At 68.7% G+C, this 57,671-nt stretch carries 45 protein-coding genes (2 of these 45 only partly in view); 32 read left to right on the forward strand and 13 right to left on the reverse strand.

All coding sequences use genetic code 11. The features are described 5' to 3' along the window. The 3 genes from EJO71_RS24115 to EJO71_RS24125 form a co-directional block, all read right to left on the reverse strand. A protein-coding gene (locus EJO71_RS24115) for a LysR substrate-binding domain-containing protein (RefSeq protein WP_125951052.1) crosses the window boundary here: on the reverse strand, positions 1-192 show its start. It extends 768 nt beyond the left edge of the window; the window shows 192 of its 960 coding nt (coding positions 1-192); the start codon lies at positions 190-192; the stop codon falls past the left edge of the window. A 71-nt stretch (positions 193-263) separates the two neighbouring features. Continuing rightward, positions 264-1,691, reverse strand: a complete 1,428-nt coding sequence (locus tag EJO71_RS24120) for an FAD-linked oxidase C-terminal domain-containing protein (protein WP_125951051.1) — start codon at positions 1,689-1,691, stop codon at positions 264-266. A gap of 21 nt (positions 1,692-1,712) precedes the next feature. Beyond that, positions 1,713-3,029 (reverse strand): MFS transporter, encoded by a 1,317-nt coding sequence (locus EJO71_RS24125; protein ID WP_125951050.1) that lies wholly within the window; start codon positions 3,027-3,029, stop codon positions 1,713-1,715. Between EJO71_RS24125 and EJO71_RS34435 the strand changes: the two genes are divergently transcribed. From EJO71_RS34435 to EJO71_RS24135, 3 genes are all read left to right on the forward strand, one after another. Beyond that, positions 3,013-3,222: a hypothetical protein gene (locus tag EJO71_RS34435; RefSeq protein ID WP_137860445.1), complete on the forward strand. Its 210-nt coding sequence runs from the start codon at positions 3,013-3,015 to the stop codon at positions 3,220-3,222. The two genes, EJO71_RS24125 and EJO71_RS34435, sit on opposite strands and share 17 nt — an antisense overlap. A gap of 95 nt (positions 3,223-3,317) precedes the next feature. Next, positions 3,318-4,157, forward strand: a complete 840-nt coding sequence (locus tag EJO71_RS24130; protein ID WP_125951049.1) for a PhnD/SsuA/transferrin family substrate-binding protein — start codon at positions 3,318-3,320, stop codon at positions 4,155-4,157. A gap of 84 nt (positions 4,158-4,241) precedes the next feature. After that, on the forward strand, positions 4,242-4,946 hold the full coding sequence (locus EJO71_RS24135; RefSeq protein WP_125951048.1) for a glutathione S-transferase N-terminal domain-containing protein: 705 nt from the start codon (positions 4,242-4,244) through the stop codon (positions 4,944-4,946). A 4-nt stretch (positions 4,947-4,950) separates the two neighbouring features. On the opposite strand, the gene EJO71_RS24140 is transcribed toward EJO71_RS24135, so the two are convergent. The 4 genes from EJO71_RS24140 to nthA all read right to left on the reverse strand — a co-directional run bounded on the left by EJO71_RS24140 (position 4,951) and on the right by nthA (position 7,989). Next, positions 4,951-6,249, reverse strand: coding sequence for a glutamate carboxypeptidase (locus tag EJO71_RS24140; RefSeq protein ID WP_276311677.1), 1,299 nt, complete (start codon positions 6,247-6,249; stop codon positions 4,951-4,953). Between the two features lie 71 nt (positions 6,250-6,320). Continuing rightward, a complete protein-coding gene (locus EJO71_RS24145) occupies positions 6,321-6,683 on the reverse strand; it encodes a nitrile hydratase accessory protein (protein WP_125951047.1) in 363 nt (120 codons plus the stop codon). Further along, positions 6,680-7,345, reverse strand: coding sequence for a nitrile hydratase subunit beta (gene nthB / locus EJO71_RS24150; protein WP_125951046.1), 666 nt, complete (start codon positions 7,343-7,345; stop codon positions 6,680-6,682). Before nthB ends, EJO71_RS24145 begins: the two co-directional genes overlap by 4 nt. Further along, positions 7,342-7,989 (reverse strand): nitrile hydratase subunit alpha, encoded by a 648-nt coding sequence (gene nthA, locus EJO71_RS24155; protein WP_125951045.1) that lies wholly within the window; start codon positions 7,987-7,989, stop codon positions 7,342-7,344. Before nthA ends, nthB begins: the two co-directional genes overlap by 4 nt. A gap of 70 nt (positions 7,990-8,059) precedes the next feature. Between nthA and EJO71_RS24160 the strand changes: the two genes are divergently transcribed. The 26 genes from EJO71_RS24160 (at position 8,060) to EJO71_RS24285 (ending at position 39,148) form a co-directional block, all read left to right on the forward strand. Continuing rightward, the gene (locus tag EJO71_RS24160; protein ID WP_125951044.1) at positions 8,060-8,902 is read left to right on the forward strand and encodes a thymidylate synthase; all 843 of its coding nucleotides are present in this window, start codon (positions 8,060-8,062) and stop codon (positions 8,900-8,902) included. A gap of 5 nt (positions 8,903-8,907) precedes the next feature. After that, positions 8,908-9,429, forward strand: a complete 522-nt coding sequence (locus EJO71_RS24165; protein ID WP_125951043.1) for a dihydrofolate reductase — start codon at positions 8,908-8,910, stop codon at positions 9,427-9,429. A 4-nt stretch (positions 9,430-9,433) separates the two neighbouring features. Further along, the gene (locus EJO71_RS24170; protein WP_125951042.1) at positions 9,434-10,588 is read left to right on the forward strand and encodes an App1 family protein; all 1,155 of its coding nucleotides are present in this window, start codon (positions 9,434-9,436) and stop codon (positions 10,586-10,588) included. A 171-nt stretch (positions 10,589-10,759) separates the two neighbouring features. Further along, complete coding sequence (locus EJO71_RS24175) at positions 10,760-10,999, forward strand: hypothetical protein (RefSeq protein ID WP_125951041.1); 240 nt, start codon at positions 10,760-10,762, stop codon at positions 10,997-10,999. Positions 11,000-11,470: 471 nt separating this feature from the next. Further along, complete coding sequence (tssB, locus tag EJO71_RS24180; protein ID WP_125951040.1) at positions 11,471-12,052, forward strand: type VI secretion system contractile sheath small subunit; 582 nt, start codon at positions 11,471-11,473, stop codon at positions 12,050-12,052. A gap of 61 nt (positions 12,053-12,113) precedes the next feature. After that, on the forward strand, positions 12,114-13,616 hold the full coding sequence (gene tssC, locus EJO71_RS24185) for a type VI secretion system contractile sheath large subunit (protein ID WP_125951039.1): 1,503 nt from the start codon (positions 12,114-12,116) through the stop codon (positions 13,614-13,616). A 58-nt stretch (positions 13,617-13,674) separates the two neighbouring features. Then, a complete protein-coding gene (locus EJO71_RS24190) occupies positions 13,675-14,157 on the forward strand; it encodes a type VI secretion system tube protein Hcp (protein ID WP_125951038.1) in 483 nt (160 codons plus the stop codon). Between the two features lie 32 nt (positions 14,158-14,189). After that, the gene (gene tssE, locus EJO71_RS24195; RefSeq protein WP_125951037.1) at positions 14,190-14,654 is read left to right on the forward strand and encodes a type VI secretion system baseplate subunit TssE; all 465 of its coding nucleotides are present in this window, start codon (positions 14,190-14,192) and stop codon (positions 14,652-14,654) included. 10 nt (positions 14,655-14,664) lie between these two features. Beyond that, complete coding sequence (gene tssF, locus EJO71_RS24200) at positions 14,665-16,446, forward strand: type VI secretion system baseplate subunit TssF (RefSeq protein WP_125951260.1); 1,782 nt, start codon at positions 14,665-14,667, stop codon at positions 16,444-16,446. Further along, positions 16,410-17,450: a type VI secretion system baseplate subunit TssG gene (gene tssG / locus EJO71_RS24205; protein ID WP_125951036.1), complete on the forward strand. Its 1,041-nt coding sequence runs from the start codon at positions 16,410-16,412 to the stop codon at positions 17,448-17,450. Before tssF ends, tssG begins: the two co-directional genes overlap by 37 nt. Positions 17,451-17,467: 17 nt before the next feature. Next, positions 17,468-20,209 (forward strand): type VI secretion system ATPase TssH, encoded by a 2,742-nt coding sequence (tssH, locus tag EJO71_RS24210; RefSeq protein WP_125951035.1) that lies wholly within the window; start codon positions 17,468-17,470, stop codon positions 20,207-20,209. Then, a complete protein-coding gene (gene tssI, locus EJO71_RS24215) occupies positions 20,206-22,152 on the forward strand; it encodes a type VI secretion system tip protein TssI/VgrG (protein WP_346428061.1) in 1,947 nt (648 codons plus the stop codon). The genes tssH and tssI overlap by 4 nt, the downstream gene beginning before the upstream one ends. 8 nt (positions 22,153-22,160) lie before the next feature. After that, on the forward strand, positions 22,161-22,880 hold the full coding sequence (locus tag EJO71_RS24220) for a toxin-antitoxin system YwqK family antitoxin (RefSeq protein ID WP_125951034.1): 720 nt from the start codon (positions 22,161-22,163) through the stop codon (positions 22,878-22,880). A 3-nt stretch (positions 22,881-22,883) separates the two neighbouring features. Next, positions 22,884-23,273, forward strand: a complete 390-nt coding sequence (locus tag EJO71_RS24225) for a DUF4280 domain-containing protein (protein ID WP_125951033.1) — start codon at positions 22,884-22,886, stop codon at positions 23,271-23,273. Positions 23,274-23,292: 19 nt separating this feature from the next. Next, positions 23,293-23,523 (forward strand): hypothetical protein, encoded by a 231-nt coding sequence (locus EJO71_RS24230; RefSeq protein ID WP_125951032.1) that lies wholly within the window; start codon positions 23,293-23,295, stop codon positions 23,521-23,523. After that, entirely contained in the window at positions 23,520-24,569 is a 1,050-nt protein-coding gene (locus EJO71_RS24235; protein ID WP_240651494.1) for an ABC transporter substrate-binding protein, read from the forward strand. Before EJO71_RS24230 ends, EJO71_RS24235 begins: the two co-directional genes overlap by 4 nt. A 23-nt stretch (positions 24,570-24,592) precedes the next feature. Next, complete coding sequence (locus EJO71_RS24240) at positions 24,593-25,867, forward strand: cation:dicarboxylase symporter family transporter (RefSeq protein WP_125951030.1); 1,275 nt, start codon at positions 24,593-24,595, stop codon at positions 25,865-25,867. Between the two features lie 13 nt (positions 25,868-25,880). Further along, positions 25,881-26,615, forward strand: coding sequence for an amino acid racemase (locus tag EJO71_RS24245; protein ID WP_125951029.1), 735 nt, complete (start codon positions 25,881-25,883; stop codon positions 26,613-26,615). After that, positions 26,603-28,069, forward strand: a complete 1,467-nt coding sequence (locus tag EJO71_RS24250) for a cation:dicarboxylase symporter family transporter (RefSeq protein ID WP_125951028.1) — start codon at positions 26,603-26,605, stop codon at positions 28,067-28,069. The genes EJO71_RS24245 and EJO71_RS24250 overlap by 13 nt, the downstream gene beginning before the upstream one ends. Then, positions 28,066-28,542 carry a hypothetical protein gene (locus EJO71_RS24255; protein ID WP_125951027.1) on the forward strand — a complete coding sequence of 159 codons (477 nt, stop codon included), beginning with the start codon at positions 28,066-28,068 and terminating at the stop codon, positions 28,540-28,542. The genes EJO71_RS24250 and EJO71_RS24255 overlap by 4 nt, the downstream gene beginning before the upstream one ends. A 59-nt stretch (positions 28,543-28,601) precedes the next feature. Next, entirely contained in the window at positions 28,602-29,942 is a 1,341-nt protein-coding gene (gene tssK / locus EJO71_RS24260) for a type VI secretion system baseplate subunit TssK (RefSeq protein WP_125951026.1), read from the forward strand. A 5-nt stretch (positions 29,943-29,947) separates the two neighbouring features. Continuing rightward, positions 29,948-30,709, forward strand: coding sequence for a DotU family type IV/VI secretion system protein (locus EJO71_RS24265; protein WP_125951025.1), 762 nt, complete (start codon positions 29,948-29,950; stop codon positions 30,707-30,709). 40 nt (positions 30,710-30,749) lie between these two features. Continuing rightward, complete coding sequence (locus tag EJO71_RS24270) at positions 30,750-34,817, forward strand: type VI secretion system protein (RefSeq protein WP_125951024.1); 4,068 nt, start codon at positions 30,750-30,752, stop codon at positions 34,815-34,817. A 20-nt stretch (positions 34,818-34,837) separates the two neighbouring features. Further along, on the forward strand, positions 34,838-36,055 hold the full coding sequence (gene tssA, locus EJO71_RS24275) for a type VI secretion system protein TssA (RefSeq protein ID WP_206169084.1): 1,218 nt from the start codon (positions 34,838-34,840) through the stop codon (positions 36,053-36,055). Between the two features lie 35 nt (positions 36,056-36,090). Continuing rightward, positions 36,091-37,614: a hypothetical protein gene (locus tag EJO71_RS24280; RefSeq protein WP_125951022.1), complete on the forward strand. Its 1,524-nt coding sequence runs from the start codon at positions 36,091-36,093 to the stop codon at positions 37,612-37,614. Between the two features lie 37 nt (positions 37,615-37,651). Beyond that, entirely contained in the window at positions 37,652-39,148 is a 1,497-nt protein-coding gene (locus tag EJO71_RS24285; protein ID WP_125951021.1) for a phospholipase D-like domain-containing protein, read from the forward strand. Positions 39,149-39,160: 12 nt separating this feature from the next. Here the strand turns inward: EJO71_RS24285 and EJO71_RS24290 are convergent, their stop codons facing one another. Genes EJO71_RS24290 through EJO71_RS24305 form a run of 4 tightly spaced genes read right to left on the reverse strand, consistent with a single transcriptional unit; the run spans position 39,161 to position 44,386 of the window. Then, the gene (locus EJO71_RS24290; RefSeq protein WP_125951020.1) at positions 39,161-39,598 is read right to left on the reverse strand and encodes a CBS domain-containing protein; all 438 of its coding nucleotides are present in this window, start codon (positions 39,596-39,598) and stop codon (positions 39,161-39,163) included. Between the two features lie 56 nt (positions 39,599-39,654). Beyond that, positions 39,655-40,710 carry a 2-oxoacid:ferredoxin oxidoreductase subunit beta gene (locus EJO71_RS24295; protein ID WP_125951019.1) on the reverse strand — a complete coding sequence of 352 codons (1,056 nt, stop codon included), beginning with the start codon at positions 40,708-40,710 and terminating at the stop codon, positions 39,655-39,657. Continuing rightward, on the reverse strand, positions 40,707-42,578 hold the full coding sequence (locus EJO71_RS24300) for a 2-oxoacid:acceptor oxidoreductase subunit alpha (protein ID WP_125951018.1): 1,872 nt from the start codon (positions 42,576-42,578) through the stop codon (positions 40,707-40,709). Before EJO71_RS24300 ends, EJO71_RS24295 begins: the two co-directional genes overlap by 4 nt. Beyond that, on the reverse strand, positions 42,575-44,386 hold the full coding sequence (locus EJO71_RS24305) for an FAD-dependent oxidoreductase (RefSeq protein WP_125951017.1): 1,812 nt from the start codon (positions 44,384-44,386) through the stop codon (positions 42,575-42,577). The genes EJO71_RS24300 and EJO71_RS24305 overlap by 4 nt, the downstream gene beginning before the upstream one ends. A 288-nt stretch (positions 44,387-44,674) precedes the next feature. Here EJO71_RS24305 and EJO71_RS24310 point away from each other — a divergent pair, with 288 nt between their 5' ends. Next, positions 44,675-44,899 carry a hypothetical protein gene (locus EJO71_RS24310; protein WP_240651493.1) on the forward strand — a complete coding sequence of 75 codons (225 nt, stop codon included), beginning with the start codon at positions 44,675-44,677 and terminating at the stop codon, positions 44,897-44,899. A gap of 21 nt (positions 44,900-44,920) precedes the next feature. Here the strand turns inward: EJO71_RS24310 and EJO71_RS24315 are convergent, their stop codons facing one another. Beyond that, a complete protein-coding gene (locus EJO71_RS24315) occupies positions 44,921-47,260 on the reverse strand; it encodes an ATP-binding protein (RefSeq protein ID WP_125951016.1) in 2,340 nt (779 codons plus the stop codon). Between the two features lie 18 nt (positions 47,261-47,278). Beyond that, positions 47,279-48,112 carry a helix-turn-helix domain-containing protein gene (locus EJO71_RS24320; RefSeq protein WP_125951015.1) on the reverse strand — a complete coding sequence of 278 codons (834 nt, stop codon included), beginning with the start codon at positions 48,110-48,112 and terminating at the stop codon, positions 47,279-47,281. A gap of 232 nt (positions 48,113-48,344) precedes the next feature. Between EJO71_RS24320 and EJO71_RS24325 the strand changes: the two genes are divergently transcribed. Together EJO71_RS24325 and EJO71_RS24330 are read left to right on the forward strand one after the other, a co-directional pair. After that, positions 48,345-56,396 carry an SdrD B-like domain-containing protein gene (locus tag EJO71_RS24325; RefSeq protein ID WP_125951014.1) on the forward strand — a complete coding sequence of 2,684 codons (8,052 nt, stop codon included), beginning with the start codon at positions 48,345-48,347 and terminating at the stop codon, positions 56,394-56,396. After that, positions 56,393-57,671 carry the 5' end (the start) of an OmpA family protein gene (locus EJO71_RS24330; RefSeq protein WP_125951013.1) on the forward strand. 3,038 nt of this gene lie beyond the right edge of the window, so only the first 1,279 of its 4,317 coding nucleotides appear in the window; its start codon is at positions 56,393-56,395; its stop codon lies beyond the right edge, outside the window. Before EJO71_RS24325 ends, EJO71_RS24330 begins: the two co-directional genes overlap by 4 nt.

Below are 57,671 nucleotides of genomic sequence, written 5' to 3' on the forward strand. Positions count from 1 at the left end.
GAAGACCTTGCCCGCCTCGGTCATCGCCACGCCGTTACGGCTGCGCAGCAGCAGCTGGGTGCCGAGTTCGCCCTCGAGTTCGGCCATCTGCTTGCTCAGGGCCGATTGCGCAATGAAGAGTTGCTGCGCGGCGCGCGACAGGCTGCCGCAGTCCACGATGGCAACGAAGTACTTGAACTGGCGCAACTCCATCGAAGGGTCTCCGGCCGCACGCCGCGGGGTGCGGGCGAGGCCGGAGATTCTAGGGCGCACATCTGCCGTACTCAGCTTTCCACCGGGCCGACGACCTTCCCGGGATTGAAGATGTCGTGCGGGTCCAGCGCCTGCTTCACCGCACGCATCAGCGCCACCCCATGAACGCCATGCTCCTCGACCAGGTACTTCATCTTGTGCAGCCCCACGCCGTGCTCGCCGGTCGACGTGCCGCCGTGTCGCAGCGCGCGCTGTACCAGGCGATGGCTGAAAGCTTCAGCCGCCTCGTTCTCCTCCGCGCTGCCAGGGTCGACCAGCACAAGGCAGTGGAAGTTGCCGTCGCCGACGTGCCCCAGCACCGGCACGAGCAGCCCGTGCTCGGCGATGTCGGCCTGCGTCTCCTCGATGCACTGCGCGAGCGCCGACAGCGGCACGCATGCATCGGTGCTCAGGCTGCGGCTGCCCGCCTTCAGCTGCAGGCAGGCGAAGTAGGCGTGATGGCGCGGCGTCCACAGGCGCGAGCGCTCCTCCGGCCGCTTGGCCCACTGGAAAGCGCCGCCGCCATGGTTGCCCGCAATCTCCCGCACGGTGTCGGCCTGCTCGTCGACCTGCGCCTGGCTTCCGCCGAACTCGAGGAACAGCGTGGGGTGTTCGCCCAGAGTGGTGCGGCTGTGCGCATTCACGGCGCGGATGGTCAGCGCGTCCAGCAGTTCGGCGCGAGCCAGCGGCACGCCCATCTGGATCGACTCGATCACGCAATCGACCGCCGCGCGCACCGACGGAAAATGCACCACCGCCGCCGCATAGGTCTCCGGGTGCGGATGCAGCCGCACCGTGGCCTCGGCAATCAGCCCCAGCGTGCCTTCGGAGCCGCAGTACAGCTGCGTGAGGTTGTAGCCCGCGGAACTCTTGCGCGCCCGCGAGGCGGTGCGCACGACGTCGCCTTCGGCCGTGATCACCGTCAGGCTCACGAGGTTGTCGCGCATGGTGCCGTAGCGGACCGTGTTGGTGCCCGACGCGCCCGTGGCGACCATGCCGCCAATGGACGCGTCGGCGCCGGGATCGACCGAGAAGAAGAAGCCCGTGCCCTGCAGTGCCGTGTTCAGCTGCCCACGCGTGACGCCCGCCTCCACCGTGGCCGTGAGATCGCCGGGCCGGATCGCCAGCACCTTGTTCATCTGCGAGAAGTCGACGCACACGCCGCCCTCGACGGCCAGCAGGTGCCCTTCCACCGAAGAGCCCACGCCGAAGCCGATGACCGGCACTCGCTCGCGGGCGCATGCGCGCACCACGAAGGCCGCCTCCTCGGTGCTGCGCACGAAAACCACCGCATCGGGCGGCTGCGGCGGATAGGTCGATTCGTCGGTGCCATGCTGCAGCAGCACGACCTTGCTGGTTGAAAAGCGTTCCGCGAACCTGCCTTGCAGCAAAGCCAGCAGTTCCGGTGACGGGGAGCGCCGCGTGCTCGAACGCACGGGAATGTTCACGACCGAATCCATCTCGGGCCTCCTGAATGCGGCTCAGCGCAGCGACGACGCGCGCCCGGGCTTGACGAACAGCACCAGCACGGCACCGATCACCAGCAGCGCCGCCAGCATGTGCAGCCCCGCATCCGTGCTCTGCGTCGCATCCTTGATGAGGCCGATGAGATACGGCGCGCTGAAGCCCGAGAGATTGCCGAAGGAGTTGATGAGCGCAATGCCCGCCGCCGCCGCCGCGCCGCCGAGAAAGCCCGTCGGCATGCCCCAGAAGACAGGAAAGGTCGACATGATGCCCATCGTGGCCAGCGTGAGGCCGGCCATCGCGAGCGTCACGTTGCCGTGAAAGGCCACGCTCAGCACGAGCCCCACAGCGCCGACGACGGCGCCGAGCGCGCTGTGCCAGCGGTACTCGAGCCGGCGGTCCGCGCTGCGGGCCATGAAGTACATCGCGACCACGCCGAATGTCCATGGAATGGCGCTGAGCAGGCCGATGTCGAGAGCGCCCTTCACGCCCGTCGCCTTGATGATGCTCGGCAGCCAGAACGAGATGCCGTACAGCCCCGAGGTGTAGGCGAAGTACACCAGCGCCAGCAGCCACACGCGGCCGTTGCCCAGCACGCTGGCGATGCGTGGCTCGGCCTTGCCGGCGTCTTCGGCGGCGATCTCGCGGGCGATGAGTTCGCGCTCGGCCGGCGTGAGCCAGCGCACGTCCTTCACGCGGTCGTCGAGGTAGCGCCACACGACGAGGCCCAGCGCCACGGTCGGCAGGCCCTGCAGCAGGAACAGCCACTGCCAGCCGGCCCAGCCGTTGACGCCGCCCATGCCCTGCAGGATCCAGCCCGAGAAGGGGCCGCCGAGGATGCCCGCGAACGGAATCGCCGCGAGGAACAGCGAAGTCGCCTTGCCGCGCCGCGCGGCCGGGTACCAGTAGGTGAGGTACAGGATGATTCCGGGGAAGAAGCCCGCCTCCGCCGCGCCGAGCAGAAAGCGGATCACGTAGAACGACGTCGGCGAACTCACGAACATGGTGCCCGCCGACAGCACGCCCCAGGTGATCATGATCCGCGCGATCCAGCGGCGCGCACCCACGCGGTGCAGAACCACGTTGCTCGGCACCTCGAACAGGAAGTAGCCGATGAAGAAGATGCCCGCGCCCAGCCCGTAGACCGCGTCGCTGAACTGCAGGTCGCCCTGCATCTGCAGCTTGGCGAAGCCCACGTTCACACGGTCGAGGTACGCCACGATATAGCAGAGGAAGAGCAGCGGAATAAGCCGCCATCCCACCTTGCGGTAGACGGCATCGGAGGTGCTGTCGAAGCGACCCTCGTAGGGCTGCGCGATGGTGCTGGTGCTCATGGGTGCGTCGCTTTCCTTCGTACTGGTTCGGCTGCAGTCGATGGTCGCCCTCGCACCCGCCGTGCCGGTGCGGGTTTCCACGCAAGATTCATATGGAATGAAGATCGGCGTATCTCGCGGCGAGATGCGCGCCGAAGGTGCATGCCACGCGGAAGTGCATGCGATGCACCAAGTGTTGTTTCATCGGGGCTAACCCTGCTCCCCGGGCCTGTTTCTTTGGCTGCAATGAATGTAATAATTTAGTTACAAAATCATCCGCCTCGCCTCATTTCCAAAGAAAGCCTCGCCATGCAACGCCAGCCCCTCCACTCTTCGCTTCGCATCACCGCCCGCATCGCAGCGGGCGCGCTTCTCACTGCCTGCGCCTCGGCGAATGCCTTCGTGATCGGCGTCAGCGAAGGCGTGAGCTACGACGTGTCCGACGCGCAGATCACCGCCCGCTTCGAGCCCATCGCCGAAGTGCTGTCCAAGGCACTGAAGCAGCCGGTGACCGTCAAGGTGCTCAACTCGTACAACGGCGCACGCGAGGCACTGAAGCAACAGCAGGTCGACCTCGCCTTCGTGCATCCCTCGCACGTCGCCCTCGCTGCCATCAAGGGCGGGCAGTACAAGGCCTTCGCCTGGACCACCGGCTACACCGACTACAAGGTCTCGTTCCTGTGCAAGGAGCAGCAGCCGATCTCCGATTGGAAGAGCGTGGCCGGCAAGCAGCTCGTGATGCCCGACGCCGACTCCATCACCTCCGTCATCACGCGCGCCATGCTGCGCGAGCAGGGCCTGCAGGGCCCGGGTGCGGTCAAGGTCACCAACACGCGCTTCCAGGAGGCCGTGCCCTTCTACGTGCAGAACGGCTTCGCGGCCTACGGCGCCACGGCCGCCTCGAGCGTGGTCAAGACCTGGAAGGACGGCGGCGGCAAGGTCTGCGCGGAATCCCGCGCGGTGCCGATCAAGCAATGGCTCGCATCCAGCAAGCTCGACGCGGCCACGGTGAATGCCGCGCGCGATGCATTGCTGGGCCTGGCGCAGACCGATGCGGGCAAGCGCGCGCTGGCGGCGTCGAACTACGTGGGCTTCGTCAATCCCTCGGCCGACGTCGAGGCATCGCTGATGAGCTGGCTCGGGATCTGAGGGCAGGCAAGACCGCATGCGCACGCCCGGGCGCCGGCCCGGGCAGAATCCGGCGCTTGCAGTTTGCCTCTCAAGGACCCTTTCATGAACGACCTCTCGAGCTTTCCCATCACGAAGAAGTGGCCCGCGCAGCACCCCGACCGGCTGCAGCTGTACTCGCTGCCCACGCCCAACGGCGTGAAGGTGTCGATCATGCTGGAGGAAACCGGCCTGCCCTACGAGCCGCATCTCGTGAGCTTCGAGACCAACGACCAGATGTCGCCGGAGTTCCTGTCGCTCAACCCGAACAACAAGATCCCGGCCATCCTCGACCCCAACGGGCCCGGCGGCAAGCCGCTGGCCTTGTTCGAGTCGGGCGCCATCCTCGTGTACCTTGCCGAGAAGACCGGCAAGCTCATCCCGCAGGACGCCGCCGGCCGCTACGAAGCCCTGCAGTGGGTGATGTTCCAGATGGGCGGCATCGGCCCGATGTTCGGCCAGCTCGGCTTCTTCAACAAGTTCGCCGGCAAGGACTACGAAGACAAGCGCCCGCGCGACCGCTACGTGAACGAGTCGAAGCGACTGCTGGGCGTGCTCGACAAGCGGCTCGCCGACCGCGCCTGGATTCTTGGCGACAGCTACAGCATCGCCGACATCGCCACTTTCCCCTGGATACGCAACCTGATCGGCTTCTACGAGGCGGGCGACCTGGTCGGCTTCAAGGACTTCCCCAACGTCGCGCGCACGCTCGAAGCCTTCGTGGCGCGCCCCGCCGTCGTGGCGGGGCTGGGCATTCCGAAGCGCGGTTGAGCGGTCAGTTGCTGCTGCTGGACAGGTCCATCAGCATGCGCGAGAGCAGGTAGAGCCGCGGCACCACGCTCTCGACTTCCGCGTATTCCTCCGGCGTGTGGATGCCGCCACCCACGATGCCGAAGCCGTCGAGCACCGGCACGCCGACGCCCGCCACCAGGCTCGCATCGGCCGCGCCGCCGCTGCTTTCGATGGTGAGCTTCTTGCCGATCTCGGCGTAGATGCCCTCGGCCATGCCGACCAGCTTGTCAGACGCAGACGAGCGCGGCATCGGCGGCAGGCCGCGGATCAGGCGGACCCTCACCTCGGTCTCGGGAATGAGCTTGTTCTGCGAGATGCGCACCAGGTCCTTCTCCACGCGGTCGAGCTCCTCGGGCGTGGCGGCGCGCACGTCGCCCTTGGCGCTCGCCGTCGCAGGGATCACGTTGGTCGGGCCGTTGGCCGTGAGCACAGTGAAGTTGACAGTGGTCTTCTTCGCCGCGTCGGCGGTCTTCGATAGCTGCAGCACCTGGTGCGCCACTTCCATCGCCGCGTTGCGGCCCGCCTCGGGCGCCACGCCCGCATGAGCGGCAAGCCCCTTCACCTCGACGAGCGCGGTGGCCGAGCCCTTGCGCTCGACCACGAGGCCGTCGGCCGGACGGCCCGGCTCCAGGTTCAGCGCCACGTCGTGCTGCTTGGCCACGCGCTCGATGAGCGCGCTGGTGCCCACGGAGCCGGTCTCCTCGTTGGTGTCGAGCAGGAAGGTGATCTGCCCATAGTCCTTGAAGCCGATCTGCTGCAGGATCTTCAGCGCGTAGAGGCCGGCCACCACGCCGCCCTTGTCGTCCATCACGCCGGGGCCGTAGGCGCGGCCGTCCTTGATGTAGAAGGGCTTGGCCGCTGCCGTACCTTCCTTGAACACCGTGTCCATGTGCGCGAGGATCAGGATCTTCTTCTTGCCCTGGCCGGTCAGCGTGGCCACGACGTTGGTGCCGGGATGCGGATCGGCCGGAAAGGTCTCGATGCGCGCGCCCAGCTTGCGCAGTTCTTCCACCGCCATCTCGCGCACCTTGGCCAGGCCCGCGGTGTCCGCCGAGCCCGAGTCGATGTTGACCATGGTCTCAAGCATCTTGAGCGCGCCGTCCTTGCTCTGCGTGGCCGCATCGAGCACGGCCTGGTGCGGCTTCTGGGCCATCGCATTGCCGGCGAGGAGCGCGCAAGCGAGCGCGGTGCACTGGGCGATGGCAAGCATGCGGCGGCGGGCGGGGGCCGCGGGTTTCATGGCCGAGGGAGCCGGGAAGGGATGGCGCGAGTGAGTCGTCATGTTGTCCGTTCTGTTGATGGAAATTCCGGGAAGGCGCGGCACGGGGCTGCCGCATGCACTCTACAGACACTTCAGCCGGGAAAGTCTTCCCCGCGCAGCTCGATCGGCTGGCCGTGCGGCGTGCGGCCGGCCGCGTGTTCCCAGGCGTGGCGATAGCGGGCGAGTTCGTCGCCGGAGCTGGCGCCCTTGCGGGCCACCAGTCCTTCGAGCGCCGCGAGCCAGTGGCGGTAGTAGGTGGTGCCGTTGTCGGGGTCGCCCGCGGCCTGCGCCGCTGCGATCTGCACAGCCAGCGCCTCGGCCCATTCCGGCCAGGTGAACAGGCCGCGCTCATGCAGCACCAGCGTCATCGCGAAGGCCTGCGCTTCCCAGGGTGCATTGAAGACGGGGCCGTCCGCGTCGCGCGGCATGCCGGGCGAAAGGGGCATGCCGCTCATGCCACCGCCTCCAGATAGCTTTCCCACGCATCGACCGATACCGACAGGTTCTGACGCGGCACATCGTCGCCCCATAACTCGGCTTCGTCGAACTCCACCGTGTAGAGCCACTGCGGCTGCTCGCCGAGCCCTTGCGCGTTCGTGTCGGCGAACACGTGCGCGCCATGCACGTGGATGATCGTGCCGCGCTTGCCCTGCACGTAGCCCGGCAGCCGCGTGTGATGGTCGACCTTGCCCAGGTGCATGCGCACCGGCTGCCCCAAAGCGAAGCGCGCCGGAGCCGGTGCCGGCCGTTCGGTGGGCGAGCCCTTGGCAAGAACGGCCGGCACGTTGGCCGCCTGCAGCACGCGAGCCACCGGAGCGGCCGTGTGACGCATCTCCCCGCTCGCGATCTCGTCGGGATGAATCTGCCCGCGCTGCAGCATCAGCTGCTCCAGCGCGGCAAGCCATATCTGGTAGTAGCTCAGCTCGCGATAGTCCGGCAGCGTCTCGCGCACGGCGCGGCTCGCATCGATGTTCCACGAGCCGGTGGCTCCCATGGCCAGCACCAGCGCCAACGCGCGCGGCTCCCAGCCGGCATGGAAGAGTTCGCCTTCGGCTTCGGGCACCACCTTGCCGAAGCCCGGCAGGCCGCCGAGATCGGCCTTCGTCATGTAGCTCATGCGGCACTCCCTGCTTCGGCGGGCGCGCCGGCCAGCCGCGTGCCGATCATCGAATCGCGCGAGACCAGTGCGGCGAGCTCTTCTTCGCCCAGGCTTTCGGTACCGGCGGGTCGCTGCGGGATCACGAGGTAGCGCACCTCGGCAGTCGAGTCCCAGACGCGGATGCGCGTGGTGTCGGGCAGCGTCGTGCCGAAGTCGGCGAGCACGCCGCGCGGGTCCTTCACCACGCGCGAGCGGTACGGCGCGCTCTTGTACCAGGTGGGTGGCAAGCCCAGTACCGGCCACGGGTAGCAGCTGCACAGCGTGCAGACCACCATGTGATGCAGCTCGCCGGTGTTCTCCACCGCCACCATGTGCTCGCCCTGCCGGCCCGTGTAGCCCAGCGAGGCGATCGCCGCCGTGGCATCGGCCAGCAGCCACTGCCTGAATGCCGGATCGACCCAGGCCCGCGCCACCACGCGCGCACCGTTGCGTGGGCCGACCCGGGTCTGGTAGGTGTCGATCAGAGCGTCGAGTGCGGCGGGGTCGATGTAGCCCTTCTGCGCGAGCACGCTCTCGAGCGCGCGGACGCGGAGGTCCATCTCGCCGAGTTCGCTGTGTTCATGGTCATGGTCGTGATCGTGGTGGGGGTGGTCGGCGCTCATTCCGGCGATGCTACGCCCGGGCACTTAAAATTCGAAGCCTCCCGCCAGTTCCCCCGGAAGCCCCTCCTCCATGACCTCCACGCCCGCCCGCCCCGTCCGCTCCCAGTACGAAGATTTCATGCGCCACGTCGACACCCATGGCGTCTTCAAGAGCGACCGCACGGGCACGGGCACCAAGAGCGTGTTCGGCCACCAGATGCGCTTCGACCTGAACGAGGGCTTCCCGCTGGTCACCACCAAGAAGGTGCACCTGAAGTCCATCATCCAGGAACTGCTGTGGTTCCTCACCGGCTCGAGCAACAACAACTGGCTCAAGGAGCGCGGCGTCACCATCTGGGACGAATGGGCACGCGAGGACGGCGACCTCGGCCCCGTATACGGCGTGCAATGGCGCAGTTGGCCCACCCCCGACGGCGGACACATCGACCAGATCGCCGATGTCATCAAGACGCTGAAGACCAACCCCGACTCGCGCCGCATCATCGTGAGCGCCTGGAACGTGGCCGAACTGTCGAAGATGGCGCTCATGCCCTGCCATGCCTTCTTCCAGTTCTACGTGGCACCGCCGCAGGCCGAGGGCGAACGCGGCAAGCTCAGCTGCCAGCTCTACCAGCGCAGCGCCGACATCTTCCTGGGCGTGCCCTTCAACATCGCGAGCTACGCGCTGCTCACGCACATGATCGCGCAGCAGTGCGACCTCGACGTGGGCGACTTCATCTGGACCGGCGGCGACTGCCACATCTACAGCAACCACGCCGAGCAGGTGGCGCTGCAACTCAGCCGCACGCCCTACCCGTACCCCACGCTGAACATCAAGCGCAAGCCGGCTTCCATCTTCGACTACCAGTACGAAGACTTCGAGGTGCTGGACTACCGGCACGGCGATCCGATCAAGGCGCCCGTGGCGGTGTGAGCTGAATGAGCAAGCCCCGCATCCACCTCATCTTCGCCCGCGCCGCCAACGGCGTGATCGGCATCGACAACACCATCCCCTGGCACATCCCGGAGGACATGGCGCACTTCAAGCAGCAGACAGCCGGCGCGCCGGTGATCATGGGCCGCAAGACCTGGGACTCGCTGCCGCCGCGCTTCCGGCCGTTGCCCGGCAGGCGCAACATCGTGATCACGCGGCAGGCCGACTGGCAGGCCGAGGGCGCGCATCGTGCGGGCAGCCTGCAGGAAGCGCTGTCGCTCTGCGAGTCGCCGGACGCCCAGACCGCGTGGGTCATCGGCGGCGCGCAGATCTACGCCGAGGCCGAACCGCTCGCGCAGCGCGCGGTGGTGACCGAGGTTGCGCGCGACTACGAAGGCGATGCCTACGCGCCGGAACTCGACCCTTCTTCCTGGCGCGAGACGCAGCGCGAGTCGCATGTCTCGGCCAAGGACGGCATCGGCTTCAGCTTCGTGACCTACGAGCGCGTCGCCCCCGCGGCGAAGTGAAGCGATGAACGACCGCGCCCCGCACCGGCCAGCCTTGCCCGGCTTGCGGCGCAGGTCGGTGGTGGCGGGGGCGGCGCTGCTCGCAGGCCTCGCACCGATACGGGCGCTGCAGGCCGCGGAGCCTCTGAAGCCGGACGAAGAAGCGCTCTTCATGACCGGCACGGCGCGCCCCACCGCCGACGGCCGACTCGAGGTCGACATCCATGCATGGATCTTCGAGCGCGAACATCGCTGGGGCCTCGACACTGCGCTCGCGCGCTATCTGGGCCTGAGCCTGAAGAAGCTCTCGCCCGCCGCGCGCCTGCGCTTCAGCCAGCGCACGGCCCTCTTCCATGCGGAGTCGGAAGAAGACAAGCGGATCGACGTCGCCTTCGACAACAGCTCCGAGCGCGTGACGATGCCCGCATCGGGAAAGGACGGCCGCACCAACCTTCGCATCGTGATAGACGTGCCGCGTGCACCGTTGCTGCCCACTTCGCCCTCGCCGAGGGATTGGGTCCAGTTCCACGGTGTGACAGGCCCCGGCGAACTGCTGCACCGCTTCAGGGGCCAGGCGCTCGTGGTGCCCGCGCAAGGCGTGTCGGTCATCTCGGACATCGACGACACCATCAAGCGCACGCAAGTGCGCGACCGGCGCGAGATGCTGCTCAACACCTTCGCGCGGCGCTTCGAGGCGGCACCGCGCATGGCAGGCTGGTACCGCGAACTCGCGAAGACGCCCGACACGCGCTTTCACTATCTGTCGGCGAGCCCCATACAGCTCTACCCTGCGCTCTCGGATTTCATCCGCACCGCCGACTTTCCCGCAGGCAGCATGCACCTGCGCGAGAGCACCACATGGCGCACGCTGATTCCCGGCGAGGACGATTCGCGTGGACACAAGCTCGGCGTGATCGAGCGGCTGCTCACCGAATTTCCGCAGCGCCGCTTCGTGCTGGTCGGCGACTCGGGCGAGGCCGACCCCGAGATCTACGCGCAAACGTTTCGCTCGCATCCGCAGCGCATCGACAGCATCGTGATACGCGATGTGACCGGCGAAAGCCGCACGTCCGATCGCTATCGCGCGACCTTCGAAGGCATCGACCCGGTCCACTGGCACATCGTGATGCCGGACACCACAGCATGGCCTGTTCAGGCCATCGGCCAGAGCAGAAACTAGTCAGCTCATCGGCAGGTTGCCAGAAACAAACTGGCACCTTCGTCGCCTTCGCGCCGCCAAAGGAACACTTCGGTACACGCGAGGAAAGGCACGCGCGGCGCAGGGTTTAGACAACGCTAATTGTTTGTGCGCACAATGTCCGCAACGCCCTCAACCAAAAGGAGACGGGTCATGTCCATGGAATTTCTTCGGGCTATCGCCGAGCAGAAATTGCCATATGTCATCCACACGCCGGCAGACATCGACAGGCTGCGCGTGCTGCGTGCGGCAGAGTTGGTGACGGCATTCATTCCGCCTTCGGACCGCGCATCCGATGCGCGCGCGATCCGTCAGCTGGCCCAGGTCGAATCGATCACCGCCAAGGGTCGGCTCGCGCTCAACAAGGCCACTTCGGCATTCATCGAACTGTAGGAAAACGCGGCTGCGTTTCCCTGCTCGACACCCTCCCCCGTTGCCACAGCCCAGGCTGCGGCGCTTCCATTCCGGCTGTTACAAATAGCCCGTTTTTTCGCGCGCATGCCCCCGGCGCGCGAACACCCAGCACCCCTCCTCCCGTGCCATCCGCCTGACCGGATGCACCGACTTGCGTGCCCATCCGATATCACGCTGGACATTTGCGTGTCAATTACGTGACGAAACGCTCAGAAGTAATGTTTTCCAGACGTTGAGCACTTGCTTTTTCGGCAGGTTTTACACGCGATATGGGGTACCTACCCAATTCTGGGGATTGTTAGCAGATATCTCGATTTGTATCTTTCGTACCGTCTTTGATGCATTGCCGCGACTGCAACGGCAACGGACCGCGCGCCGCCCGACCAGGCGACGGGCGTCGAAAACCGCAACGAGTGTTCCTGTCACTTCAACCTTTTCTGAGAGCGAAAAATGTCGAATAGCCTGCAAAACTGGGTTGGACGCAATCGTCCGCCGCGCGTCCAGATCACCTACGACGTCGAGATCGGCGACGCAGTCGAAAAGAAGGAGCTGCCGCTGGTGGTGGGCCTGCTGGCCGACCTCTCGGGCCAGCCCGCGCAGCCGCTGGCGAAGCTCAAGGAACGCCGCTTCGTCGAGATCGACCGCGACAACTTCGACGGTGTGCTCGGCAACATCTCGCCGCGCCTCGACCTCTCGGTGCCCGACACCATGAAGGGCGAAGGCAACCTGAAGATCGAGCTGAACTTCAAGCAGTTCGCCGACTTCCATCCCGAAGCCATCGTGAGCCAGGTGCCCCGCCTGGCCAAGCTGCTCGAAGCGCGCCAGCAACTGCGCGACCTGCTCGCCAAGCTCGACGGCAACGACGAACTCGACGGCCTGCTCGAGCGCGTGGTGCAGAACAGCGAAGACCTCAAGACGGTCCAGAGCCAGGCCAGGGCCGAAGCCGGCGCTGCACCTGCGCAAGCCGCGGCGGCCGCACCGGACGCCGCACAGACCCAATCGTCCCCCGAAGCCGAAGCTCCGGCAGCGTGATCAACCACGCCGGCCGCCGCGCACCCGCGCGCAGCCCGGCACTTCATGAATGGTGATAGAGATGGCCAACAAATCCAAAGCCGCCGAAGCCGGCAGTGCAGCAACCACCGTCACGACCAGTGACCTGAGCCTGCTCGACAAGATCGTCCACGAAGGCAACATGACGACCGAGCCTTCGCAGGGCGCCTACGCGAAGAAGCTGATCGGCCAGCTGGCTTCGCAGATCCTCGACGAAGGCATGAAGACCAGCCCCGACAAGGGTGTGGTCACGCTGATCAACGAGCGCGTCGCCGAGATCGACCGCCTGCTGACCGACCAGCTCAACGCGATCCTGCACGCGTCCGAGTTCCAGGCCCTCGAAGCCTCGTGGCGCGGCCTGCACGACATGGTGTTCGGCACCGAGACCGGCAGCAACCTGAAGCTGCGCCTGCTCAACGTGAGCAAGAAGGACCTGCTGAAGGACCTGGAGACCGCCGTCGACCACGACACCAGCGTGCTCTTCAAGAAGATCTACGAAGAGGAATACGGCACCTACGGCGGCCACCCCTACTCGCTGCTGATCGGCGACTACTACTTCGGCCGCCACCCGCAGGACATCGCCCTGCTGGAGCGCATCTCCCGCGTGGCCGCCGCCGCGCACGCCCCCTTCATCGCCGCCGCCGCGCCCGCGCTGTTCGACTTCAAGTCGTTCACCGAACTGGGCGTTCCGCGCGACCTCTCCAAGACCTTCGAGAGCGCCGAGCTCGCCTCGTGGCGCGGCTTCCGCGACTCGGAGGACTCGCGCTACGTGTCGCTGGTGCTGCCCAGCTACGCGGTCCGCCTGCCCTACGGCGCCAAGACCGTCCCCGTGGAGAACTTCAACTACGAGGAAGACGTGGACGGCACCGACCACGGCAAGTACCTGTGGGCCAACGCCGCCTACCAGCTCGGCCTTCGCATCACGCAGGCGCACTCGCTGTACGGCTGGACCACCGCCATCCGCGGCGTGGAAGGCGGCGGCAAGGTCGACGGCATGGTGGCCCACGCCTACAAGACGGACGAAGGCGACGTCGCCCTGAAGCCGCCGACGGAAGTGACCATCACCGACCGCCGCGAGAAGGAACTGAGCGACCTGGGCTTCATCGCCATCGTCAATTCCAAGGGCTCGAACACCGCCGCCTTCTTCGGCGGCCAGACCGTGAACAGGCCCAAGGTGTACGACAAGGACGCGGCCAACGCCAACGCGGCCGTCTCGGCCCGCCTGCCCTACATCCTGGCCGCCTCGCGCTTCGCGCACTACCTGAAGGTGATCGTGCGCGACAAGATCGGCAGCTTCCAGACGCAGGCCGACATGCAGAAGCATCTGAACAACTGGGTGGCCAACTACGTGCTGGTGAGCCCTTCGGCTCCGCAGGCCATGAAGGCCAAGTACCCGCTGAGCCAGGCCCGCGTCGACGTGACCGAAGTGCCGGGCAAGCCGGGCTCGTACCGCGCCATCGCCTTCCTGAAGCCGCACTTCCAGCTCGAGGAACTCTCGGCCTCGATCCGCCTGGTGGCCGACCTGCCGGCCGCTGCAGCTGCCTGATCGCCTCCCCCAATCAACGTCGACGAACAACTGATCGTCAGAAAGAAAGAACTCTCCAATGCCCATCTATCTCAAGATCCCCGGCGTCACCGGCCAGACCCAGATCGAAGGCCACAAGGACGAACTGGAAGTGCAGAGCTTCCAGTTCGGCGCCGGCCTCGCCGTGACCGCAGGCACCTCCAACCAGGAGCGCACCGCGGGCAAGCCCAGCTTCTCCGAGATCACCGTGACGCGTACCAGCGACTCGGCCACGCCCCAGCTGCTGCAGAAGCTCGCCAGCGGCACGGTCCTCGCGGGCGACACCATCATCACCTTCCCGCGCGAAGACAAGGACGGCCTGCTGCCACTGCTGGTCATCACGCTGACCGACGTGATCATTAGCAACCTCTCGGTGTCCAGCGGCGGCGACCTGCCATCGGAAAGCTTCTCGCTGAACTACGCGGTCATCAAGGCCAAGTACACGAAGCAGAAGGAAGAAGGCGGCCAGGAAGGCGTCGCACCGTTCGGCTGGGACATCTCGAAGAACATCGCGGCGGCCTGATGACGGCCCGACGCTGACGTCCGGCGCTCACCGTGTCCGAACTTGTCAAAGGGGGCGTGCTGCCCCTGTTCGACCGGCTGGCGTCGCCGCAGCAGTCCGGGCTCGCCCCTGGCGGCGCGCATCTCGAGACGATGGAGTCCGTGCAGGACTCCATCGGCCGGGAGCTGCGCCGGCTGTTCAACACGCGCTCGCCGCTTTCGGCGGACGAGTACGCGCAGGGCAGCGGCACGGTGCTGGAGTACGGTATTCCCGATTTTTCCTCGCTCAGCGCACAGAACGCAGCCGACCTTCAACAGTTGGCTGCGTTGCTGCGCATGGCCGTCTCGCGCTACGAACCACGCCTCGCTGACGTGAGCGTGCAGGTGAGCGCCACGCCCAACCGGCACGAAGTGGCGCTGGTGCGCATCGGCGCCCAGGCCCGCGCCGGCCTGGCGCTGCGCCGCGTGGACTTCGAGATGCTGCTCGGCACGCCGGACAGCCTGATGAAAGTCGCCTGACGTGTCCGACATACAGCACAGCGACCTGCTGCAGTACTACAAGCGCGAGCTGTCCTACCTGCGCGGACAGGGCGCGGACTTCGCGCAGCGCTACCCCAAGGTCGCGTCGCGCCTCTCGCTGCACGGCGGCGAATCGCTCGACCCGCACACCGAACGGCTGATCGAGTCGGTGGCCTTCCTGTCGGCGCGCGTGCACCGCGACCTCGACCAGGAATTTCCCGACGTCGCCTACGCCCTGCTCGACAACCTCTGCCCCTCGCTCGTGCAGCCGCTGCCCTCGATGTCGGTGGCGCAGTTCGGGCTCGATCCTGCGCAGGGCAAGGTCACGGCCGGCTTCCGCGTGCCCCGCCACACCGTGCTGCATGCGCGTACCTCGCCGCACGCGCCGGGTGCTTCATCGCAGGACTGCCGGTTCCGCACCGCCTGGGACACCGTGCTGTGGCCGGTGCGCATCGCGCACGCCGCCATCGATGCCGACGCCGTGCTGCGCCTGGCACTCGAATGCGAAGCCGAGGCCGACTTCTCCGAGCTGGAGATCGACACGCTGCGCATTCACCTGCAGGGCGACTGGATGACCACGATGCCGCTGTACGACGCGCTGGTGTCGGGCGTGAAGTCGGTGTTCCTCACTCCCGAAGGCGGCATGCCGCAGACGCTGCCGGCGGACGCATGGCGCGAGGTCGGCTTCGCCGAGGGCGAGGAGGTGCTGCCGCAGCCCGCCAACGCGCAACCCGCCTACGGCCTGCTGCAGGAGTACTTCGCGTTCCCGCGCAAGTTCCATTTCTTCGACCTGCATCACCTTCGCTCGCGCCTGGGCAGCGGAAAACGCTGCGAGCTGGCGTTCCAGCTCGACCGCTCCACGCGCGCGCTGCGCTACATCGACGCCGAGAATTTCCAGCTCGGCTGCACGCCCATCGTCAACCTGTTCCCGCGCGTGAGCGAGCCGCTGGCAATGGACCAGCGCCACTACGAATACATGCTGGTGCCGGACCGCCAGCGCGACGCCACCACCGAGGTGCACTCCATCGTCTCGGTGATCGCCTCCGACCCGGACGCCGACAAGCCCGTCGACGTGCCGGGCTTCGCGGCGCTGGGCCACGTCGACGGCGCCAGGGGCACGCAAGGCGCGGTGTTCTGGTCCGCGCGGCGCGAGCCCTGCCTGCGCCAGAACATTCCCGGCACCGACGTCTTCCTGTCCTTCGTCGACCAGGGCAAGGCGCACACCCGGCCCGCGCAGCCCGTGGTGTATGCGCACCTGCTGTGCACCAACCGGCGCCTTGCCGAGCAGGTGCCCGTGGGCGCGCGCCTGCTGGCCGAGGGCCCGCCGCAGCCCACGCACGTGCGCTGCCTGTACGAACCCACCGCACAGCGCGATCCGCCGCTGGGCAGCGAGACGCTGTGGCGCCTGGTGTCTCTGCTCACGCTCAATCACCAGTCGCTGGTGGACGGCTCCACCGGTCGCGAGCAGCTGCGCGAGATGCTGCTGCTGTTCGCTTCCGACAGCCGGCGCGACCATGCCCAGATACGCGGCATCGCCGGCCTCTCGGCGCGCGGCGTCACCGCCCACGTGGGCACCGAGGCCTGGCGCGGCTACTGCAGGGGCACGCAGGTCACGCTCGAATTCGAGGACGACGCCTTCGTCGGCGGTTCGCCGCTCCTGATGTCGGCGGTGCTCGCGCGCTTCTTCGCGATGTACACCTCGGTCAATTCCTTCGTGCGCCTCGCGGTGCGCAGCGGCGAGGAAATCCGCAAGCAATGGGCGCCGATGACGGGCCGTCAGGTGGTGCTGTGATCGTCGACGAACTCAGCGCCCGCCCGCAGGACTTCAACCTGTTCCAGGCCATCAGCCTGCTCGAGCGCGCCACGCCCGACGCGGTGCCCGTGGGCCGCTCGCAGGGCCCGCGCGAACGCGAGGCCGTGCGGCTGCATGCCTTCGTCTCGCTGGCCTTCGAGGCCAGCGACGTGCGCGCGGTCGGCACCCGCGCGCCCACCGGCGAGCCCTGGACGCTCACCACGCCCACACTCTCGCTGGCCGGCAGCGGCGGCCCGCTGCCGATGCCCTTCACCGAGATGCTGCTGGAGCGCCGCCAGCAGCGCGATCACGCCACGGCGGACTTCCTCGACATCTTCAACCACCGCTTCCTGGCGTTCCTGTACCGCAGCCGCCGCAAGCATCACGTCGCGCTCAACCCGCTGTCGCCCTCGCGCTCCACGCTGGCCGCCACGCTCGACGCCGCCAGCGCGCTGGGCCTGCGCGCCGGCGTGCGCGCGCCCGACGGCTCCGCGCTGTGGCTGCGCCATGCCGGCTTGCTGGGCGGCGCGCCGCGCGGCATGACTGCCCTGCTGGCCCTGCTGCGCGACCGCCTCGGCGTGAAGGTGCACGGCACACAGTTCCGCGGCCGCTGGCTCACGCTGGAGCCCGATGCCTCGGCGCGGCTCGACATGCGCCAACCGCTGGGCGGCGGCGCGGTGCTCGGCAAGCGCGTGTGGGACCAGGGCGCCGGCATCCGCCTCGTCTTCAGCGAGCTGAGCCAGCAGCGGCTGCGCGACCTGCTGCCCAAGGGCGCCGACCACGCGCTCGCCAAGTGGCTGGTGCGCCGCTTCATCCCACAGGACCTGAAGGTCGAGATGGAACTCAGGCTGGCGCCCGCCGAGCGACGCAGCAGCGTGCTCGGCGCCGCCAACCCCATGCGCCTGGGCTGGACCTCCTGGGTCGCCGGGCCGGGCTTCCGCGGTGCGCTGCCGCCCGTTCAACACACCCTGACCAGCGACGGCGGCGACGCGCCCCACGGCTGATCCGAACACGCTCTCCTATGGACATCGACATCCGCACCCTGCTCGGCCGGCTCAACCCGGAATGCAAGCGCGCCATGGAACAGGCCGCCGAGCTGTGCGTGCAGCAGACGCACTACAACGTCGACATCGAACACCTGCTGATGAAGCTGGTGGACAACGAGGCGCCCGACCTGCGGCTGGTGTTCGGCCGCTTCGGCATCCGGCCCGACGCGGTGCAGGCGCAGCTGCAGAAGTCGCTCGACACCTTCAAGCGCGGCAACGGCCGCACGCCGAGCCTGGCGCCCGATTTCGCGCCGCTCTTCCAGGAAGCCTGGCTCATGAGCTCGATGCTGCTGGGCCAGCAGCACGTGCGCTCGGGCACGCTGATGCTGGCGCTGCTCGAAGTCGATCGCCTGCGCGGCCGGCTGGTCGATGCCGCGCCCGCGCTGCTGCAGATTCCGCGCGGCGCGTTGCGCGACGAGCTGGCGGGTCTGCTGCAGTCCTCGCCGGAAGATGCGGCGGGTGCGGCGCTGGCCGCCGCGCCGATCGCACCGACGCCCTCCGCTCCCGCTGCGAACCAGCCTGCCGCGCCGCAACCGACGGCCGAAGCCGGCGCGATGCAGATGCCCACCGCGCGCCGCGGCAGCTCCGCCACGCCCTCGCTCGACCAGTACACGGTCGACATGACGCAGCTCGCACGCGACGGTGCCATCGACCCCATTCGCGGCCGCGACGGCGAGATCCGCCAGATCATCGACGTGCTGCTGCGCCGCCGCCAGAACAACCCCATCCTCACCGGCGAGGCGGGCGTGGGCAAGACGGCCGTGGTCGAGGGCTTCGCGCAGCGCGTGGTGCAGGGCGACGTGCCGCCCGCGCTGCGCCAGGTGTCGGTGCGCTCGCTCGACCTCGCACTGCTGCAGGCGGGCGCGGGCGTGAAGGGCGAGTTCGAGAACCGGCTCAAGTCGGTCATCGCCGAAGTCAAGGCTTCGCCCACGCCGGTGATCCTGTTCATCGACGAAGCGCACCAGCTCATCGGCGCGGGCGGCTCCGAGGGCCAGGGCGATGCGGCCAACCTGCTCAAGCCGGCGCTCGCGCGCGGCGAGCTGCGCACCATCGCCGCCACCACCTGGGCCGAATACAAGAAATACGTGGAGCGCGACCCGGCGCTCGCGCGGCGCTTCCAGGTCGTGAAGGTGGAAGAGCCGAGCGAGGAAGTCGCCATCGACATGCTGCGCGGCATGGTCGAAACGCTGGAGAAGCACCACGGCGTGGAGATCGTCGACGACGCGGTGCGCGAGGCCGTCAAGCTCTCGCACCGCTACATCACCGGCCGCCAGCTGCCCGACAAGGCCATCAGCGTGCTCGACACCGCCTGCGCGCGCGTGGCCATCGGGCAGAACGGGCTGCCGGCCGAACTCGAATCGGCCGCGCGCGACATCGCCACGGCCGAGAGCGAGCTGCGCGTGCTGCGCCACGAGGCGGCCACCGGCGGCGACCACCAGGAAGCCATCGCCGCACTGGCTGCGAAGCTCGACGCGCTGCGCCAGAAGCACAAGCGCCTGTCCGACAAGGTCGACGAGGAGAAGCACGCGGTGATGGAGATCGTCGCGCTGCGCCGCAAGATCGCCGACAGCCTGCGCGACGATGCCCCGCCGCCCGACGAGGAGAACGACCCCACGCTGCTCACCGCCGCGCTGCGCCGCCTCGAGAAGGGCCTGGAGGCGCTGCAGAACGACGAGCCCATGGTGCCGGTGTGCGTCGACGGCGTCATGGTGGCCGAGGTCATCTCCGGCTGGACCGGCATCCCGGTCGGCAAGATGATGACCGACGAGCTGCACACGGTGCTCAACCTGAAGGAAAAGCTCGCAGAGCGCGTGGTCGGGCAGGACGACGCGCTCGACGCCATTGCGCGGCGCGTGCGCACCTTCCGCGCCGACCTCGACGACCCCGGCAAGCCCGTGGGCGTGTTCATGCTGGTGGGCCCGAGCGGCGTGGGCAAGACCGAGACGGCCTTCGCGCTGGCCGACCTGCTCTACGGCGGCGAGCGCAACGTCATCACCGTGAACATGTCGGAGTTCCAGGAGGCGCACACCGTCTCCAGCCTCAAGGGCGCACCGCCCGGCTACGTGGGCTACGGGCGCGGCGGGGTGCTGACCGAGGCGGTGCGCCGCCGCCCCTACAGCGTGGTGCTGCTCGACGAGATGGAGAAGGCGCACCCCGACGTGCTGGAGCTCTTCTTCCAGGTGTTCGACAAGGGCACCATGGAAGACGGCGAAGGCGTGCAGATCGACTTCAAGAACACGCTGATCCTGCTGACCTCCAACGCCGCGCAGGACGTGATCACGCAGGCCTCGCAGGGCGGGCGCAGGCCCGACCCCGAGGAACTGGTGGAGCGGCTGCGCCCCGAGCTGCTCAAGCAGTTCAGCCCCGCCTTCCTGGGCCGGCTGGCGCTGGTGCCCTATCACCACCTCGGCGACGGACAGATCCGCGCCATCGTGAACCTCAAGCTCGGCAAGCTCGCGCGGCGCTTCTCGCTGAACCATCACGCCGCCTTCACATGGGACGTGCAGGTGGAAGACGCCATTACCGCGCGTTGCACCGAGGTGGACAGCGGCGCGCGCAACATCGACCACATCCTGGCCCACGCGGTGCTGCCCGAACTCTCGCGCCAGGTGCTGGAACGCATCTCGATGGCCGCCGCGTTCACCGGGGTGCACATGGGCGTGGGCGCCGACGGTGCCTTCGCCTTCGGCTTCGAGCCGGAGACGCTGAGCGGATGAACATGCGCGAAGGCTTCACCCAGCACGCCGCCTTCCTGACGGTGCGAACCACGCTCGGCCCCGACGACCTGCTGCTCGACACCTTCCAGGCCACCGAGGGCCTGTCGCAGCTCTTCGCCTGCTCGCTCACCATGCGTTCTTCCGAGGACGCGCTGAAGGCGGCCGACCTGATCGGCACCTCGGCCACGGTCACGCTGCAAAGGCCCGAGAAAGAGGCGCGCTTCTTCAACGGCATCGTCTCGCGCTTCACCTACATGGGCAGCAGCAACGACTTCGCGACCTACACGCTGGAGCTGGTTCCGCGCATGTGGCTGCTCACGCTGGGGCGCGACCGCGTGATCTACCAGGACAAGACCGCGCCCGAGATCGTGCAGTCGGTGCTCACCGAATTCGGCGTGAGCTTCTCCGCGCAACTCAACGGCAGCTACGACAAGCGCGTGTACTGCGTGCGCTACGACGAGACGGCCTTCGACTTCGTCTCGCGGCTGATGGAAGAGGAAGGCATCTTCTATTTCTTCACCTTCACCGACAGCGAGCACACGCTGGTGCTGGCCGACAGCAACTCGGCCTGGCAACCCTGCCCGCACGCCGGCAAGCTCCTCATGCGCAGCGGCGACGAAGGCCACACGCATCCGCACGCCATTACCCGCTTCGAGTCGGACACCCGGCTGGTGACCAAGTCGCACACGGTGGACGACTACGACTTCCTCATGCCCGCGACCAGCCTGCTCAAGCAGACCGAAGGCGCCGTCGGGCGCGGCGCCGACTACGAGTACCCGTCGCGCGTGGCGCTGGCCTCCGGCAGCGCGCGCGCCCGCATCCGGCTGGAAGGGCACCACGCCGCCAGCCGCTGCGGGCGCGGCGACAGCCATTGCCACTACCTCACGCCCGGCACCACGTTCACGCTCGAAGAACATCCGCGCGGGGATCTGAACGCGCAGTACGTGGTGCACAGCGTGCGGCATCACGCCGAACTGGAGCACTACGGCAACAGCTTCGAGACCCTGCCGCCCGATCTGCCCTTTCGCCCGCCGCTGGTCGCGCCGCGCCCGGTCGTGGCGGGCAACCACACGGCAACGGTGGTCGGCCCGGCGGGGGAAGAGATCTGGACCGACGAGCACGGGCGCATCAAGGTGCAGTTCCCGTGGGACCGGCTGGGCAAGAAGGACGACAAGAGCTCCTGCTGGATCCGCGTCTCGCAGATGTGGGCCGGCGAGGGCTGGGGCGCGCTCTTTCTGCCGCGCGTCGGGCAGGAGGTGGTCATCAGCTATGTCGACGGCGACCCCGACCGGCCGCTGGTCTCGGGCAGCGTCTACAACGGCACGCACGCCACGCCGGTCGCGCTGCCGGGCAGTTCCTCGCAAAGCACCATCCGCTCGAACTCGACGAAGGGCGGCGGAGGTTTCAACGAGATGCGCTTCGAGGACAAGAAGGGCTCCGAGGAGCTCTACATGCACGCGCAGAAGGACATGCGCGTGGAGATCGAGAACGACCTGGGTACCACGGTGATCGCCGGCAACGAGACCCACACCGTCACCAAGGGAAACCGCACTGTCAAGGTCGACACGGGCAACGAGATCCACTCGGTGAAAGGCACGCGCGCGCTCGACGTCACCGGCAACGAGACGCACGACAACAAGGCCAACTTCACGCAGACGGTCACGGGCAACTACGAGCTCAAGGTCACGGGCAACCTGGTGATCGACGTGACGGGCACGCTGCTCATCAAATCGGCCCAGACGCTGGACCTGAAGGCCGGCACCGACCTGGGCGCCAACGCCGCCATCAACTTCAAGGCGGAAGCCGGCGTGGCGCTGTCGGCCAAGGGCGGCGCTTCGCTGTCGACCGAGGCCCCCTCGATCAGCAGCAAGGCCTCGGGCATGAACGCGGTCGAGGGTGGTGGAATGGTCACGCTCAAGGGCGGGCTGGTGAAGATCAATTGAGCGGCGCCATGGCACTTCCCTCCTCCATCCCCGCCAACGACCTTCCCGCCGCCGTGGTGCGCGAGACGCTGGACGACGCCGGCCAGACGGTGGTGCGCGCCTCGTTCGTGGGCGATGTACCGCACGGGCCGATGCAGGTCTTCTCTGCGGGCGGCAAGCCCGCGCTGGACGCCTCCTACCAGGCCGGCCTGCCGCACGGCGCCATGCGCATGTACGACGAGCGCGGCCAGCTTCTGCAGGAAACGCAGCGCCTGGGCGGCGTGGCCGAAGGCACCACGCGCGGCTACTACCCCAGCGGCAAGCTGATGCAGACGCAGCAGCACGTTCGCGGCCTGCAGCACGGCGAGGCCGTGTCGTATGCCGAATCGGGCGACGTTACGGCCCGGCTGCCCTACGTGGGCGGCCGCCTCGAAGGCGAGGCCACCTACTTCCACGAAGGGCGCATGGTGCGGCGCGAGCGCTATCGCGCCGGCCTGCTCGACGGCGAGGTCATCGACTACGCGCAGGGCGGAGGCATGGCGCAGTCGTCCACCTACGTGGCCAACGTGCTGCATGGCCCGCTGCGGCGCTTCTGGCCCGGCGGACAGCTCATGGAAGAGATCTCCTACCGCCAGGGCAAGCCGCTCGGCAAGCCGCGTCGCTTCGACGAGGCCGGCCGCGAGGTCGTCGAAACCGTCGCATCGCCGGGCTTCATGAAGAGCCTGGAAAAACTCGTGAGGGGAGGCTGAGCCATGGGCATGCACGTCTGCATGGGGGCCACGCTGCAATGCAGCTTCGGTGCCGCGCCTTCCAGCCTCACGGTGCTGCCCGTGAGCGGCGTGGTCACCAGCAACGTGCCGGCCGCCAACATCATGGACAACAAGCCGATCGTCAACATCCTGCCCTTCGGCACCTGCAACAGCATGTCGAACCCGATGGTGGCAGCGGCCACCGCTGCCGCGCTCGGCGCCTTCACGCCCATGCCCTGCATTCCGGTGACGGCCGCGCCATGGGCGCCCGGCTCGCCCACGGTGCTGGTCGGCAACATGCCCGCGCTGCAGGACAGCTCGAAGCTCGCCTGCAACTGGGGCGGCGTGATCCAGGTGGTCGCGCCCGGGCAATTCACTTCCATGGTTCCCTGACACGAACGGCACCCACCCCATGTCGCAATACGTTTTCACGATGAGTTCCCGCATGGTCGCCATCACGGCGGCCTGCCTGGTGCTGCTGTGCGTCCTCCTGTTCCTGATGGGCGTGGAGATCGGCAAGCTGCTGGCGCCCGCGCCCGTGCCCGCACCGGTTGCCGCGCCCGCTGCGATGGCGCCGCCGCAGCCCCAGTCCCCATCGCCCTCCGCCGCGCCCGCCCCGGCTCCCGCGGCTCCCACCCAATGAGCAAAGTGAACCCACGCATGTCGAACAACGCACGACACCTCACGGGCATGCACAACGCGCTGCGGCGCCTTGCCCTTCCCACCCTGCTGGCGCTTGCCGGCCTTTGCGCGAGCGGTGTGGTCGCTGCCGCGGGCGAACGGCCCGTGGCGCAAGGCACGCTCACGGTGCCTGCGGCTCCTGCCCCCGTTCCCGTGGTCGCGGCGCCCGCACCTGTGTTCGCCGCCGCCGCAGAGTCGGCAGCCCCCGCCGCGCCACCCGCGCCGGCGCCCGTGCTCACCAACGGTCTCGTGCGCGTGGCCGACGGCCGCCTGCTCGCGCCCGACATCGCCCGCATCGTGACGCGCGGCGAACTGGTAGTGGCCATGCTCAAGGTCGACACGCCACCCTTCTTCTTCTTCGACGACAGCGGCCAGTGGACCGGGCTCGAGGTGGGCCTGGCGCAGTCTCTCGCCAAGGAGCTGGGCGTGAAGCTGCGCTTCAACCGCGAGGCCGGCACCTTCAACGCCGTGGTGGACCTGCTGGCCAACGGCCAGGCCGACCTGGCGATCAGCAAGCTGTCGCGCACGCTGGCGCGCTCGCAGACCATCGCCTTCAGCGACGCGTACCTCACGCTGAACCACTCGCTGATCCTCAACCGCGTGAAGTTCGCGCAGCTCTCGCGCGGACGGCCCCTGCCCGAAGTCATCCGCAACTTCGACGGCAGCATCGGCGTGATCGCCAAGTCGTCCTTTGCCGACTACGCGCGCACCAACTTCCCGCACGCCAAGGTGCAGGAGTTCCCGACCTGGAACGACGTGCTGGTGGCCCTGCACAAGGGCGACGTCGTGAGCGCGTACCGCGACGAGTTCGAGGTCAAGCGCGTGCTCAAGGCCGACCCCACCGTCTCGCTCGTGCTGCGCACGGTGACGCTGAAGGATCTGGAAGACACGCTGGGCATCGGCGTGGCCGTGACCGACACGACGCTGCTGGCCTACGTCAACCAGTTCCTCGCGCAGCGCGCCGAGAAGCTCGACATCCAGAAGGTGCTGCAGGCACTCGACCGCTGACCGGCACAGGACGCCCGACCATCATGAATACCTCCAAGCTCTACGCCTTCGTCCTCAACCCGTGGGTCGTGATCATCAGCCTCGGGGCCGGTGTCGCCTTCGGCATGCTCGCGCCCCCGCTCGCGACCCCCTTGAGCTTCGTGGGCGACATCTACGTCGACCTGCTGAAGATGATCACCCTGCCTTTCATGGTCTCGGCCGTGATCTTCAGCCTGCAGCGGCTCTTTCGCGACGGCGGCACGGCCAGCCTGCTGGGCCGCGTGGCGCTGGTGTTCCTCGCCTTCTCGGCCTTCGTGGCCATCGCGGGCGCGGCCACGCTGCTGATTCTTCGCCCCGGCGAGAACCTGCCGAGCAGCACCATGCAGACCTTCGGCCAGATCGTCGGCGGCGACCTGAGCGCCAGCGACACGGCCATGAACCTGCGCGGCACCGACGAAGCGAAGAAGACGGCCAGCTTCGCCGACATGCTGGTGAGCCTGGTGCCCGCCAACATCTTCTCGGCGCTGGCCAACGGCGACACGCTGAAGACGCTGGTGTTCGCGCTGCTGTTCGGCCTGGCCGTGGGGCATGTGCCCACGCGCATTTCCGACGGCCTCACGCAGGCGCTCGAAACCGTCTATCACGCCTGCCAGACGCTGATGCGCTGGCTGAGCTTTCCGCTGCCGGTGGTGCTGTTCTGCATGAGCGCGGCACAGCTGGGCAAGACCGGCATAGAGCCGCTGAAAGCGATGGGCGCCTTCGTGGTCGCCTTCCTCATCGTGTCGGCGCTGCTGCTTGCGGTGGCGGCGGTCATCATCTGGAAGCGCTCCAACGGCACGCTGGGGCAGACGCTCAACGCCCTGCGCGGCCCCTTCGCGCTGGCGCTGGCCACGCGCAGCAGCGCCACCTGCATGCCGATCATGATCGAGAGCCTGGTCACGCGGCTGGGCTTCGCGCGCTCGCGGGTCGAGCTGCTGGTGCCCCTCACGGTGTCGCTGCTGCGCATCGGGCCGGTCGTTTACTACGTGTGCGCCACGCTCTTCATCGCGCAGATCTACGGGCGCTCGCTCACGCCGGTGGAAATCGGCATCGTGCTCACCTCCTCGGTGCTCGCCGGCTTCGCCTCTGCCGGCATGACGGGGCTGGTGACGGTTTCGCTGATCGGCATGACCTGCACCTACCTGGGCCTGCCCTTCGAGGCGGCCTTCATCCTGTTCCTGGCGGTGGACCCGGTGTGCGACATGCTGCGCACGCTGGTGCTGGTCATCGGCAACACGGCGGCCGTCGCCGTCGTCTGCCCACGGCCGTTGAAGATCTAGGGAGCGCGCCCTCATGTCACGCATAGGCGTTCTCGGCGGCATGGGTCCATCGGCGACGGTGGACTTCATGGACAAGATCATCCAGCTCACGCCCGCCACGCGCGACCAGGAGCACCTGCCGGTGATCGTCGCGAACCTGCCGCACGTGCCGGACCGCTCCAGCGCCATCCTGGGCACCGGGCCCGACCCGCTCGCGGCGCTGCTGGCGGGCATCGACGTGCTCAACGACGCCGGGGTAGGCGTGATCGCGATTCCCTGCAACTCGTCGCACCACTGGTATGCGCAGATCGCAGCGCACAGCCGCGCGCCGGTGATCCACATCGCGCAGTCGTGCGTGGCCGCCATCGGGGCTGCGCACGATGACCGGCCGGTGCGCGTCGCGGTGCTCGCCACGCGCGGCGCGCTGGCTTCGGGCTTCTACCAGCAGGCGCTGCGCGAACGCGGCATCGACTTCCTGGTGCCCGACGCCGCCACCGGCCAGGACCATGTCGATGCCTGCATCCGCGCCGTGAAGGGCGGCGACATCCAGGCCGGGGCGACCGCGTTCGGGCTCGCGCTGGAAGCGCTGGCCGCCACCGGCGCCACCGCCGTGATCATGGGCTGCACCGAGCTGCCCATCGCCGCGCAGGCCGCGCACGCCGCCGAGCGCACGCCGCTCACGCTGGTCGACAGCTCGCTGGAGCTCGCCCGCGCCACGGTCGCATTCGCGCTCGACAAGGGATGGAACAAGCCGGCATGGATTTCCTGACGCGCATGTCCCACAGCCTGCTCGCCATGCTGCTGTGCATGGCGGCAGGCGCAGTCGCGGGCGTGTACGCGCCCACGCTGGGCGACGTTGCGTACACGGCGGCGCAGGTCTACCTGGCGATCGTGAGCATGGCGGCCATTCCGCTGCTGGTGGTGGCCACCTTCTTCGGCCTGCGCCAGACGATGGGGCTGCCCTTTCCGGGACGGCGCATCGCGATGATCGCGGGCCTCGCGCTGCTGCTGGTGGTGAGCTGCGCGGCCACCGGGCTGGCGCTGGGCTGGGTGAATGCGCCGGGCGCACACCTGGACGCCGAATCGCGCGAGCACCTTGGCGAGCTGGTGCAGAAAGCCGGCGACGGCGGCGACATCGAGATGCGCCTGCACGACAGCAGCACGCAGGCCACCGCCATCGAGCGCCCCCGCGTCACGGTGGTGCCCGACAACTTCTTCCGCGTGCTGGTGGAGGGGCGTTCGCTGGGCATCCTCTCGTGCGCGCTGCTGTTCGGCCTGGCCTTCGCGGCGCTGGCCCGCACGCAGCACGCGGCGCTCAACCACATGTTCGAGGGCATCTACCGCACGCTCGAACTCATCATCGCGCGCGCCAACATCCTGCTGCCGGTGGTGGCATTCGGCATGTCGGCGCACGTGCTGTCGCAGACCGATGCAGTGACCATCCGAGCGATGAGCGGCTTCCTGCTGCACTTCGTGGTGCTGGTGGCACTGCTCGGCGCACTGGCCATCGCGGTGATCCACCGGCGCGGTAACCAGCCGCTGGCCGAGGTGCTGCAGCACCTGAAGACGCCGATGCTGGTGAGCTTGATGTCGTCGAGCACCACGGCCAGCATCCCGCACACCATCGAGGCGATGAGCGCGCGCCTGGGCTTCAGCCGCGGCATCGTCGAGCTGGTGGTGCCCACGGCCTCGGTGTTCCTGCGCGCGGGCTCGGCGCTGTACTACGTGCTGGCGGCGCTCTTCGTCGCGAACCTCTACGACCGCACGCTCGGCGCGGCCGACATCGCAATGATCGGCACGGGCGCAACCATTGCCGCCTTCGCCTCGGCCGGCAACAACAGCCTGACCAACGTGGGCTACGCGGGCATCGTGCTGTCGATGCTGCAGCTGCCCATCGAGGCGGCGCTGGCGCTGTTCCTCGCCATCGACCTGATCTGCGAGGGCCCGCGCAACCTGCTGACGCTGCTGGCCACCTGCGCGCTGATTTCCGTGGTGTCGGCCGGCCTGCCCTCGGAGCGCGTGGCCGCTCCCGTTGCCGAGGTGGCGCCCGTGCAACCGCTGCGCTTCGTGCTCACGCGCGGCAACGTCATGTTGCTCACGGGCTGCAGCGTGCTGGCCTCGGTGCTGATCCTGCTGATGGGCATCGCCGTAGGTGCGCGGCAGGCACAGGCCGCAGCCATGCAGCAGGCCTCCACGGCGGCGAACCCAGGAATTTCGCGATGAACCGGACGAAGACATTTCTCAAGTGGATGGCGGCGCTGCTGCTCGCCTCGCAGCTCGCCGCATGCGGCAGCCTCTTTCCCAAGGGCACGCGGGTGAACTGGAACGAGCTCACGCTGTCGGCCGCGCCCGGCGCCAACCAGAACAGCCCGGTGGCGGTCGACGTGGTGATGGTGCTCGACGACGCCATGCTCGCGCGCGTCACCGAGCTCACGGCCGCCAAGTGGTTCGGCGCGCGCGCCGACCTGCAGAAGACCTTTCCGCAGAGCCTGTCGTACCTCTCGTGGGAGCTGGTGCCGGGCCAGACGATCCGCGTGCCCGCCAGCGCCATCGGCTCGCCGCGCGTGGCGGCGGTGCTCGTCTTCGCGAACTACACCACGCCCGGCGCGAACCGCATACGGGTGGAAGACCTCAAGGGCTCGATCGTGGCCCGCTTCGACGCACAGAGCTTCGACGTGTCCACCACGCCACGCTGAACAACACGGATTCCTTCAAGTGAACAAAGAACTTCAATACAGCCGCGCGGGAGAACGCCATGTCTGACCTGCACCGCGCCGCCCCCGTCACCGACCGTGTCGAATGGCACGAAGGCATGCTGCTGTCGCCGCAGCACTTCCAGCAGTTCTCGGCGCGCATGGACTCGCTCGTCGCCTGGCAGACGCTGGCCGCCGCGCCCTTCAGCTGGGGCGTGCGCCGCCTGGTGTTCGACCAGGGCCTGCTGCCCGCCGGGCTGCTGCGCGTACTGGAGCTCGAAGCCATCCTGCCGGACGGTACTGCGGTCCAGTTCTCCGCCGCCGAGGCCGCGCACGGCGCGCTCGAACTGTCGCTCGCACCGTATGCCGAGCGCCTGGCCAACGAGCCGCTGGACATCTACCTCACGCTGCCGGTGACCGCCCCCAACCGGCATCGCGCCGCGACCGTGCGCTTCCGCTCGGTGGCCGGCGCGCCTGTGGAAGACGCGGTGTCCGACGCCGAACCCGCGAACATCCCGCGCATGCTGCCCCGCCTCGCGCTCAGCGCCGGCTCGGTGCCGCCGGGCACGCACGTGCACCTGCGCCTGGGCCAGGTCTACAAGGACAACGAGGTGGTGAAGCTCGGCGACGCGCAGCCGCCGCTGCTGGAGGTGGCGCGCGACAACCCGCTGTGGACGGCCGCGTCCGCCCTGCTCGGCCAGCTGCGCGGCAAGGCCGCCTTCGTGGCCAAGCAGACGGCCGTGCCCTCGTCGCGCATCGACGACCGCCTGGCGCACCTGGAGCTGAAGGACCGGCTGCGCAGCCTGCTGTCGGGCCTGCCGCATGCGGAGGCCGTGCTGCGTACGCCGCACCTGCATCCGCTGCCGATGTACTGGTCGCTGTACGCGCTGCTGGCCTCGCTGAGCCTGCTGCGCCCGGGCGGCGTGCCTCCAGTGCCGATGGACTACGACCATGCCGACCCCTCGCGCGTATTCCAGCCGCTGCTGCTGGCGCTGCGCGACGCGGTGTCGGAAGTGAGCCAGGAGTACCGCGAGCACAAGTTCGATTTCCGCCAGGGCGCATTCGAGACCACGCTGCAGCCGCAGTGGGTGGCCGGCGCGCGCATCGTGATCGGCCTGCGCGGCCAGTCCGACAAGGACCTGCTGGCCTGGATGGACAGCGCCATCGTCGGCGCACAGTCCGCCTACCCCTCGCTGCGCGAGCGCCGCGTGCTGGGCGCGGTGCGCCGCTCCATCGAATCGGCCGATGAACTGGGCCTGCGCCCCGGCTCGGGCTACCTGCTCTACGCGATCCAGACCAGTGCCGCGCTCACCGTTCCGGGCGAGCTGCTGGTGATCGCCAACGCCAACGAAGGCGCCACCGCCCAGCCGCCGCAGGAAATCGTCCTGTTCATCAAGGACTGAATCCCATGGCACGCAACCTACCCGACCTGGCTGTCGACGACCACATCACGAAGCAGTTCCGCGCCTTCTACGACGAGATCGTGAAGGCACGCGACCGCACCGCCGAATCGCGCGAGACCGACATCGACATGGTGGCGCAGACGCTGGCCCGCCACCTCGAGAACCTGCTGGAGCTGCAGTCGCTCGAATCACGCCGCGAGAGCACGCGCTTCGAGCTCGAGAACGTGGCCGACGCGCGCTACCTCAAGGCCGCGCTGGCCGACGAGATCCTGCTGCACACGCCTTGGATCGGGCGCGAGCGGTGGACGGCGCACCTGCTGGAGTCTTCGCTCTTCCGAACCAACATCGCGGGCGACCTCGTCTTCAGCCGCATCGAGGAACTGCTGTCGGGCCGCGAACCGTCGAAGCGCGACATCGCGCGGCTGTATCTCTTCGCACTGGCGCTGGGCTTCCAGGGCAAGTACCGCGGCGGCGGCGAGGAAGCGCGCCTGCTCGGCTACCGCGAGGAGCTGTTCCAGTTCGTCTACCAGCGCCCGGCCGACTTCTCGGGCCGCGACCGCGTGGTGTCCGAGCGGGCCTATGCGAGCACGCTCTCGCACATCGCGCCGCGCAAGCTGCCCACGCTGAGCCGCTGGACGGTGCTGTTCATGCTGGGCGTGGCCACGCTGCTGGCGGTGTCGGAGCTGTTGTGGCTTTGGCAGTCGTGGCCGGTGCGGCAGGTGCTGCAGCCGGGGGCGGTCGACGCATCGGGGGCCTACCAGCGATGAACGAATTGCGCCATTCACGGAGCATCAGGAGGTCGTCGCCATGCTGACGGACCAGCTCTTCCTCATTTCCATCGCGGTACTGACGCTGGTGGTGCTGCTCGTGCTCGGCATGGTGCTGTACTTCGCGGCACGCCGTTCGCACGCCAAGCCGTCGAGCGACCCGAAGGTCGCGCGCATCCGCTTCGACTCGCTGCGCAGTTCGTTCCGCCAGGCGGTAGAGCTGATCGAAGGCAACATCGCCTCGCGCGCCGACCGCTACGGCATTCCGTGGATCATGCTGCTCAACGAGGGCGACGACCACCGGCAGCTGCCGATCGAGCAGTCGGGCGTGGCGAGCGCGCTGAGCACCGAATCGGCCTCGGCCGCGACCACGCAGGGCATCTCGTGGCACTTCTTCGACCGCGGCGTGGTCATCGACATCCAGGGCGCGTACCTCGGCTCGCCGGACGACGACGATGCATCCGAGAAGCCATGGGACGAATTCCTGGGCATGTGCCGCTCGTACCGTCCGCAGCGGCCCTTCGACTCGGTGGTCATCACCATTCCGGCTGCGCTGCTGCTCGACGACAGCACCGACGGCCGGCTCGAACTCTCCAAGCGCGCGAAGCTTGCGCACCGCCGCCTGTGGCTGGCGCAGAACCGCTTCGCCATGCGCTTCGCGGTGTACGTGCTGGTCACCGGCGCTGAGCACCTCGAAGGCTTCAGCGCCTTCGCGAGCGCCCTGCCCGAGCCGCTGCGCGCGAGCATGCTGGGCTGGTCGTCGCCCTACGACCTTTCGACCACTTACCAGCCCGCATGGGTCGACGAGGCGGTGGGTACCGTGGTGCGCTCGGTGTCCGACGTGTCGGCCGAGCTCTTCGCCACCGGCACCGAGCCGCAGGGCGCGGGCCCGCAACTGCTGCTGCCCTCGCGCATCGAGGCGCTGCGCGGCCAGTTGCAGCTTTACGTCGACGAGCTGATGCGCCCGAGCGCGTACCACGAGCCCTTCTTCTTCCGCGGCATCTACCTGACGGGCGACAGCGGCGAATCGGCGCAGACCGTCGCGGCCATCGACTCGGAGCACGACGGCTACGGCCAGAAGGACCTGGAGCCCATCGGCGGCGACCTGATCGCGCAGCTGATGCGCCAGCCCGCCTTCCTGCGCGACCTGTTCGAGAAGAAGATCTTCCTCGAATACGGCCTCACGCGGCCCTCGCGCACGCAGACGCTCACGCGCCCGGTGCTGCACCGCGCACTGCGCTGGGCGGCGGTGCTCTTCCTCGGCGGCTGGGGCATCGGGCTGATGGTGGCGACCTGGCAGCTGAACCGGCACAACACGACCCTTGTTTCGGCTCTCTCGCAGCTGCAGCACGATGCTCAGTACCGCATGCGCGCGCTGCAGCGTGGCGAGACCATTCCCACAGCCTGGTACCGCAACAAGGCGCTGTCGCTGCTGGCCATGAACGAGCGGCTGCGCACCGACGGCACGTACTCCTTCTTCATGCCCGGCTCGTGGCATCTTTTCGACGACCTGAACGAGCGCGTGATCGAGCGCATCGAGCGCGAGTTCGGCGACATCGCGGTGAGCACGCTGCGGCGCGAGCTGATGGCCCGCGTGAGCCAGCTCAGCGGCGTGGAGCAGGACGAAGCCACCGGTGAATTCATCGTCGGCGCGAGCTGCGGCCTGCCGCCGAGCTTCAAGACCATCGGCGACGCGCCGCGCAAGAACGGCCTGCTGGTGGAAGACCAGCCCGAGTTCGGCGCGCTGCAGCGCTACCTGGGCTCCGTCGAGCAGCTCGATGCCGCGCTGCAGGCGGTGGAGCGCCTGCGCCAGCCTTCCACCGGCAACGCGGAAGACCTGCGCGTGGCCGTGCGCTACGCGCTGGGCGCCGAGCTGCCGGCCGACCTGAGCCGCAACCTGCGCTACTTCCGGCAGGCGGCCGAGGGCAATGCGCTGGCAATTCCGGTCGCGCCCGTGCAGTCGGCGCTGCGCTGCGCGCTCGACAAGGGCACGGCGCAGCTCGATGCGCGGCTGTTCGTCAACAACGAGTTGCTGGTGTCCGAGCAATCGCTGGCGCGGCTGCTGCCTTCGCTCGCGAGCACCGGCACCTTCGCGCGCACAACGGCCAGCTACCGCGAGGTGATCGCCGCCATCAAGGACCAGGAAGACCTGGTCGCTTCAGGCAAGGGCGGCTGGATGCGCCAGCCGGTGCTGGTGCTGGGCGCCTCCTACGACCGCACGATCGCGCGCATCGAGCAGAACCGGCTGCTGGGGCTGGAGCCTGCCGACGCGGTGCGCTCGCGCGCGCAGGACGCGTTCCAGAAATTCCGCGCCGAGTTCAACCTGCGCTTCGGCGGCGCGCAGCCCGGCCTGGTGTGGCAGGACAAGGAAGGCCGCTTCGCGCTCGCACCCGAGCGCATCGCGCTGCGCGACGCGCTCACCGCGCTGCTGGCGCAGCCCTTCATGGCCGCCGCACGCGACCGCGAACTGCCCGGCGCCGGCATGCGCGGCATGGCCGCGTGGGACCTGCCACGGCTCGACCAGGCGCTGGCCGTCGGCGACATCCGCAAGCGCTACATGAGCGACGGCATGCAGGCCTTTCCGGCGACGCTGCGTCCCGGCATCGAAGCCGCGCTGAACGCGCACTTCGCGCAACTGGTGGTCGACCAGGTGGCAGAGGCCGCCAACGGCATGAGCGACGGGGGCCGCGCCACCGACACGCAAGCGGCCGCCTACGAAGCCTCGCGCCAGCGTCTCGCCAAGATCCAGGCGCTGCTCTACGAGCTGGGCGCGGGCCCGCGCGCCGAAGACCTGCGCGCGATGATCTCGCGCGATGCGCTGCAGCGCCTCGAGGCCGTCGACGAGGCCTTCAACCAGTCGGAGCTGTACGCCATGCGCGGGCGCGACTTCCAGGGCTGGCGCGGCGAGCGCGGGCCGATGCTGGTGGCCTTCGGCGTCTCGGACGCGGGCTCGCTCGCGGCCTACCTGGGCCAGCAGTTCAACCGCACGGAAGCGCTGGGCAAGCTGGCCGACGGGTACATCGCGGCACTCGACGGCGCGGGTACGGGCTCGGTGCTCGCGCAGCGCTGGCAGGCGATCAACCGAGACCTGGAGCGCTATCGGCTGAAGAACCCGAACAGCAGCCTGCTGCTGCTCGAGCAGTTCCTCGGCACGACCGGCGCCGAGATCGATCGCGAGACCTGCGGCGCGAAGCTGGCCGGCAAGGCGCCGGCGACGCGCATCGGCGACTACTTCGCGGACCGCCACCAGCAGATCTACAGCGCACTGCTCGCGCGCTGCCAGGAACTGCAGTTCGGCGACCAGCAGGAGTTGTGGACGCAGTTCTCCACGCGCTTCAACCGTTCGCTGGCAGGCCGGCATCCGTTCGGCCTGGCCACGGGCCGTGCCTTCGAGCTGGCCGACCCGGCGGACGTGAATGACCTGGCGCGGGCCTTCGATCCGCTGGCGCGCGCGCTGAAGGAGAACCGCGGCATCGATGCGGGCGGCATGCGCGGCCCCGGCATGCAGGGCGCGGGCGCTCGCCGCTTCGCCGAACAGTTCGGCCGCGCGCGCGACTTCCTGCTGCCGCTCTTCCCCACCGAGGACGGCGCCGCGCCGGGCTATGACCTGAGCGTCGACTTCCGTGCGAACACCACGGCCGAGATCGAGGGCAGCAAGATCATCGACTGGTCCTTCGAGGTCGGCGACCAGGTGCTCAGGCTGCGCGACGCACCGCGCACGCTGCGCTGGGAATACGGCATGCCGGTGGCGCTGGTGCTGCGCATCGCGAAGGACTCGCCGCTGATGGCGCGCGCCGACCCGCAGCAGCACGCGCTGATCACCGACGGCCAGACCGTCAGCTTCCGCTTCGCCGATCCGTGGGCGCTGTTCACTCTGGCCCAGCGCCAGCGCGAAGGCGACCCGGCACAGCGGCCCGACGGCCGTTCGCAGCTGCTGAAGTTCGAGTTTCCGCTGGTGGCCCAGTCGGCCGGCGACGCGGCCCAGGCGCCCGACGGAGGACGCGCGCGCGTGTTCCTGCGCGTCGCCGCCAGCCCCGCCGGCAAGAAGAACGCCTTGATCTGGCCCACCGCGTTCCCCACGCGCGCTCCCGAATGGAACATGCCCTGATGGCCGCCCTGCTATCCCCCTTGAACGCCAACGCCGACGAGGCAACCGGCGGCTTCGCGCCGGACCTCACCGCCTTTCTCTCGCCGCTCGAAGGCCCCGAAGGCCCGGCCGGCCCACCGCTGCGCTACGACCCCGTGTGCGCCCGCATCCGCGAGGCTCGCACAGAGGAAGACGCCAGCCTGCCCATGGGCGAATGGACCCGCCCGCTCAAGAAGGCCGACTGGCGCACCGCCGAGATGCTGTGCACCGAGGTCCTGCAGCGGCGAAGCAAGGACCTGCAGATGGCAGCCTGGCTCACCGAGGCCTGGGTGCACCGCCATTCGATCGACGGCCTGGGCGCGGGCGCGCGACTGCTCGAAGGGCTCGCGCGCGAGTTCTGGGAAGACGTGCATCCGCGCATCGGCGATGACGGCGACGCAGACATGCGCACAGCCACTTTCGTGTGGGTCAACGACGCCATTGCGCAGGTGCTGCTGATGCGCGTGCCGCTGCTCGATTGGCCGGATTTCTCGCCGCCCTTCATCACGCTGAGCGACTGGCAACGGGCGCTCACCAGCGAGTACGGCACGGGCGCGGCCGTCGCGGCGGGCAATGCCAAGCCGAAGGCGAAGGAAGTGGCCGAGGAGCCTAGTGCGCAGACGGTGTCGCGCCAGGACATCCTGGACCGCGCCGCGCGCGACCTGCACGCCCTGGCTGCGCTCGACGACCGGGTCGCGCTGGCCGCCGATGCATGGCGCAGCCTGGAAACCCTGCTCGACGAGCGCCTGGGCATCGACTCGCCCAGCCTGTCGAAGGTGACGGAGATGCTCGCCCGCATGCGGCAGGCGTTGCGCAGCTTGTTGCAGGGGCGCGATCCGCGCGACGAAGAGAAGCCGGCCGTGCCGGCTTCTCCCGGCTGGATGGCGAACGACGAACCGGTGGCAGCCGCAACCCCGATGGACGACAACGACATGAGCGACGCTCCTTCTTCCTCCTTCACCTCCTCTTCTTCCTCCGAAGCGCTCCCGCAGGCCGTGGCGAGCGGCCGCATCGGCAGCCGTGCCGAGGCCTATCAGCTCCTCGAGCTGGCCGCCGCTTACCTGATGCGCGAGGAGCCGCACAGTCCGACGCCCTACCTGGTGAACCGCGCGGCTTCCTGGGGACGCATGCCGCTGCCTCAGCTGATGCAGGAGGTGCTGCGGGAGGACGGCGACCTGAATCGCTACTTCTCGATGATCGGTGTCAGGCCGGACGTCTAGAGCGCTTTCTTTTCCCTCCATACGTCTTCAAAGCCATGGCCACTTCCACGCCCCTGTTCAACGCGCTCGCGAGCGCCAAATTCACCCACAAGTACGAAGTCGTCTGGGCAGAGTTGCCCAGCGGCGAGTTCAACACCAGGACCAAGGCCTGGCTGAAGCAGCTCGGCAAGATCATCGGCGGGCCTTCCAGCAAGGAGCGCAAGGCGCTCGCGCAGGAGTTCCTGCAGTTCCTCTACGTCTACAAGCAGATGCTGGAGAAGCTCACGCGCGGGACGCAGTCGGCCGAGCCCGCGCTGGTGCTGCAGAAGATGAACGACTTCAATGCCGAGTACAAGCGGCAGTTCAGCAGCCAGCTGGACATGCCCATCCTGCGCCTGCCCAACGAACTCGCATCGGTCGCGGACAGGATGGCCGTGAACGCGGTGCGACGCGATCTCATCGTGCGCAAGAAGCAGTTGCTCAAGTTCTGGATGGACGGGCTGCGCGACGGCGGCGAGCACCTCGACGATGTGTCGCTCTCGCTGCAGTACATGGGCAACAACGAGCCCGCCAAGGTGCGTCTCTTCCTCGACGTGCTGTGCAAGGACCTCACCAAGATCAAGTTCGGCGATCCGCGCCCGTGGATCCAGACCAGCGGACAGGTCGAGACCGGCCTCATGCGCGGCGGCGAGAACGGCAAGTTCAGCAAGGTGACCTGGACCGACGAGGAGTTCAAGAAGGCCGTGAAGGCGGAGGCCTCCGTCGGCTACGGCGTGCGGGCCACGGGCGAATGCGTGATCGAGATCACCGGGCTGCGCGCCGAGTTCAAGGCAGAGGCTTTTGCCGGCGCCTCGGCCAGCGCAGAGGCCTCGGCCAGCTACGAGCGCGGCAAGGGCATCGAGGCCAAGGCCAGCGTGGAGGCGATGGTCGGCGTGAAGATCAAGCTGGACGCCAAGATCGACGTGTCCGACATCTTCCTGATCGAAGCCAGCGCCGAGGCCTTCGCGGGTGCCATGGCCAAGGCCGAGGTCGAGTTCAGCGCCACGGTGGACGGCGTGAAGCTCAAGGTCGAGGCCGAGGCTTTTGCCGGCGCACGCATCAAGGGCGAAGCCTCGCTCTCGATGCGCATGTGCGGCTACGACATCATCAAGGGCACGGCCAAGGGCTCGCTGTCGGCGGGCGTGGGCGCGTCCTTCTCCCTGGAATTCGAATCGTCGGCATTCGGCGGCTCCAAGCTCGGCATCGAGGCCGACCTGACGGTGGGCGTGGGCGCCGGCGGCGGCGGCGAGTTCACCGTGTACCAGGACAACATCGGGCGCGCGTTCAACTCGCTCTTCTACACCGGCTACCTCACGCTGCTCGGCCAATCGAAGGAGCGCGATACCTGGCGCACCTACTTCCGCGACCTGGAAGACAACCAGATCCTGTTCGAGCGAGCCGACAAGATCATCGACGAGGCGCTCACCGGCTGCTACATCGAGTACCAGACGAACTTCACGCAACTGCAGGCGTGGAAGCAGATGGAGGCGCTGTCCTGCTTCAAGATCAAACAGAAGCTGCCGGAAGTGATCGCGCTCTGAGCGTCGGGACGGCACACCTCATCGACCACGGATCCTCATGCCGCGCTTCATCTGCCTGAACCCTGCCTGCGAGCGCAACGTGGACGCCGCCTGGAAGCCTCCGACCTGCCCGCACTGCAAAGGCACCGACGTGCGGCCGGAAATCGAGGCCAGAGTGATCATTGCCCGCAGGCCGAGGATGGTGAGAACGGTGGTGCCGGTCTCTCTGGCCGCCACTTCAGGGGCATCGCCTTCGTCGAGCACTGCGGTCGTGCCGGTGCCGCCGCGGCATCCGCTGCAGGTGATCGATGTGCTGGTTCCGCTCTTCGAGCTGTTCGACGAGCGGACCGTCGGATTCCTCGCCCGGGTCTGCCGGCGCTGGCACGAGGCGGCCGGCATCGTGCTGCGGCGCTACGTGGCCGACGCGCGCGGGTTCGGCTCGGGCTCGGGTCTCACGATGAAGACCCAGATACTGCAGCTGCTGGCGAACACCCGCAGCCTTTCGCTGGCCGTGGACAAGTTCATGCCGGTCCGCCCGGGCGATGGGGACGGCATCCTCGCGTACATCGTCAAGCACGACATCCGGCTCACGCTGAAACTGGGCACGCCCAATCCGAGGCTGCTGGAGCAACTGCAGGCCGCGGCAGAAAACCCCAAGTTCTTCTACAGCCGGCACGAACTCACCGCGTTGAGGAGGAACAACGCACTCCCCACCGCCCTTCTCGACTACGAAGCCGAGACCGTGACGCAGTTCGGCGAACTGGGGCACCGGCTGCATGGCGGACACGTGCAGACGGGGCTGATGCACAACAAGTTCTGGATCCTGGACAACGACGGCATCGTGACCGGCTCGCCCAACGTGAGCTTCTCCGCCATGGAGGGCGGCAACTTCGAGAGCTGCATCTACATCCGCAGCGCCAAGCTGGCGCCGCTCTACCAGCGCTATTTCCAGCTGCTGAGCATTCCCTATGCCGAGGACTCGGTGGAATGGCAGGCCTTCGAAAAGCAGGTCTCGCACTACAACCGCGACTCCACCCGCGTAAAGGCGGCTTTCGCGCCCACCGTCAACATCAGCGACTTCATCGTGGAGAACCTGCGGGGCGCGGTGAAGATCACCGTGCGGCAGTTCCTCGTGAGCACGGCGGGCCGTCGCGACAACTACAGTCTGGTGCCTTTTCTCTGCTGGATGGCAGAACAAGGGGCCGAAGTGGAGGTCTTCCTGGACGAAGCGGCCTACGACAAATACGGATTCGTGCGAGATGCCGCCTCGTGGCTGATGCAAAGCGGCGGCACGGTCTATGTGCAGACACCCGTGACTGTGGTGGGCGGACAGGAGCGGCTGCAACACGACAAGCTGATCCTTGCCACCTTCCACAATGGCGTGAAGCGCACGCTGCTGGGCAGCGCAGGCGCCACGGTCAGCGTGATCGCCAACATCAATGCCGAGAACTTTCTCTGCCTCGACCTTCCGACGGTCTATGACGAGCTGATGGCGCATCATCAGAACACGCGGACAGGCGGGACCACGAAGGTGTTGGTACCGAGGAAGCGCTGAGACGGCCGCCGCTCACCCCAGCGCGTCGTTCACCTGCTCCCTGAACTCGCTCAAACTCACCGCCGCGCCGATCTCCCTCGGCAGCGCATCGCGCACCGAGAACACGCCGAGCACCTTCGCGCCCGACACCAGCGGCAGATGCCGGAAGCCGCGCTCGAGCATGAGCACCACCGCATCGGACACCAGCGTCTCCGGCGGCACGCAGATCGGGTTGGGCGTCATCACCTCGCGCACCGGCGTGGCGTCGGGGTCGAGCCCCTTGGCCAGCACGCGGGTCATGAGGTCGCGCTCGGTCAATATGCCCAGCAGCGTGTCGGGCAGCTCCATGACGAGCACGCTGCCGCAGTTGGCACGCGTCATCACGCAAGCGGCGTCGCGCACGCTGGCTTGCGGGGCCAGGCTGACCACGTGCTTGCGCGAGATGGACTGGAATACGGTGCGCTCGGCCATGATGCGCCCTCCGGAAAGTGCGTCTTGCTTGCTCGAATGGTGCCGCCGACGCTTGCTCAGCGCAAGGAGGCGTTGAGCCGCTCCAGCGCCTGGGCGCCGGGGCACAGCTGTTCCGGCCCCAGTGCGTTGAGCGGCCGGTCGCAGGTGTTGAGTGCCGTGTGCAGGTCGGTGGCCAGCGGGTCGACGTAGAGCAGCCCGGTCACCACCTCGCCCATTTCATGATGCCGCTGCATGTAGGCCATGGCGGCGAAGCGGTCGCCGGGGTCGTAGTCGGGGTGCAGGCTGCGCAGGCGCAGCAGCGTGCCGTCGTGCTGGCGCACTTCCATCACCTCGCCCGGCTCCATGTCGATGGCGATTTCCTCCCGCCCGCTGATGAAGTCGATGCGGCTCACCGCCTCGTTGTGCTCGCGGATGTAGTCGTAGCTCTTGGTGCTGCCCGGGTGGTTGTTGAAGGCCACACAGGGGCTGATGACGTCGATAAAGGCCGAGCCGCCGTGGCTGATCGCCCCCTTTATCAGTGGAACAAGTTGCGCCTTGTTACCCGAGAAGCCTCGCCCCACGTAGCTGGCGCCGAGCTGCAGCGCCATGGCCACCAGGTCGACCGGGCTGTCGGTGTTGACCACGCCCTTCTTGCTCTTCGAGCCCTGGTCGGCCGTTGCCGAGAACTGGCCCTTGGTGAGGCCGTAGACGCCGTTGTTCTCCACGATGTAGGCCATGCGCACACCGCGCCGCATGGCGTGGGCGAACTGGCCCAGGCCGATGGAGGCCGAGTCTCCGTCACCGGAAACGCCCAGGTACAGCAGGTCGCGATTGGCCAGGTTGGCGCCGGTCAGCACGCTGGGCATGCGGCCGTGCACAGTGTTGAAGCCATGCGATGCGCCGAGGAAGTAGTCCGGCGTCTTCGAGCTGCAGCCGATGCCCGAGAGCTTGGCCACGCGGTGCGGCTCGATGTCCAGCTCCCAGCAGGCCTCGATGATGGAGGCGGAGATCGAGTCGTGCCCGCAGCCTGCGCACAGCGTGGAGATCTTGCCCTCGTAGTCGCGCCGCGTGTAGCCGACCTTGTTGGTGGCCAGCGTCGGGTGCCGCAGCCTGGGCTTGGCTAGGTAGGTCATGCGGACTCCTTCGACTTGCGAATCTTCGGAATCTGCGCCTCGATCGCCTGGACGATGAAGCGCGCGGTGATGGGCGTGCCGTCGAAGTGCAGCACCCGCACCAGCTTCGCCGGATCGGCGTCCAGCTCGTTGACGAGCAGGCTGCGCATCTGGGCATCGCGGTTCTGCTCCACCACGAACACCTGCGAATGCTGCGCGAGGAACTGCACCACGCTGTCGGGAAACGGAAAGGCCCGCAGCCGCAGCGCGTCGAGATGGATGCCCCGCTCTTCCAGCGACTGCAGCGCCTCGTGCATCGACGGGCTCGTCGATCCGAAATAGATCACGCCCAGCTCGGTCTTCTTCGCTGCTGGCCGCAGCACCGGCTGCGGCACCAGCGTGGCTGCCGTCGCGAACTTCTTCAGCAGCCGCTCCATGTTGTAGATGTAGTCCGGTCCGCGCTCGGAGTACCGGGCATAGGCGTCGCGCGTCGTGCCGCGCGTGAAGTAGCTGCCCTTGGTAGGGTGCGTGCCCGGCAGCGTGCGCCAGGGAATGCCGTCGCCATCCACGTCCTTGTAGCGGCCGAAGTCGCGGCCGGCCTCCAGCTCTTCGGCGCTCATGACCTTGCCACGGTCGTAGGCCTTGCTGTCGTCCCACTCGAAGGGTTCGCACAGGCGCTGATTCATGCCGATGTCCAGGTCGGTCATCACGAACACGGGCGTCTGCAGGCGGTCGGCCAGGTCCAGCGCCGCGGCCGAGTGCTCGAAGCATTCGTGCGGGTCTTCGGGAAACAGCAGCACATGCTTGGTGTCGCCGTGCGAGGCATAGGCGCAACAAAGTATGTCGGCCTGCTGCGTGCGCGTGGGCATGCCAGTGGAAGGGCCGCCGCGCTGCACGTTGATGAGCGTGACGGGAATCTCCGCGAAGTAGGCCAGGCCGATGAACTCCGTCATCAGCGAGATGCCCGGGCCAGACGTCGCGGTGAAAGCCCGCGCGCCGTTCCAGCCCGCGCCGACCACGACGCCGATCGATGCAAGCTCGTCCTCGGCCTGTACGATGGCGAAGCGGTGCTGGCCGGTGGCCGGGTCCACGCGAAACTTGGTGCAGTACTTCTGGAAGGCCTCCGCCACCGAGGACGACGGCGTGATCGGGTACCACGCGGCAACGGTGGCGCCGCCATACACGCAGCCCAGCGCCGCAGCGCTGTTGCCGTCCACGAAAATCCTGTTGCCCACGCGGTCGGCACGCCGCACGCGCAGCCCCACGGGCTCGCGCAGGTTCTCCCTCGCGAAGTCGCAGCCCAGGTGCAGCGCCTGCACGTTGGAAGCCAGCAGTTTTTCCTTGCCCTTGTACTGCTCGGAGAACAGCTTCTCGACCACCTCCGGCTCGATGCCCAGCAGGATCGCCAGCGCCCCCACGTAGACGATGTTCTTGAACAGCTGCCGCTGGCGCGGGTCCTGGTAGACGGCGTTGCAGATTTCGGTGAGCGGCATGCCGATCACGCGGATGTCGTCTCTGAACTTCGACGGCGGCAGCGGCCGCGTGCTGTCGTAGAAGAGATAGCCGCCCGGCTCCAGCTCCGCGATGTCGGCGTCCCAGGTCTGCGGGTTCATTGCCACCATCATGTCGGTGCCGCCGCGCCGCCCGAGGTGGCCGTCCTCGGTCACGCGCACCTCGTACCAGGTCGGCAAGCCCTGGATGTTGCTGGGAAAGATGTTGCGCGGGCTCACCGGCACGCCCATGCGCAGGATGGCCTTGGCGAACAACTCGTTGGCCGAGGCCGAGCCCGAGCCGTTGACGTTGGCGAACTTGATGACGAAGTCGTTGACCGCCTCGATGCGGGGAACGCCTCCCGCGCTAGCGCCCCTGGGCGGCATCACGGCGCTCATTGAACGACCTCCTGGCCCTGCTCCTGTCCGGCGAGCGTCATCTTCAGCAAGAACTTCTGCATGTCCCAGGCCCCCGTGGGGCAGCGCTCGGCGCACAGGCCGCAGTGCAGGCAGACGTCCTCGTCCTTGACCATCACGCGGCCCGTCTTGAGGCCGCCCGACACGTACAGGTCCTGCGCGAGGTTCAGCGCCGGCGCCTTCAGGCGCGAGCGCAGCCCCTCCTCCTCGCCGTTGTCGACGAAGTTGATGCAGTCCATCGGGCAGATGTCCACGCAGGCATCGCATTCGATGCAGGCGGGTTCGTTGAAGACGGTCTGCACGTCGCAGTTCAGGCAGCGCTCGGCCTCCTTGAAGGCAGTGGCGGCGTCGAAGCCCAGTTCAACCTCCACGCGGATGCTGGCCAGCGCCGTCTCGGCCTTGGCCCACGGCACCTTGTAGCGCAGGTCGTTGGAGGTGTCGTTGTCGTAGCTCCACTCGTGGATGCCCATCTTCTGCGACACCAGGTTGGTCATGGGGGCCGGGCGCACGTCGATCGGCTCCGCGCGCAGCAGCCTGTCGATGGACACCGCCGCCTCGTGGCCGTGGGCCACGGCCGTGATGATGTTCTTGGGTCCGAAGGCCGCATCGCCGCCGAAGAACACGTTGGGCACCGTCGACTGGAAGGTGTTCGCGTCGAGCGCCGGCAGGCCCCACTTGTCGAAGTCGATGCCGCAGTCGCGCTCGATCCACGGGAACGCGTTTTCCTGGCCCACCGCCACCAGCACTTCGTCGCATTCGAAATACGCGTCGGGCTCGCCGGTGGGCGCCAGCGTGCGGCGGCCCTTGTCGTCGTACTCTGCACGGACGATCTCGAAGCGCATGCCCACGAGCTTGCCGTCCTCGTGCACGAAGGCCTTCGGCACGTGGAAGTTGATGATCGGAATGCCCTCGTGCTGGGCGTCTTCCTTCTCCCAGGGCGAGGCCTTCATCTCGTCGAAGCCGCTGCGCACGATGACCTTCACGTCGGTGCCGCCCAGGCGGCGTGCCGAGCGGCAGCAGTCCATGGCCGTGTTGCCGCCGCCCAGCACGATCACGCGCCTGCCGATGCTGCTGACGTGGCCGAAGGAAACGGAGTTCAGCCAGTCGATGCCGATGTGGATGCCGGCAGCCGCTTCCTGGCGGCCAGGAATGTCCAGGTCGCGCCCGCGCGGCGCACCGCAGCCGACGAAGATCGCGTCCCAGCCCTGCCCGATCAGCGCGCTCATCGAGTCGATGCGCTCGCCGCCGCGAAACTCCACGCCCAGGTCAAGCACGTAGCCCGTCTCCTCGTCGATCACCGACTCCGGCAGCCGGAAGCGCGGGATCTGCGTGCGGATGAAGCCACCGGCCTTGGCCTCGCCGTCGAACACCGTCACCTCGTAGCCCAGCGGTGCCAGGTCGCGCGCGACGGTGAGCGAGGCCGGCCCCGCGCCCACGCAGGCGATGCGCTTGCCGTTCCTCGGCTCCAGCTTCGGCATGCGCGCGCGCACGTCTTCCTTCATGTCGGCAGCCACGCGCTTGAGCCTGCAGATGGCCACCGGCTCCGGCGCCTCGGTATTGCTTTCTTCCACGCGCCCGCGCCGGCAGGCCGGCTCGCAAGGCCGGTCGCAGGTGCGCCCGAGGATGCCGGGGAAGACGTTGGAGGCCCAGTTGATCATGTAGGCGTCGCCATAGCGACGCTGCGCGATCATTCGTATGTACTCGGGGACGGGGGTGTGCGCCGGGCAGGCGTACTGGCAATCGACGACCTTGTGGAAATAGGCCGGGTTGGCAATGTTCGTTCGCTGCAACACGTGTCTCCTGGCTGTCGCCCGGAACCCCGGAAGGGGCCGACGAGTGGCTTGTTGTGCCGCCAGTATGCGCCGCGGTGGCGAAGAGACGGGCTTGGTGGAATCCCGCAGCAGGCCGGGCCGGGCCCGGATTTTCTGCAGCCAAACGACTGACATTCCGCAGGAACTGCCGGCACAACGCCAACACGACGAGGGGATGACCGAAGCCATCTGCGCCGGGAGGGCGATTCACCCACGCCGCACCCGAGGCGCTCACAATCCGCAGTGGTTACCCCACGGGACGACACCATGAGCGTATTGCACATGTTTCTACCGGTATGCGAGCCGGCGCGCAGCGAAGCGCTGGCCCAGTTGCGCAGAACGCACCACCTGCCCCGCCACCTCGTCAAGGGCATCGCGCTGAAGCACCACGTCGAGAGCGAGCCGGCAGTTCCAGCCGACGCATCGCAGGTGCAGCAGCAGGCACAGGCGCTACCGCAGCAGGAATCGCAGGCACCGGCTTCGCCTGAATAGTCGCGGCGGCCGCGACAACGATCACTGGCTCGCGTTGGGCGTTGCGCGCGCGAGCAGCCGGATGTGCTCGAAGTCGAGCAGGTCCAGTGCGTGCCGCACCGCTTCGACCAGCGCCGAATGGCGCGCATCGGCCGCGAGCCGGTCGGCCCATTCGTGCAGGTCGCTCCAGCGGCCGTCGCGCGCGAGCGTTTCGAGTTCGTCGCGTACCGCCGCGGGCAGCGGCGCGATCGCCGGAACCGGCATGCGAGCCGGCCTGCGCACTGGCAGGGGCATGGGCGACATCAGGCGTGGCGGCTGCGGCTTCACGACGAATGGCACCAGTTCCTTCGGAGCCTCCTTCACGATCACCGAGAAGCGCACGCGCGTGCCCAGGTTGCGGCGGCTCTCCAGCTGCAGGCGTCCGCCCATGTGCTGCACGATGCGCCGCGCGATCGCCAGGCCGAGCCCGTGGCCGTTCGAGCTGGGCGCGCCCTGCCCGAAGGCCTGCGCGATGCGCGCCTGGTCTTCCTGGTCGATGCCGATGCCGCTGTCCCACACGTCGAACTCGAGCCGCCACGAAGCCTCGCGCGGCCGCGCCTGCGCGCGCAGGCCGATCTTGCCGTCGCGCGTGAACTTGGCGGCGTTCGACAGCAGGTTGAGCAGCAACTGCTGGAAGCGCTTGCTGTCCAGATACACGGCCGTCGGCAGCGCGCCCAGAACGTCGAGCTCGAACCGGTTGTGCTGGCGCTGCGCGAGCGTGTCGGCGTACTGCGCGATGTCGTCGATCAGCGCGCGCAGGTGCACCGGGCGCGGCTCGAAGGCAAAGGGAAGCAGTTCGCTCTTCGCGTAGTCGAGCAGGTCGTCGATCAGCGCGAGCTGGTAGGCCACGCTGCGCTCGATGGCCTGCAGCCGCTCGGGTGGCGGCGCGCCGTCGCCGTGCAGCAGGCGCGCGTTGCCGATGATGGTCGACAGCGGCGCGCGCAGGTCGTGGCTGATGTAGGCCAGCAGTTGGGTCTGCTCGCGCGCCTGGTGCTCGGCCTGTTCCAGCGCGGCGTTCAGCGCATGCGTCTTGCGCTCCACCTCTTCCTGTAGCCGCTGCTGCTCTTCCGCCTGCCAGTGCACCAGCGTGCGCTGCGCGACATGCCGCTGGCGCGACAGGTGATGCGCCCACGCGGCCAGCGCCACCAGGCCGACCAGCATGCCCGGGAAGCCCAGCGCATAGGCGTCGAAGCCGGGAATCACGTGCGCCGGCATCGCGAGTTCGGTGAGCCGCAGGCACACGCCGACGGCAACGATGCTCATCACCGGAAAAGCCAGCTTGCCGCCCGGCCCCGCGCGCCGCATGTAGATGAAGGTGCTGACGGTCAGCGCGAGCACCACCACCGGCGCGCTCAGCGTGCCGGCCTGCGCGAAAGGCGCGTACGGCCCCAGCAGCGTGCCCAGCACCACGACACCTTGCACCAGCGCAAGCGCCGCGAGCAAAGGCAGCCCGGGTACGCGCACCGGGCCGCGCCGCGACACCGCGTACAGATAGAAGATCAGCGACAGCACGCAACAGCCCGCGGTGACGCCGGCCGCGCGGTAGCTCCATTCGATGCTGTCGGGCCACAGCGCGAGCCGCGCGTGGCCGCGGTATGTGCCCTCGTAGAGCGCCACGAGCGCGAAGCCCATGCTCTGCAGCGCCAGCGCGAGATGGCGCGAGATGACCCACAGCGACAGCGAATACACCGCAAGCACCAGCAGCCCGCCGATCAGCAGGCCGTCGAGCAGCGCATGGGAGCTCTCGTACTTGCGCCAGGCATCCGCCGAATACAGCGCCGGCGCGAGCTTGACGCTGCTGTGCGACTGCACCCGCACCAGCACGCGCGCCTGCTCGCCGGGCTGCAGGTCGAGAGCGAGCATCGGCACGCGCTCGCGGTCCCGCACGGAGTTCGATCGCACCGATACGCCGGCCTGCTGGTGCGTCCATGTGGCCCAGCCCGCCAGTTCGCGGCGCGCGTGGAAATCCACGCGCTGCAGCCAGGTGGCGTCGAGCACCAGCCGCAGCGGCAGGATCTCGCTGCTGTCGTTCAGCAGGGTCAGCCGCAGCCAGAAGGCCGAGCTCGAGAAGCCCTGCCGCATGCGCGCCGGGGTGCCGGGCTGGAAGCCGCCGGGCACGCCGCTTTCCAGCGCATCGATCTCGTCGAGCGACATCCGCGCGCCGGTGTCCTCGAACAGCTCGACGCGCGTGTCCAGCGCCAGAGGCCAACGGGTCTCGTCGTCGACGTGCAGCAGCACATCCGCCCGTGCGGCGGAAAGCCCCGCCAGCCAGAAGACGGCGCACAGCACCAACAACGACAACAGCGGTGGCGTGCGAAAGCCGCGCAGGGCCCGGGTGGTCACCGCCTTCTCGGCACCGCGTCAGGCCGACGGCACCGACGGCGGCGCGGTCCGGTCGGCTGACGCCTGGCGAAACGCGGTCGGCGTGCTGCCGAAGCGCTCGCGGAACGCGGTCGAGAAGTTGGCGGCACCGGAGAAACCCACGGCCAGCGCCACTTCTTCCACGCTGAGCGCCGAGCCCGCGAGCAGACGCTGTGCCTCTGCCAGACGGACCTCGCGCGCGAACTCGAAAACCGTGCGGCCGGTCTGCTCGCGGAACACGCGCGACAGCCGCTTCTCGTGCGTGCCCACGCTCGCCGCCAGCGCGGGCAACGCCGGCACGTTCGCGAGATCGGCCCGCACCAGGCGTTCGACCGCCCGCGCCAGCACGAGATCGGCGTTGTCGGCGGGTTCTCCCCTGGCGTTCTCCAGCGCGCTCTCGGCCTGTTCGATGCAGGCCCGCGCCTGCTGCCGGCAGCCCGCCAGCGCAAGATGCACCGCCACGCGCGCCAGCACTTCCGCCGGCTCGAAGGGCTTGAGGATGTAGTCGACCGCGCCTTCGCGCAGGCCCCTGAGCCGCTCTTCCACCGAAGTCGACGAGGTCACGAAGATCACCGGGATGCGCACCGTGGCCCTGTCTGCCTTCAGCAGCCGGCAGGTCGCGAAGCCGTCGGTGGCGCCCATGCGCACATCGAGCAGCACCAGGTCGGGCTGCAGCGCGGTCGCCCGGCGGTAGCCCTCCAGGGCATCGAACGCCAGGCTGATGCGGTGCCCCGCCTCGCGCAACACGCCCAGCAGCAACTGCAGCTCTTCGATGTTGTCGTCGATGACGAGGATGTGCGCGCGCCGTGGCGGAGTGGTCGACCAGTAAGACATGGGCGTCGAGCGTAGGAGTGCGTGACCCAAACGCAGCGTGATTTAGTTCACATTTAGTTCACATTATGTTGCATTCGTAAACAAATGTCATCAATAGCAAAGCTTTCGTCCTGAATCGCAAAAGTGCCCCCGAGGGGGCCGCCAAAGAATCCCGCCCTTTCCGGAGCACCCGCCGCCTTCGCGGTGACACAAGAAACGGTGCCCGGCCATCAGAGCCATCACGAGGGACGGGATGTTCAGGACCCCATCGAATCTGTCGCACGCGCCGGCGCGCCGCGACGTGTCTTCCAACGCCGCGCGCCTGCGCCACTGCCTGAGGCGCATCGCCGCGCCTCTTGCGGCACTGCTGTTCGCAACCGCCGCGCATGCGGTGCCGCAGGTGTCGAGCCTTGTCCATTCACCCGACATCCTTCCCGCCGGCGGCACGGTGACGAGCACCGTCACCATCGCCGAGACCGACAGCCTGCCGATCGGCGCGCCGGGTGCGTCCTTCACGTACACGATCCCCGCCAACTCGGTCTACATGGGCACCGGCGCGGTCCCCGTGGGCACCTGTTCGGCCGACGTTCCCGTGGGCTCGGCCGGCTCCGGCACGCTGACCTGCTCCGGCATCACGCTCGCCGCCAACCAGTTGCGCAACTTCGAAGTGCTGCTGCGCACGGTCACGCAGGGCACGCTCAGCGTGACCGCCACGCCCAGCGGCGGCGGCTCCAGCGAGACGAAGACCATCACGGTGAACCAGGGCGCCGACATGGCGGTGACCATCAGCGCACCGGCCACCGCGCCGAGCGGCTCGACGGTGCCGATCGTGTTCACGGTCACCAACAACGGCCCCGACACGAGCACCGGCTCGACGCTGACCTATCCCATTCCCACCGGCCTGACGGTCTCGGGAAGCGGCCTGCCCTCGGGCTGCTCGATCAGCGGCAGCCTGCTGACCTGCAACGTGCCCGCCACGCCGGCCACCGCGGGCAGCAACACGCGCACCTTCAGCATCAACGGCGTGGTCACCGCCGGCGCGGGCTCGACCGTCACGCACCAGCCTGCAGTGGCGGCCGTGGGCGGTGTCGGCGACGGTGTCTCCACCAACAACAGCGCCACCGCCAACACCACCGTGACGGCTGGCTACGTGCTCGCGCTCACGAAGAGCCACGACGGCGGCCAGCTGCTGGTCGGCCAGCACTTCAACTTCCGGCTGAGCCCGCGCTTCAGCGGCAGCCCGCCCACCGGCGTGACGCTGAGCGACACGATCCCCGCCAACTTCGCGATCCAGTTGCCGGTCAACGCGGCCGCCGGCTGGACCTGCTCGGTGAGCGGCCAGACGGTGAACTGCACGCGCAGCGACATCGGCGGCAGCAACGGCGCCAACGTGGCGCTCGGCGACATCGTGGTGCCCGTCATCGCAATGACCGCCGGCACCGGTGTGGTCAACGAAGCCACCGTGAGCGCGACCGGCCCCATCGCCAATTCAGCCACCGGCAGCGTGCCGGCCGACGTGGTGGTTTCCGCCACCGACTTCCGCGCAGACAAGCGCCGCGGCTGGCCGCAGAACAACGTGCCGCTGGGCCAGGCCTTCGACTACCAGGTCGGCAGCACCAACCTCGGCAGCACGCGCCTGCTGGCGGGCAGCACGATCCAGCTGGTGGACGACCTGCCGGCCGGTGTGCAGATCAACAGCGTCACGCAGCGCGACGGCTACACCTGCACGGTGACCAAGGGCGGCGCCACCGTCGTCCCGACGCCCGCGACGCCGGTGCCCGGCCCCGCCACCGTGACCTGCACGCGCACGCTCGCCTCCGACATCAGCGTCGACCTGTCCGCCGGCAACAGCGCGCGCAACGGCGGCTACATCATCGTGAACGCCACCATCCCGGCGCTGCCCTCGGGCGGCGGCCAGATCGTCAACACCATGTGCGTGAACGTGGCGCTGCCCGCCGCCGCGCCCACGCTCGGCGCCGACCCCGACGCCAACACCGGCAACGACTGCGTGAGCCTCGGCACCGGCGTCGACGACGCAGCCACAGCCGCGGACGTGAAGGTGCTCAAGCGCGTCGTGGGCATCGGCGACAACGCCGGCAACCGCCAGGTCGCGGGCCAGAACATCACCTGGGAGCTCGAGGTGGTCAACGCCGGCCCCTCCGAAGCGCAGAACGTGGTCGTCACCGACGCCTTCGCGCAGGTGATCGGCGCGGGCAACGTCTCGCAGACGGCCAACGGCGGCACCTTCGCCGGCGCCTGCACGCTGCCGGCCAACGGCAGCGGCTTCGGACAAGCGTCGCTTTCCAGCTGCACTCTGTCGACGCTGCCGGTCTGCCGCGCAAGCACCGACCCCGCCAGCGCCTTGCCGCTGTGCCCGGTCATCCGGGTTGTCGTCAAGCACTACGGTGACGGCGCCTCGGCCACCGACCACGGCTTCCAGATCAACAACACGGCCAATGCGCTGGCGGCCACGCCGGCCGATCCGAACCTGGGCAACAACGACGGCAGCACCACCGCCTACCTGCTCGCGCGCACCGACGTGACGGTCACCAAGTCTGCGAGCCCCGCCTCGGTGCCGGTGGGCCAGCTGCTCACCTACACGCTCACGGCGCGCAACCAGAGCCTCGCGCAAGGCAGCCTCAGCCGGGCCTACGACGTGCATGTGGTCGACACGCTGCCGGCCAACCTGATGTTCATGTCAGCCGTCGCCTCGGGCGGCGGCAGCTGCACGACGCAGCCGAACACCACGCAGCCCACGGGCACCGGAGCCGCCAACAACCAGCTCGAGTGCGCCTGGACCTCGCTCGACCGCAACGTGCAGCAGACCGTCACGGTGCGCGCGCGTCCGCTGTACGTGCTCAACGGCTCCACGGTGACCAACACCGTGCAGGTCTCCACGGCCACGCCCGAGACCGACACCACGAACAACAGCGCCGCCGTGCCCGCGACGGTCACCGCGCCGGCGTACGACCTGGTCGTCACCAAGCGCGACGACGTCGACCCGGTGAACGTGGGCGACGACGTGGGCTACACCATCACGGTGTCGAACAACAGCGCCTCGACGGCGGAAGACGTGCGCATGGTCGACACGCTGCCGCTGCCCGGCCCCAGCGGCGAGGCACCGCCCACGCTGGTGTCCGTGACCGCCCCTGGCGGCACCAGCTTCGCGCTGGCCGGCGGCGCCGCCATCGGTTCGGCGGGCGGTCAGATCGTGTTCACCATCCCGACGCTGGGTGGTGCCGGCCCCACCTCCACAGGCGAGGCCAACACGCTGCAGTTCCGCGTGGTGCTGCGCGGCGTGTCGCGCGGCACCTTCCAGAACAACGCCAGGGTCGACTTCCTCGACGCCGCGCGCAACGCCTTCGACACCGTGCAGGGCAACAACGCGGTGGCCGAGAACACCACCTTCCGCTTCAAGGCCGACGTGCAGGTGGTCTCCAAGACTGCCGTCATGGCCGGCACCGCCACGCCGGTGACCACCGCGTCGTCGGCCGTGCCCTTCGACTGGCTCGTGCAGCTGCGCAACAACGGCCCCGACAGCGCCGAGACCACCAGCTTCACCGACACGCTGCCCGCATCGCTGGTGCTGGCCGGCCCGCCGGTGTTCACCGTGACCGGCGGCAGCTTCACGCCCGCCGCGCCCACCTGCACCGGCGTGGCCGGCGGCAGCGCCGTGAGCTGCGCCATCACGTCCATGCCGGCCAACGGCACGGCCACCGTGCGCATTCCGGTGCGCTTCAGCGGCGCGGCGCCGGCCAACGGCACCGTGCTCACCAACCGCGCGCACATCGTCACCACCGGCTCGGGCGACACCAACGGCGGCACCGATCCGAACGGCGGCAACAACTTCAACGACGGCAGCGTCACGGTGCAGAACAGCGCGCTCTCGGGCCGCGTGTACGAAGACCTGAACGGCAACGGCCTGATCGACAGCGGCGAGCCCGGCATCGCCGGCGTGACCATGCGCCTGAGCGGCACCGACAGCTCGGGCAACGCCATCACCCTCACGACCACCACCGACGCCAGCGGCAACTGGAGCTTCACCGTGCCCGCGGGCACCTACAACGTGGTGGAAGACCAGCCTGCCGCGTACCTGCCCGGCATCACGCGCGCGGGCACCGTCAGCGGCGCGGGCAGCACGGCCGGCACCGTGCCGCCGGGCACCGGCAACGGCCCGAACGGCTCCAACGCCAACCGCATCGACAACATCGTGCTCGGCACGGGCGGCACGTCCACGGCCAACAACTTCGGCGAAGTGCGCGCGGCCAGCCTGGCCGGCCGCGTCTACCAGGACGCCGACTACAGCGGCACCGCCAGCGCGGGCGACCCCGGCATCGCCGGCGTGACCGTCACCCTCACCGGCACCGACATGTATGGCAACCCGGTGTCGCTGACCACCACCACGGCGGCGAGCACCGGCAACTACGCCTTCAACAACCTCACGCCCGGCACCTATACGCTGACCGAGACGCAGCCGGCCGGCTTCGCCGACGGCAGCGACGCGGCCGGCACCGCCGGCGGCACCGCGGGCAACGACGTGGTGAGCGCCATCGCGCTGCGCTCCAACGTGACCGGCACCGGCTACGACTTCGGCGAGCTGCTCACCCGCATCACGACGCGCGTGTTCGTCGACGCCAACAACGACGGCATCCCGCAGGCCGGCGACACCGGCATCCCGAACGTCGAGCTGCGCCTGACGGGCACCGATGCCGCGGGCAACGCGGTGAACATCCTCGCGGTGGCCACCGGCACGCCCGGCGCCTACGAGTTCCGCAACGTGCCTCCCTCGGGCGCGGGCGGCTACACCATCACCGAGACCCAGCCAGCCAACTACGCGCCCGGCAAGGCCAACAACAACGGCAACCCCGGCACGCCGCAAGGCGGCGGCAACGTCATCACCGGCGTGACCGTCTCGGGCACCAGCGTGCCGACGACGCAGGGCGAGTACTGGTTCGGCGAACTGCTGCCCGGCGGCATCTCGGGCCGCGTGTACTACGACCGCGACGGCAACGGCGCACAGGGCGCGCCGGCCACCGAGCCGGGCCTGACGGGCGTGACCATCACGCTCACCGGCACCGACGTGAACGGCCAGCCGGTCTCGCGCACCACCACCACCGACGCCAGCGGCGACTACAGCTTCCCGAACCTCGCGCCCGGCAGCTACACCGTGACCGAGGCGCGGCCCGCGGGCTACCTGCCCGGCATCACGCGCGCCGGCAACGTCAGCGGCGCGGGCAGCACGCCCGGCTCGGTGCCCACCGGCGGCACCGGCGTGGCCAACGGCCCCAACGGCTCGAACGCCAACGTCATCCAGAACATCGTGCTCGGCGCGGCGGGCGCGGGCTCCACCGGCAACAACTTCTCGGCCGTGAAGCCCGCGAGCCTCTCGGGCTACGTGTACGCCGACGTGGCGCCTTCCAACGGCACCCGCGACAGCGGCGAGCCCGGTATCGCCGGCACCACCATCCGCGTGACCGGCACCGACTTCCAGGGCAACGCGGTCGACCGCACGGTGCAGACCGCCGCCGACGGCCGCTACCTGGTGGACGCGCTGACGCCCGGCACCTACCAGATCGACGAGACCCAACCCGCCGGCGTGGCCGACGGCCCCGAGTCGCTCGGCACCGTGGGCGGCGCGCCTCGCGGCACCGCCAACCCCGGCGGCACCAACGACCGCTTCGGCGGCCTCGCACTCGTGTCCGAAGACGCGGGCATCGACTACAACTTCGGCGAGCGCGGCGGGCAGATCGCCGGCTGGGTGTACGTCGACACCAACAACGACGGCATCCGCCAGCCCACCGAGGCCGGCATTCCGGGCGTGACGCTCACGCTCACCGGCCGCTCGGCCAGCGGCCTCGCGGTGAACGCAACAGTGGTCACCGACGCCAGCGGCCGCTACGTCTTCACCGGCCTGCTGCCGGCCGACGCTGCGGGCTACACGATCCGCGAGACGCAGCCCGTGACGTATGCCGACGGCCTCGACGCCGTGGGCACGGTCGAAGGCGCTGCCACCGGCACCCTGGGCAACGACGTCATCAGTGCCATCGCCTACCGCGGCGGCAACGGCGACAACTACAACTTCGGCGAACGCGGCGCATCGCTGGCGGGCACCGTCTACAACGACGCCAACCGCAACGGCAAGCGCGAGCCGCAGGACCTGCCGATCGCTGGCGTGACCATCACGCTCACCGGCACCGACGCCGCCGGCCAGCCGGTGACGCGCACCGCCGTCACCGACGCCAACGGCCGCTACGAGCTGCCCGGCCTGCCCCTGCCCGGCAGCGGCGGCTACACCGTGACCGAGACGCAGCCTACCGGCTACGACGAAGGCATCGCCATTCCCGGCACGCTGGGTGGCACCGCGCAGGGCCCGAACCAGATCCGCGTGAACTTCACCGGACTGGAAGCCCACGGCACCGGCTACGACTTCACCGAGCACAGCAGCCAGCCCGCATCGCTCACCGGCACCGTGTGGTTCGACCAAAACCACAACCGCAGCCGCGAATCGGGCGAAGGCCAGGGCGAAGGCTGGACCGTGGAGCTGCTGCGCTGCGCCGACGGCGGCAACGCCTGCGCGGAGAACGCAGCCACCGTGCTCTACACCGTGACCACCAACGCCGACGGCAGCTACCGCTTCGGCGACCTGGTGCCCGGCGAATACCGCGTGCGCTTCCGCTCGCCCGACGGCCGCGTGGTAGGCGGCGTGTGGCCGACCGACACCGCGCAGAACGGCGCGAACGGCCCCTACCCGACGCCCGCGGCGAGCGATCCGCGCTTCAGCATCAAGGTGCGCGTGAGTGCCGGCGCCAACATCCAGAAGCAGGACCTGCCCTACGACCCGGGCGGCGTGGTGTACGACAGCGTGAGCGGCACGCCCGTGCCCGGCGCCGTGGTGCGCATGGTCGGCCCGGCCGGCTTCGACCCCGAGCAGCACCTGCTCGACAAGCGCGACAGCTACACCACCGGCCCCAACGGCTACTACGACTTCTTTGTGCTGCCGGGCGCACCGGCAGGCGAGTACCGCCTCGTCATCACGCCGCCGGGCGCCTACCTGCCCTCGTCGATGTATCCGGCCGCGGCCGGCGCGCTGGGCACGCAGTCGTGCTCGGCGCCCGCCAACGGACCGGCACCCGCGCAGACCAACCCCTGCGTGGTGAGCCCCGGCGCGGCGCTGGTGCCGGGCGCTGGCTACTACCTGCTGTTCATGAAGCCGGCAGGCGGCGGCCAGCACGTGGTGGCCAACAACATCCCGCTGGACCCGTCGGACGCCACGCTCATCGAGCTGCGCAAGACCACTTCGAAGCTCAGCGTCAAGAAGGGCGAGCTGCTGCCCTACCGCATCACGGCGCGCAACACGCGCGGCACCGCCCTGCCGGGCGTGGCCGTGGTCGACACGCTGCCGCCGGGCTTCCGCTACATCCAGGGCTCGCTCACGGTGCGCACGCTGCCGGGCGGCGTGGCGCTGCCGGTGATCCCGCAGATCAACGGCCGCCAGATCGTGATGCCGGGCCAGAACTTCGCGCCCAACGAGACCAAGGAATACCTGATGGTCGCGGGCGTGGGGGTCGGCGTGGGCGAAGGCGAGTTCGTCAACCAGGTCATCGCCACGCAGGGCGTGGGCGGCCGCACGCTGTCGAACCTCGCCACCGCCAGCGTGCGCGTGGTGCCCGACGCCCTCTTCGACTGCACCGACGTGATCGGCAAGGTCTACGACGACAAAAACGCCAACGGCTACCAGGACGATGGCGAACCGGGCCTGGCCAACGTGCGCATAGCCACCGTCAACGGCGTGCTGGCCACCACCGACGCCGAGGGCCGTTACCACATCGCCTGCGCCGCCATTCCGAAGGAAGGCACCGGCAGCAACCTGGTGCTGAAGCTCGACGAGCGCACCCTGCCCTCGGGCTATCGCACCACCAGCGAGAACCCGGCCGCCGAGCGCGCCACGCGCGGCAAGGTGCTGAAGATCAACTTCGGCGCCACCGTGCACCGCGTGGTGCGCCTCGCGCTGCAGGGCGCGGCCTTCGACGACGGCGCCGCCACGCTGCGCGCCGGCTTCGCGGGCGAGATCGAGCGCACGGTGAACGTGCTGGCCGAGAAGACCTCGGTGCTGCGCCTGGCCTACAAGGCCGCGCCGGGCGAGCCCGCCTCGCTGGGCCGCGACCGCACCGACGCGGTGAAGACCGCTGTGCTCGCTCGCTGGAAGCAGCTCGGCGAGCAGCGCGCCTCGCGCAACGAGCCGCCGCTCTTCAACCTGGACATCGAGGTCGAGCTGGTGCCCGCATCAGGGGAGGCCAAGCCATGACGCGAGGAAGCACCACCGCCATGACCCGCCCCCAGACACCGAACCCGATCGAGCGAGCCGACATGAGAAGAAAGAAGAAGACGCTGCCGAAGCGCATGGCACTTGCAGGCGCCGTGACCGCCGCCTGCCTCAGCATGGGCCTGGCCGCCGCGCAGGAAACCGCCGTACGCGGCCGCATGCTCGACCGCGCCGCGGCCGACCCACGCGCGGTGGACATCGACGGCACGCGCCGCCTGCCGCGCAGCAGCGAGCGCGAGTTGCCCAAGGCCACATTCGTGCTCGGCGACGAGCGTGCAATGCCGGCGGCTGCAACCGTGTCTCCTGTTGCGGCACCCGCCGAACGCAGCGACGCCACCACGCCGCATTTCGACTCCGGCGCGGACGGTCTCTCCCCTGCCGACCGCGCGCAACTCGACCGCATCGCCGGCCAGGTGAAGGGCCGCGACGGCCTGCGCTTCGAGATCGTCGGCCACACCGACACGCAGGCGCTGAGCGCGAAGTCGCGCGAGCGCTTCGCCGACAACCACGCGCTGGGACTGGCCCGCGCGCAGCAGGCCGCGCGCTATCTCACGCAGCGCCTCGGCTTGCCGGAAGCGGCGGCCACCGCCACTTCGCGAGGCCCCGACGCACCCGTCGCCACACCCGCCACCGACCCCGCCAACTGGGCAGCCAACCGTCGCGTCGAGGTGCGCGCGTACTGGCGCGACGCGCCCGTTGCAGCCGCACCGGCTGCAGCACCAGTCGACCCCGGCGTGTGCCGCACCTTCACAGCCTTCGGCACCGACGACGCACCCCTGCGCCTGAGCGTGGACGGCCAGCTTCTGTCCGCAGACGGCAAGCTGCCTTCCACCGAGGGCGCGACCAGCGCCGACCGCCAGCGTTGCGTCGACGTGCAGCTCGAGCGCAACCAGCTGCGCCTGCAGTACGACAACCTCTCGCAGCCGCGCCGCCTGAGCGCCAGCGCCTGGCCCACCACCGTGGTGGCCGGCGACACGGTGCGCTTCGCGGGCTACAGCAACTACCTGCTCTTCACCTCGAAGGCCGAGCTGCGCGTGTACACCGCCAACGAGGCGATGCAGCGCCGCCAGGTCGCCACCGTGCCGCTGGACGCCGGCCTGCGCGGCGAATGGCATGTGCCCGACGGCCTGCTCAACCGCGTGGCCGAGGGCGCGACCGGCAAGCTCTACTACCGCGTGCGTGTGTACGACCGCCAGGGCCGCTTCGACGAGACCGACGACCTCTCGCTCACGCTGGTGCAGCGCCACAAGCCCGAGA

This window comes from Variovorax sp. 679 (assembly GCF_003952185.1).
Taxonomy (GTDB): Bacteria; Pseudomonadota; Gammaproteobacteria; order Burkholderiales; family Burkholderiaceae_C; genus Variovorax.

Excerpts from the sequence above, each read along its gene's own strand:
- tssI (WP_346428061.1), top strand. The coding sequence starts at position 20,206 with ATGAACATGCGCGAAGGCTTCACCCAGCACGCCGCCTTCCTGACGGTG.
- EJO71_RS34435 (WP_137860445.1), top strand. The coding sequence starts at position 3,013 with ATGGTGCTGGTGCTCATGGGTGCGTCGCTTTCCTTCGTACTGGTTCGG.
- EJO71_RS24280 (WP_125951022.1), top strand. The coding sequence starts at position 36,091 with ATGGCCACTTCCACGCCCCTGTTCAACGCGCTCGCGAGCGCCAAATTC.
- EJO71_RS24240 (WP_125951030.1), top strand. The coding sequence starts at position 24,593 with ATGAATACCTCCAAGCTCTACGCCTTCGTCCTCAACCCGTGGGTCGTG.
- EJO71_RS24310 (WP_240651493.1), top strand. The coding sequence starts at position 44,675 with ATGAGCGTATTGCACATGTTTCTACCGGTATGCGAGCCGGCGCGCAGC.
- EJO71_RS24225 (WP_125951033.1), top strand. The coding sequence starts at position 22,884 with ATGGGCATGCACGTCTGCATGGGGGCCACGCTGCAATGCAGCTTCGGT.
- EJO71_RS24290 (WP_125951020.1), bottom strand. The coding sequence starts at position 39,598 with ATGGCCGAGCGCACCGTATTCCAGTCCATCTCGCGCAAGCACGTGGTC.
- EJO71_RS24295 (WP_125951019.1), bottom strand. The coding sequence starts at position 40,710 with ATGACCTACCTAGCCAAGCCCAGGCTGCGGCACCCGACGCTGGCCACC.
- EJO71_RS24165 (WP_125951043.1), top strand. The coding sequence starts at position 8,908 with ATGAGCAAGCCCCGCATCCACCTCATCTTCGCCCGCGCCGCCAACGGC.
- EJO71_RS24235 (WP_240651494.1), top strand. The coding sequence starts at position 23,520 with ATGAGCAAAGTGAACCCACGCATGTCGAACAACGCACGACACCTCACG.
- EJO71_RS24265 (WP_125951025.1), top strand. The coding sequence starts at position 29,948 with ATGGCACGCAACCTACCCGACCTGGCTGTCGACGACCACATCACGAAG.
- EJO71_RS24160 (WP_125951044.1), top strand. The coding sequence starts at position 8,060 with ATGACCTCCACGCCCGCCCGCCCCGTCCGCTCCCAGTACGAAGATTTC.
- nthA (WP_125951045.1), bottom strand. The coding sequence starts at position 7,989 with ATGAGCGCCGACCACCCCCACCACGATCACGACCATGACCATGAACAC.
- tssK (WP_125951026.1), top strand. The coding sequence starts at position 28,602 with ATGTCTGACCTGCACCGCGCCGCCCCCGTCACCGACCGTGTCGAATGG.
- EJO71_RS24145 (WP_125951047.1), bottom strand. The coding sequence starts at position 6,683 with ATGAGCGGCATGCCCCTTTCGCCCGGCATGCCGCGCGACGCGGACGGC.
- EJO71_RS24170 (WP_125951042.1), top strand. The coding sequence starts at position 9,434 with ATGAACGACCGCGCCCCGCACCGGCCAGCCTTGCCCGGCTTGCGGCGC.
- EJO71_RS24175 (WP_125951041.1), top strand. The coding sequence starts at position 10,760 with ATGTCCATGGAATTTCTTCGGGCTATCGCCGAGCAGAAATTGCCATAT.
- EJO71_RS24135 (WP_125951048.1), top strand. The coding sequence starts at position 4,242 with ATGAACGACCTCTCGAGCTTTCCCATCACGAAGAAGTGGCCCGCGCAG.
- EJO71_RS24270 (WP_125951024.1), top strand. The coding sequence starts at position 30,750 with ATGCTGACGGACCAGCTCTTCCTCATTTCCATCGCGGTACTGACGCTG.
- EJO71_RS24300 (WP_125951018.1), bottom strand. The coding sequence starts at position 42,578 with ATGAGCGCCGTGATGCCGCCCAGGGGCGCTAGCGCGGGAGGCGTTCCC.
- tssG (WP_125951036.1), top strand. The coding sequence starts at position 16,410 with ATGGGCGCCGATGACGGGCCGTCAGGTGGTGCTGTGATCGTCGACGAA.
- EJO71_RS24325 (WP_125951014.1), top strand. The coding sequence starts at position 48,345 with ATGTTCAGGACCCCATCGAATCTGTCGCACGCGCCGGCGCGCCGCGAC.
- EJO71_RS24250 (WP_125951028.1), top strand. The coding sequence starts at position 26,603 with ATGGATTTCCTGACGCGCATGTCCCACAGCCTGCTCGCCATGCTGCTG.
- EJO71_RS24285 (WP_125951021.1), top strand. The coding sequence starts at position 37,652 with ATGCCGCGCTTCATCTGCCTGAACCCTGCCTGCGAGCGCAACGTGGAC.
- EJO71_RS24230 (WP_125951032.1), top strand. The coding sequence starts at position 23,293 with ATGTCGCAATACGTTTTCACGATGAGTTCCCGCATGGTCGCCATCACG.
- nthB (WP_125951046.1), bottom strand. The coding sequence starts at position 7,345 with ATGAGCTACATGACGAAGGCCGATCTCGGCGGCCTGCCGGGCTTCGGC.
- EJO71_RS24255 (WP_125951027.1), top strand. The coding sequence starts at position 28,066 with ATGAACCGGACGAAGACATTTCTCAAGTGGATGGCGGCGCTGCTGCTC.
- EJO71_RS24125 (WP_125951050.1), bottom strand. The coding sequence starts at position 3,029 with ATGAGCACCAGCACCATCGCGCAGCCCTACGAGGGTCGCTTCGACAGC.
- EJO71_RS24120 (WP_125951051.1), bottom strand. The coding sequence starts at position 1,691 with ATGGATTCGGTCGTGAACATTCCCGTGCGTTCGAGCACGCGGCGCTCC.
- EJO71_RS24320 (WP_125951015.1), bottom strand. The coding sequence starts at position 48,112 with ATGTCTTACTGGTCGACCACTCCGCCACGGCGCGCGCACATCCTCGTC.
- EJO71_RS24190 (WP_125951038.1), top strand. The coding sequence starts at position 13,675 with ATGCCCATCTATCTCAAGATCCCCGGCGTCACCGGCCAGACCCAGATC.
- EJO71_RS24220 (WP_125951034.1), top strand. The coding sequence starts at position 22,161 with ATGGCACTTCCCTCCTCCATCCCCGCCAACGACCTTCCCGCCGCCGTG.
- tssH (WP_125951035.1), top strand. The coding sequence starts at position 17,468 with ATGGACATCGACATCCGCACCCTGCTCGGCCGGCTCAACCCGGAATGC.
- tssC (WP_125951039.1), top strand. The coding sequence starts at position 12,114 with ATGGCCAACAAATCCAAAGCCGCCGAAGCCGGCAGTGCAGCAACCACC.
- EJO71_RS24245 (WP_125951029.1), top strand. The coding sequence starts at position 25,881 with ATGTCACGCATAGGCGTTCTCGGCGGCATGGGTCCATCGGCGACGGTG.
- EJO71_RS24130 (WP_125951049.1), top strand. The coding sequence starts at position 3,318 with ATGCAACGCCAGCCCCTCCACTCTTCGCTTCGCATCACCGCCCGCATC.
- EJO71_RS24140 (WP_276311677.1), bottom strand. The coding sequence starts at position 6,249 with ATGACGACTCACTCGCGCCATCCCTTCCCGGCTCCCTCGGCCATGAAA.
- tssB (WP_125951040.1), top strand. The coding sequence starts at position 11,471 with ATGTCGAATAGCCTGCAAAACTGGGTTGGACGCAATCGTCCGCCGCGC.